This is a genomic window from Paenibacillus lycopersici, assembly GCF_010119935.1.
In the GTDB taxonomy this organism is placed as follows: Bacteria; Bacillota; Bacilli; order Paenibacillales; family Paenibacillaceae; genus Paenibacillus_Z; species Paenibacillus_Z lycopersici.
The window spans coordinates 6,157,672-6,215,342 of sequence record NZ_CP048209.1 but is presented as its reverse complement, the minus strand read 5'-3'; the positions used below and the strand labels follow the sequence as shown (position 1 = coordinate 6,215,342).

The following is a 57,671-nucleotide window of genomic DNA, read 5'->3' as shown; positions in this document are numbered from 1 at the left end:
GCCGGTCACCGGTAATGTCATCGGCAGACTCTCGCTGACCGCTGGCGAAGGGGATGCCTCTCTGGTCGGCCCGCAGGTTCTCCTGGGTCCGACGACAAGCGGTCTGACGCAGCTCTTCGGGCCTAACAACATCCGCACCAATTTTTTCGCGTCGCAGATCAACAACGAATCCGGCCTCCTCGACACGACGGGCACCTTCGGCACACGCAACCAGATCAACGGCAATCCCGGCACCAATATCGTCGGCGGCAGACAGGGATGGGATATCACCAACATCAATGTTACCTCCGGTCTGGTCAACAATCAGACCCAGGCGATCGTGCAGTTCCGCACGACGGCCGACGCCTATTTCGCGCTGGGGCTCGGCTTCTCCATCGATATCAACGCGCCCTTCCTGAGCGTGGTGAAAAGCGTGGATCGGCAAGAGGCCGAAATCGGAGAAGCGCTGACCTACGCGACCCTTATCACGAATACGGGGACGGCGGCCGCGGACCTGAGCTTCTTCGCCGATCCGATCCCGCTCGGCACCGAGCTGATTCCGAACAGCGTCTTCATCAACGGGGCGCAGGTGCCGGGAGCGGATCCGGCTGCGGGCGTTCAGCTCGGATCGCTGGCTCCGAACGGCTCGATCGGCGTCTCGTTTCAAGTTCGCATCGTCGAGCTTACGGCAGACGGCGTCATCCGCAACCAGGCCCGCGTCGACTTCATCTACCAGATCGTAGCAGGCGGTCCGTTCAACTCCGGCAGCGATCCATCCAACGTCGTGACGACGAATTTGCTGATACCCGCGCTGAGTCTGTCCAAGACCGTATCGCCGAGCCGGGCTTTGCCGGGACAGACGGTGAGCTACGTCATTACCGTCACCAATACGGGCGGTACCGATCTTACCAACATCGTCGTCAACGATCCGCTCATCGGCCTGAACGAGACGTTGTCGTCCCTCGCCCGGGGGGCTTCAACCGTCCTGACAACCGACTACATCATCCCTTCCGGCCTGCTGGCCGGCACGACCGTGACCAATACGACGACGGCAGCCTCCGATCAGGCGCCGTCGGTTCAAGCCCAGGCCGTCGTCACGGTGCTTGCCCGGTACGAGATCGCCATCGAGAAGCTGCCGGATCGCTTCTCGGTCCTTCCGGGGGAGACGGTCACCTATACGCTGACGGCCGTCAACCAATCCAATGCTTCGATCACGCAAGTCATTATTCTGGACTCGCTGACGGGCTTCTTCACGATCATTCCGTTCATGGCGCCCGGTGAAACCCGGATCTTCACGGTATCGCTGACCGTTCCTCCGGACGCTGTGCCGGGCAGCGTTATCACCAATACGGTGACGATGGTTCCCATCGAGAGGGGACCGGTCAGCGATCAGGTCTCGGTGGTCGTCACCTCGCTGACCGATCTGTTCATTCTCAAGCGGCCCGACAAGCCGCTGGCGACGCCGGGAGAGACGGTCGTCTATACCGTTACCGTGACCAACGCGAGCGCTGCGGACGTGACTAACCTCGTCATCTCGGATCCGACGCTTGGCGTGCTCGAGCGTTACAGCACGCTCGCTCCCGGCGCTTCCGTCACGCTTCGGCCGACCTTCACCATTCCCGGCAACGCCAAGCGCGGGCAGGTATTCCGCAACGTCGCGACCGCGAGCGCCGACGGCATCGAGCCGGTCAGCGCGAATGCGGACGTCGTGGTTTCGTCCCGGCCGTCGCTTGGCTTGACGAAGGCCGTCTTCCCGACGCAAGCATCGGTCGGCAGCTCGGTCACCTACCAGTTCAATGTCGCGAATACGGGCAATGTGCCGCTCTCGGACGTGACGCTGGACGATCCGCTGATCGGCCTGTCGCAAAGTTTGGGCGACCTTCTCCCGGGAGAGAGCCGACAGGTCGTGTTTCCGATCCTCGTGCCGAGCGGGACGGCCAACCCGTTTATCAACGACGCCGCTGCGGCCGGCAGGTTCGAGACGGACACGGTCACGGCTCACGCTCAAGCGAAGCTTGAACTGCTGGAGGCCAATTTCGCGTTGATCAAGACGGTCGAACCCGGCGAAGCCCTTCCGGGCCAGACGGTGGCCTACGCGCTCACCCTTACGAATACAGGTCCGATGCCGCTGACGGATGTCGCGATTAACGATCCTTTGCTGCGCTATTCGACGACCGTCGACGTCATCGAACCGAATCAATCGTTCCGCGTCACGATTCCCTATACCGTGCCGCCGACGGCTGCCGCCGGCACGCTCATCCAGAACGTGGTTTCCGCGGCGCCGGCGGGGGAAGCGCCGCAGCAAGCCTCCGCCATCGTCGCCGTGCTGCCGTCGCCGGCCATGTCGCTGACCAAGGTCGTCAGCCCCGGCAGCGCGCTCCCGGGCGCGACGGTTACCTATACCATTACGGTGATGAATACCGGGAATACCGTACTGACGGATATCGGTGTCAGCGACGAGCTGCTGGGGCTGAACGATCCGTTCGACCTGCTCGAAATCAACGAGGCGAAAACGTACGTGATCCCGTTCACCGTGCCGCTCGATGCGCCGCTGGATTCGAATATCGTCAACACGAGCACGGCCGTATCCGACACGACGGAGCCGGTCGTCGCGACGGCCAACTTGCGCATCGCTGCCGTTCCGCTGGCGTTGACCCTCGCCAAGTCGGTCGATCGTCCCCTCGCCCTGCCCGGAGAGACGGTCTTGTTCACCGTGACCGTCGCCAATCCGGAAGCGCAGGCGATCAGCGGCATCCAATTGCGGGACCCGCTGCTTGGCGTGAATCAGGCGCTCGGGACCCTCGCGCCGGGAGCAAGCCTTGCGCTGCCTTTCACCTATGACGTACCGGCCGGGACGGCGGCCGGCACGACCGTCGTCAACACGGCCTTCGTCGCGTCGGATCAGACGAACGAGATCCAGGCCTCGGCCTCCTTCGCAGTCGGGGGCTTGCCGTCCGGCGCGAGGCTGGAGAAGTCGTTCGTACCGGATGTCGCCAGTCCGGGCCAGACGGTGACCGCCATCCTGACGATTTTCAATACAGGGAACACGGACTTGACGAATGTCGTCCTGTCCGACCCGCTGCTCGGTCTGTCGCAGCAGATTCTTATCCTGGCGGCGGGCGCGTCGCAAACGTTCGCGGTGCCGTTCCCGGTGCCGGAGCAGGCGGCCGGGACGCGGATCCGCAATACGGCCGTGCTGCGCACGGATCAGACCGGGGAAACGACGGCCGAAGCGGAGCTTCAGGTCGAGCCGTCCATCCGGGTCGTCCTCCGCAAGTCCGCAAGCCAATCGTCGGCGCTCCCGGGAGAGACGGTCTTGTACACCGTTACCTTGACGAATCTCTCGAATGCGGCGATCACGGGTGTCACCGTCGAGGATTCGCTTCTGGGCCTCATCCAGACGGCGGATACCTTGCCTCCCGGTTTCGCGGCAACCGTAACGCTGGCCTTTACGGTTCCGGACGGGTATGAGGCGGGTACCGTCCTGACCAACGAAGCGATCGTGCGCGCGAACGAGATCGGCGACGAGCGGGCGTTTTCTTCGATCACGATCGGAGACGCGCCGGTGCTGCGGCTGCGGAAGCTGGCCTTTACCCGCGCGGCGTTTCCCGGTCAACGGATCTTCTTCTTGATCGGCGGCGTCAACGGCGGAAACGTGCCGCTGACGGACATCGGGTTCGATGACCCGCTGCTGCGGCTGAAAGGGGAGAGCGCCCTTCTCGGCGAGGGCGGCGCCCAATTCGTGCTGCTGCCGTACGTCGTGCCGCCGGGTGCTCCGATCGGCAGCGCGATCGTCAATACGATCGTGGCCGGCTCCGACCAGATCGGCGAGCAGACCGCCAGCGTCCGCATCCAGATCGCCGAGCCGCCCGTCGCGATCGAGAAAGCCGTGGCGCGCGCGCTGCTTAAGACGGGAGAGACGACGGAAATAACGCTGGTCGTTAACAATCGGCGCAGCATCGCCGCCGTGGACACGGTCGTGGCAGACGCGCTGGCGAGAGAATTGACGTTCGTGAGCGGAAGTGTCCGCGTCGACGACGTGCCGCTGCCCGGAGCGGATCCGAACGTCGGCATCCCGCTGGGCGACATCTTGCCGGGCCGATCGCGCGTCATTCGCTTCCGCGTGGAGGCGAACTTCGCTCCGGCCGGAGGTAAGGTCGCCAATCAGGCGCATGCCGGATTCCGGCTCCAGGAAGGCGGTACCTTGTACGGGGTCGACTCCAATCGCGTCGAGATTCAGATCGAGGAAGAAGAAGAATAGGCTCAGGCAGGAGCCGGCCGAAAGGCGGCGCGGAGGGACGAATCCTCTGCGCCGCCTCAGCATGCAGAGAAACCCATGTTTGATGACGCGGAATAGCTCGTAAAACCTGAACGGCTGACCTCGGGCAGTTCTGACGGCCGCATCCCCGTTCCCCAGCATAAGACGGCTCCGGCTGTTTGGATCACATCGCTTCAGGAGAGATAGGCCGCATCACTGTCTGCGATAAGCAGCGATAAGCATTGAATCCGGACAGGAGATCCGCTATTTACCTGTTTTCATGGCTTTTTAACTGCTCGCGGACATAGGATCCTTTATTTCGTCAAAAAGGCACACTTTCGATGCTCTCCGGAGGCAATAACGAATCCTGTGTCCGTTCGCAACCCAAACAACCCGATTTCCACCAAATAACGGATTCTGTGTCCGTTGCCCATGAAGACGATCCAGCCGGCATGGGCAACGTCGAAGAACCGAGTACGTTCTCGGCAGCCTTTACTATGTCCAACTATTTTAATGCGGCACCGCGTTAATATAGTATAATATAGCTAACATTTATGAACGGATGGTGTCGCGATGCTACGCTCGAATAGAGAGAAACAACAAGATTATGAACTGGTTTCCATTGAAGAATCGGTGCCTAAGCGTCGATGACCGCCGCCGTGCAGAACATGAAGAAACTTGCCCGCCACCTGGAAAGGAGGGCTTCGGAGGGATAACTCGCCCTCCGCAGCCCTATAATTGAACCGGGAACGAAAAAGAAAACCCCGACGTTTTGAAAACGCGGGTTTCTCTACAATCTGGGCGCCGCATGCAGCGGCGCTTTTTCTCGTCTTCCCGAGGCGGCGCAGAGGGACGAATCTTCTGCGCCGCCTTTTCGTGCGCGCCGCTCGGCGGGCCGCCATGTTGGCTCAACGCCGAACAGGAGCCTCCCGCGCAAGGCGGAAGACTCCTGGATGCTGGAAGCGATGCGGTTATTCTTCTTCTTCGGGGAATACCGTGACGACGGCGCTCGCCTCTCTCTCGGGGCCATTGTCGGAGGTCAGGACGACGACGCTGACGAGCTGCTCGTCGAAGTCGACTTGCGGCAGCTTGAAAGGGATGCGAACCCGCTGATTCGTGCCGATCGGAATGGCGGGAGCGTGTACGCGCAGCTGAAGCAAGGGAGCGACGAGCAGGGCGTTGAGCAGGTCCACGTTGCCGGTATTCCGCACGCCGATCTCGAATTGGACGATGTCGCCGGATTGGCCGATCGTGGGCGCGACGGCATGCGTGAGCACGACGTTCGGCAATTCGGCGGCGGTAACCGTGGCGGTCTGCGACTGCAGCGGCGTCTGGTCCGAGAAGGCGAACGCGGGATTGGAGAAGACGGTGCCGCCGACGGTATCGGCCGGCAGCGTGAACGGACGGACGAAGCTGCGCTGCTCGCCGACGGCCAAAGCGGGTATGCGCGCGCTGAAATCCGTCAGCGGCTCGACGACGAGCACGTTCGTCAGGGCGAGCTCGGCTTGGTTCTGGACGGTGACGGTAAAAAAGACCGTTTCTCCCGGATTGGCAACGGGCTTGTCGACCATATTGGTAAATTGAAGCAGCGTGCGCGGAAGGGCGACCGCAACCCGGAACTCGCTCTGGACGGCTGGAGCCTCGGCGGCGCGCACGGTCGCCCGGTTGGAGATGACGGTCGCGGTCGTCGCATCCGGGGGCACGCGGAAGGGAAACAGCAAACGGGCCGCCGCTCCGGGGGCGAGCACGGGAATCGTCTGCACCGAGCCGATCAGCGCGTCCGAGACGACCAGGTCCGTGGCCGGATTCGCCCCGGTGTTCGTAATTTCCACGGTGAAGACGATCTCCTCGCCGGGCTCCGCCACGTTGCGGTCGGCCAGCTTGCGGACCGCGATGGTCGTGGGCGCGCCGGGCACGGATCGCACGACGACGTCGGCGGTCGTCACCTGAGGCGCGGACTGCGCGGAGAAGGCGACGAAGGCATTGCGAACCACGCTCCCGTTCGCGGCTCCGATCGGCGTCGCGAGCGTCGCCGTTCTCTCCAGCGTCTCGCCGATTTGCAAGATCGGCACCAGCTCGTCGATGCCGAGCAGCGGATCCCGGAGGACGACGTTCGTCTGCAGCGCCGGCAGCAGATTGGCCGCGGTGAGCGTGTAGCTGACCACGGTACCCGGCGGAGCGACCGGCAGGCTCGCATGCTTGGTTAGCGCGAGCCCGGCGCCGAGGATCGAGACGGACGACTGTACCGTCTGGGGCCCGGTCTCCGCGGTCATGACGGTAAGCTCGTTGACGATCTCGCTCCCGAGCGGGGCGTTGAGCGGGATCGTGAACGGGAGCAGGCGCCGAGCGAGCTGGCCGACGGGAATATCGGGGAGAGCGAGGCTGACCCCGAGCAAGGGGTCGGACAGCCGGACGTTCGTCAAGGGAACATTGCCGAAGTTGGAGATCGATACGGTATATTGGATCTGCTGGCCGGGAGAGGCGCTGGCCGGGCTGGGAACCTTGCGCAGACCGACACGCGGCGCGGCAGCTACCGTCAAGGCGTATTCGGCGGAAATCGCCTCGGTCTGATCGGAGCTCGCCGTCGCCGTATTGACATAGATGCCGGGAGGCGATTCCAGGGGCACGATCTGAGAGACGGCGAATTCGCGCGAATCGCCGACCTTCAGGGACGGGATCGTCTGCTGCAGGCCGAGCATGTCATCGTTCACGACGACGTTGGTCAGGGCGACGCGCCCCGTATTCCGGACCGCGATCGCGAATTGGACCGTATCCCCCGGCACGGCATTCCGGCGATCGGCCGATTTGAGCAGCGTCAGCCGAGGGATATCGGTTACTTGGACGGTGGCCGCCGCCCGCTGAGGAACCAAGCCGTCGGCGACCAGCGTCGCGCTGTTCGCCAGGGTCGTTCCGATCGCAGCATCCGCCGGAATGGCGAACGGCACCTCGACGATCGATGTCGCGCCCGGCGCGATGACGTTCAGTGACTCGCTCAGCCCGAGAAGCGGATCGCTCAGGACGGCATTTTGGAGCGGCACGTCTCCGGTGTTGCGGACGGTGAGCGTGAAAACGACCTCGCCTCCGGGCGGAGCCTGGTCCGGCGAGACGGTCTTGGTGAAGTCGACTGAAGGCGCAGGCACCACCTGGATGAACGCTTCGCCGATCCGGGGGGCGGGCAGCTGGTCGGCGGTGACGACCGTCCGGTTCGTCAGCCGGCCGAAGGGCGCATCGGCGGGGACCGTGAAGGTGCCGCTCGTGCCCCCGGTCTGCCCGGCCGTCAGCGTGCCGATGTTCACGTTGATGCCGAGTCCCGCGTCGACGATGGTGACGTTGGTCAGGGTCGGGTCGGTGGAAGCGCCGACGACGCCCGTGTTGCGCACCGTAATGGAATACGTGACGGTGGAGCCCCTCGTCACTTGGGTCTGGCTCGGCGTCTTGGTGACGAACACGTCGGAGACGGCGGCGAACTTCACGAGGAACAGCCGCTGGTTGCCGAGCGGCGCCGTATCGTAGGCGCCGGGCGTCACCGGGAAGTCGGCGGAGTTGGTCGTCCCCGCGATGTAGGCGATCGCGCTGGGCGAGCCGGGGATGAACTCCGCGGCAAAGGCGGTCTGCTCCGCGCTGCCTCCGAGATACGACGCGTACACCAGCTCGCCGGCCGCCGCCAGGATGCCCACGACGGCCGAGGTGACGCCGGTCAGCGCAGGCTGGAGCGCATCGACGGTGACCGGGAAATTCGGGGATTCCGTATCGCCGACGAAAAGGACGAATCCCGGCCGAATCGTAAGGTCGAGGAGATGGGTGTCTCCGCCGGCGCCGCCGATGTAGGTGGAATAATTCAAGCTGCTGCCGGAGGAGGCCAATACCGAAACGAACCCGCAAGTCTCGCTCAGCAAGGCAGGCTGCAGGGCGCCGGGCGTCGTCGGAAAATCGGCCGACGTGGTGGAGCCGCACACGACGACTTGGCCGAGGCTGCCGATCGCGATATCCGCGCTGTCTTCCGTACCGGAACCGCCCAGATACGTGCTGAAGACGAGGGACGTTGCCGAAGCGTTCATCGCGTAGACGAACGTGCTCGTGCCGGGCGGCGCCGTTACCTGCAGCGCGCCGGGCGTAGTGGGAAAGTCGGTGGAGTCGGTCGTGCCGCAGACATAGACCAAGCCGGAGCCGTCCAGCGTTATGCCGGTTCCCCTGCTGCTGGCAGTGCCGCCGACGAAAGTGGAATAGAGCAGCCCCGTGCCCGAAGCGTTCAGCTTCGTGAGAATGGAGCATTCGGTTCCCGTGAAGGCGGTCTGGAAGGCGCCTGGTGTCGTCGGGTACGAGCTCGACCCGGTGGATCCGACGACGATGGGATTGTCCGCGTCGTCCAGGGCGATGTCGAACAATCTTGTCTGCTCCCCCGTGCCCCCGAGATAAGTAGAGAAGAGAAGCGCCGTCCCCGTACTGTTCAATTTCGTGACGAAGGCAGCCGTTCCGCCGGGAAAGACAGGCATGAACGAACTCGGCGTAGTGGGGAAATTCGTCGAGGTCGTGCTTCCGCAGACGTAGATATTGTTCAGGGCGTCCAGCTCGAGACCGCGGGCTATTTCGAAGCCGCTGCCGCCTAGATAGGTGGAGAAGACGATGCCCGAGCCGTCGGGCGTGAACTTGGTCACCGTCACGTCGATGCCTTGCTGCAGCGTTGTCTGGAACGCGCCGGCCGTCACGGGAAAAGAGGAAGCATTCGTGTTGCCCACGAGAATAGCGTGGTCGTCGCCCGTGACCTCCAAGGTATTGGCCGCCATGATGGTGGAATCCGCGCCCGACCCGCCGAGATAGGTGCTGAAGACGATGACCGGATCGATGACGAGAGGGAGCGCCGGGTCATAAGAAGAGGTGTCGAAGCCGATCAGCCAGCCGTGATCCGCCTCCGCCTTCTTCAGCGTGAACCGGCAGCCGACGGGCTGTTCGCCCGAGGCGGTCCTTTGATAGGCGTAGGGCCGGCTGTCCTTCAGCAAGCCGTAGTCCGTATGGACGAGCAGGTTGCCCTCCTCGTCAAGCCACGCCTGATCCGCCCCGCGCAGCTTCATTGCGATCCCGCTCGGACTATGGCCGGGACGCACGACCCAATCAAGCTTTAAGCTTCCTTCCTCGCCGCGCACGTGCGCGTCGATTCCCGGCCATAATTCCCGATAGACAGCTTCCCGGTAGATGGGCACGTGCGTGAGATGGCCGCGAGGATCGCTTCCGCGCAGATAGTGGTAGGAGCCCATCTCTTGTTGGCTGCCGATAAGCGCGGCATGGGGCGAAGCATGCACGAACTCCAAGTCCAGCGTCACGCCATGCGCCGTTCGGCTATCTTGTACCGTCAGGTAGGTCAGCAGCATGCGATCAGGCAGCAACGCGAACCTGCAGCCGTCGCCGTCAGCGACGAAACGGAACGCCGGCGGATAAGCGAACTGGCCTTGATTCGCTGCGAAGAAGAGCGGCAAGCGGCTGCGAAGCTCCCTCTTTTGGTCCGCAGAGCCCCATCTATTCATTTCATCGCCTCCAAGTCGAAAATGCCATTATTGAAGGTCTATGCGGCGTGTCGTTCGGACATTCATGGTTCATCGGCGAAAACCGCAGCACGAGCTGCGCTTCGCGATCATTCAATAACCCGTGCCTGGATCGAGCCCGCAAAGGGCGTTCCCGCTAAAGAAATCGCGATCGAGACGAGGACAACGATCTTGGCGCCGAATGGAGGGAACCCTGGATTTCACTGCGGCGCCTCGTTGCGGTACTCCCGCGGGGAGACGCCGTTCTTCCGCTTGAACAGCTCGTTGAAATACGGGATGTCCTGATAGCCGACGGCCGAAGCGATGTCGCTGATTTTGCGGTCCGTCGCGCGCAGCAGGCGGCAGGCCTCGCGGATACGGACGTTCTGGTGATAGGCCTTGAACGACATGCCCGTCCGCTTCATGAACAGGCGATTGAACTGGCGCTCTCCGACGCCGGCCGCGGCAGCCATTTCCCGGGCGGGCAGCTCCTGGTCGAAGCGGCCGTGAATCGTCGCGATGACCGTCTCGAGTCCGGTCGGGACGGCGGCGTCCGCGCTCGCGGCAGCGTTTCTCCCGTCCAGCCGGAACAAGTACACCAGCAGTCCGAGCACATTTTGGTAGAGCGCGGTTTCCCGGCCGGGCCGATCGGCGAGATATTCGTCGTGCAGCCGCTGGAACATACGATGGAATTCGCCGTACGTATCGCGGTACCGGCGGTAGCCGGGCGACGCCAGGAACGGCAGCATCTCGCTTCCGCCGGGAACGGCCTGCAGAAGCTGCAGTACGGCATCGGGGGCGATGACGCAATTATAGACGATCAGCGGATGCCGCGACGAAGGCCGGAAAACATGCGATACGCCTACGGGCAGCAAGAAAATATCGCCATGCGTGACCGGGAACGCTTCTTCGCCGAGATGGTGCGTCCCGGATCCTTCGCTGACGTAGCTGATTTCAATAAAATCATGACGGTGCTCCGTCAAGAGATAGTCTTCGACCGCGCGGTTGACGAAGATCGGCAGCGCGGGATCGAAGAAGTCTTTGCCGGCTAGCAGGAAGACGGGCCGTTGAATGGTCATTGCATGGAATACCTCCTGGCTGGAATGTCCGTTTAACCCTAACTGAAAGTCCCGTTCACCCAAACATTAAACCATGGTTCCATCTTATACTGAGTGCAAGAAACGAACAACAATCAATAGGGAACGGAGCGTGGGAATAATGGGTTTTCATGCGGAATCGCTTACATGCGAGTATCGTACGGATGTGCTGGGCCTTGACTTCAAGGCGCCGCGTTTCGGTTGGAAGCTGCGGTCGGATCGCAGAGGTACGCTTCAAACGTCTTATCGGCTGCAGGTTGCGGGAGCGGACGGCGACTATTCGGCGCCGTTATGGGATTCCGGCCGCGTAGCGTCGGATGCGTCCATTCAGGTTGCATACGCCGGGCCCGAGCTGAGATCGCGCACGCGCTACCATGCACGGGTGAAGGCATGGGACAGCTTCGGCCGCGAGTCGGCGTGGAGCGAATCCGTCTGGTGGGAGACGGCGTTCTTCACGCCGGACGAATGGCGGGCGAAATGGATTACGCCGGCCGCATCGGCCATCGATCCGCAGGCGACGCCGGCGTTCATGCTGGCCAAGCGTTTCGAGGTTAAGCCCGATATCGTCTCCGCGCGCGTCTATGCGACGGCTGCCGGCGTATACGAGCTGTACGTGAACGGCGAGAAGGTCGGCGACGAGCTGCTCGCGCCCGGCTGGACGAGTTACCGCAAACGGCAGCAGTATCAAACGTACGACGTGACGAACCTGCTGACAGCGGGCGGTCCGAACGGAATCGGCGCCATGCTCGCCAACGGCTGGTTCAAAGGCCGGCTGGGCTGGGAGACGACCTTCAATCTGTACGGCGATCGCCGGGCACTGCTGCTTCAGCTGCATATCGCCTATGCCGACGGCACGGAAGAAATCGTATGCAGCGACGAGTCGTGGAAAGCGGCCGAAGGCGCGATCCGCCTGTCGGAATTGTATGACGGCGAGACCTGCGACGCGAATCTGGAACAGCCCGGCTGGAGCACGCCGGCGTTCGACGATTCGGCGTGGAGCACTGCGGAGAGCATCGCACTTCCGGTGACCCATCTGACCGCCCAGGAGCATCATCCGATCCGCGTCATCGAGACGATCAAGCCGCGGGAGCTGATCCGCACGCCGAACGGCGAAGTCGTGCTCGACATGGGGCAGAACATGGTCGGCCGCATCCGGATGACGCTGGACGTTCCCGCAGGAACGACGGTTACGCTGAAGCACGCGGAAGTACTCGATAAGGACGGCAACTTCTATGTCGGCAACCTGCGTTCCGCCAAGCAGGCGATCGTGTACACCGCGGCGGGCGTGCCCGGCGAGACGTATGCGCCGACATTCACGTTCATGGGCTTCCGCTATCTGAGCGTCGCCGGCCTGCCGGAAGAGCAAGCGGAGGGGCTGATGGACGCCATTGTAGGCGAAGTCATCCATACCGACATGGCGCCGACGGGAGAGTTCGACTGCTCGAGCGACATGGTCAATCAGCTGCAGCGCAATATTCAGTGGGGCCAGCGGGGGAATTTCGTCGACGTGCCGACGGACTGCCCGCAGCGCGACGAGCGGCTCGGCTGGACGGGCGACGCGCAGGTGTTCGTCCGGACGGCCGCGTTCAACTACGACGTGGCGGCGTTCTTCACGAAATGGCTTCGCGATCTGAAGGCCGATCAGAATCCGAACGGCGGCGTGCCGTTCGTCATTCCGAATGCGCTGTTCGAGACGGACCCGCCGACGCCGCAGGAGAAAATTCCGTCTTCATCCGCGTGGGGCGACGCCGCCGTTATCGTGCCGTGGACGATGTATCTCTGCTACGGCGACGTCCGGCTGCTGTCGGAGCAGTACGAGAGCATGTGCGCCTGGGTATCGTTCATTCGGAACGAGGGCGAGAACGAATATTTGTGGAACACCGGCTTCCATTTCGGCGACTGGCTGGGCCTCGACGCCAAGGAGAACAGTTACGTCGGCGCGACGCCCCGCGATCTGATCGCAACGGCTTTCTTCGCGTACTCGACCCGGCTCGTCCGCGAGACGGCGGTCGTGCTCGGCAAGGCGGCGGACGTGCGCAAATACAGCGAGCTGCACGACCGGATCAAGGCGGAGTTCAGCCGCGAATTCGTAACGCCGAGCGGTCGTCTGGCCGCGCCGACGCAGACCGCGCATGTGCTTGCGCTCATGTTCGATCTCGTCGAGGGCGACGTGAAGAAGCGGATCGCGCGCGAGCTGAACGAGCTCGTGGTACAGAACGATTACCACCTGACGACCGGCTTCGTCGGCACGCCGTACCTGTGCTTCGCTTTGTCGGATAACGGTTATCACGCGACGGCCGTGAAGCTGCTCATGCAGGAAACGTACCCGTCCTGGCTCTATTCCGTGTCCAAAGGCGCGACGACGATCTGGGAGCATTGGGACGGCATCAAGCCGGACGGCTCGTTCTGGAGCGATGCCATGAACTCGTACAACCACTATGCGTACGGCGCGATCGGCGAGTGGATGTACCGTTACGTAGCCGGCCTCGACATGGACGAGACCGAAGCGGCGTACAAGAAAATCCGTATTCGTCCGCGCTTCGCGGACGGCTCGTTGACGCATGCGCGCGCGGCGCTGGAGTCGCCGTACGGGCGGATCGAATCGGGCTGGTCGCAAGAGGCGGATGAAATAACCGTGCGCTTCACGGTGCCGGCGAACGCGACGGCGGAGCTCGTGCTGGACGACGTCGCGCTGGCGGAGCTGAAGGAAGACGGACTCGCGGCCGATCTTGCGGACGGCGTAACGGCGGCCGAAGAAGCGGACGGCAGCGTAAGACTGACGCTCGGTTCGGGAAGCTATGCCTTCCGCTATCCGGCGAAGCAGGAGGCTGAACAGGAGCCGGTTACGGCGTAAACGGCACGAAACCCGGGATCGACCGGGACGAATGGCATACGAGGAAGAACAAGCCCCGAAGCGGCCGTTGATAACGGCTGCCTCGGGGCTTGTTCAGTAGGCGGCGAAGCAAGAAAGACGTTAATCGTCAAGAGCGTTAAATATGAAGCGCCTGAAGGAGCTTGAAGAGCGCTGCCGCGGCTTCGGCGCGGGTAACGGCGCCGGACGGGCGGAACGCGTTGTCCGGCGAGCCGGACAGAACGCCTGCCGCCAGCGTCTCGGCTGCGGCCTCCCTGGCCCAGACCGGAATGCCGGCCGCATCGCGGTAAGGCAGCGCCGCCGAGGCTGGCGGATTCACGCCGTTCGCGCGCAGGATGCGGGCGATGACGACGGCCAGCTCGGCCCGGGTCATGACCGCGCCGGGCTTGAAGCGGCCGTTGTCGCCCTGCATGAAGCCCGCCTGGGCAAGCGCTTCGGCTGCGGATGTGCTCCACGCCGGGATGTCGGCCGCATCGGCGAACGGAGTGCCGCTGCCGGCAGCTTGCAGCCCGAGCGCCGCCGCGGCGATCTTGGCGAATTGCGCCCGCGTCAGCTCGGCATCGGGATGGAACAGGCCGTCCTCGTATCCGTTCACGGCTTCCATGCCCGCGAGCCGGCTGACATCGTCGGCGGCCCAATGGCCGGCAAGGTCCGGGAAGACGGCGGCGCTGCTGTCGAGTACGGCAAAGGTCGCGAAGCGGAACGCTTGCGCCGTCACGCTGCCATCCGCATTCACCTTGCCGCCGATGTAGATCCACCGGGCCAATGGCTCATTGTAGTAATACACGGCAGGCCGGTGTCCTTTCGTCACGGCCGTCGCGTCGTATTGAAGCGTCAGCGTAATCGGCGCGTTCAGCGGTTCCGCCGAGCCGGCGAGCCTGAACCGCGGGCTGAGCGTCTTCCGTGGCGACAGCGGCGCATCCGTATCCGCCAGCATGCTCACCTCGACGGTACCGTCGGCGGCTGCCGCTCCGAACGGGACGTGAACGCGAAGCCATGGATCCAGCTGGAATTCCGATGTCTGCCGCGCATATACGTTGAAGCTGCCGTGCGCCGGATCGTCTGGCTGCCCGTCGTCGCCCGATGCAGCAGGCTGCGTCGGTCCCGAAGGATCGGTCGGCCTCGAGGGATCGGTCGGCCCGGAAGGATCGGTCGGTCCCGAAGGGTCAGACGGCCCGGAAGGATCGGTCGGTCCCGAAGGGTCAGTCGGTCCCGAAGGATCGGTCGGTCCCGAAGGGTCAGTCGGTCCCGAAGGGTCAGTCGGCCCTGAAGGATCGGTCGGTCCCGAAGGATCGGTCGGTCCGGAAGGATCGGTCGGCCCGGAAGGGTCAGTCGGCCCGGAAGGGTCGGTCGGTCCGGAAGGATCGGTCGGTCCGGAAGGATCGGTCGGCCCGGAAGGATCGGTCGGTCCGGAAGGATCGGTCGGCCCGGAAGGGTCAGTCGGCCCGGAAGGGTCGGTCGGCCCGGAAGGGTCGGTCGGCCCGGAAGGATCGGTCGGCCCGGAAGGGTCGGTCGGCCCGGAAGGGTCGGTCGGCCCGGAAGGATCAATCGGTCCGGAAGGATCGGTCGGCGGTTCCTCGATTGTGATCGTGCACGTTTGCGGCGCGGATGTATCGGCGCCGCCGTTCGCGGTACCGCCGTCATCCTGCAGCGTGACGGTAATGACCGCCGCACCGACCGCATCCGGCGCGGTCTCGTAGGTCAATGTGCCATCGGCCGCGATAGACGGCTGCGCTGCGAACCATTCCGGATGATCCGTGACGGCGCTGAAAGCAAGCTGCTGCGAGGCTTCGTCCGGCGCGCCTGCATCGATGCCGGTTGCCCAGCCGATTACGCTTTGAGCGCCTGCGTTCTTCGCGACCGTAAGATCGGCGCCTGTCACGAACGCCGGCGCATCGTTTACGACCAACACGGTGACCGGATAGACGCGCGCGGCGTGTTTGACTTCCGCCGGCAAGCCGTTGCCCGTGTCGGTGACGGTCAGCGTTACCGCGTCCGTGCCGTTATAATCGGCATCCGGCGTATAGGCCGCCTGCGAGAAGGCGGCGTTCAAATCGTCGGCGGAGCCGGCGTAGACGGCCCGTGAGGAATCGTCGTCCCCGTCTACGAGCGTCAGACCGGCATGATCCGCCAGCCTCAGCCGTCCGTGCTCCGCCCTCAGTTCGCCCGTCAGCACCGTATCCCCCGCGTCGTAATCGGCTGCAGGCTCTACGGGAATGAGCGCTGTTCCGTCCTCATTCAGGGCGGTTGCCGCCGGTGCCGCGAGTTCCGGCGCATTAGGACCGATCGTTCGGCTCGTCCCGCCGGACAGCACGCCGTTATGGCCGCCCAAGGAAAGGTCCGGCACCTGCGTTCCCGGAATATTTTCCATATCCAGATAAAGCTGCAGGCTGATGTCGCTTACGTCCGGCTTGCGATTCCAACCGGCCGCAAGCTCTTCGTCGGTCATGTACCGGTTCCAGATGCGCACTTCGTCGATATCGACGTTTCCGAATCGCTGCTCGCTGCTGTATATCGGATCATCCCGGCCGATATACAACGTGGACGCCGCAGTGGAACGGAAGGTGCTGGCCGGATAGTCGGCTTCCTTCACCTTCTTGCCGTCCAGATACAACGTGTAATAGGAGTAGCCGGAACCATCATCCAGGAAGGATACCGCATAATGATGCCAGGCCGTAATATCTTCGGGCGCAAAAGCGTTGACGACGGTTAGCCGGATGCGGGAATCGTTACGGCCGTCGATGACGTAGAAGTTGAGCGTGTTCGAGCCTTTGTTCGGATGGATCAAGAAGCCGTTCTTGCCTCTCGACGAGAGCAGAACGCCGTTCTCGTTCCAGGTCGGCGTTGCCGATCGCGCCCATACCTCGGCCGTGAATTCCTCGCCGAGCCGCAAGCCGGGTACGGAGACGCTCCCGTCCGTGCCGTTCGTGCGCAGGGCGTGGTTGCCCGTAATGATCGGCGCGTGATTCCGTCTGGCCACGGTCAGACGGAACGTCTGTGTCGCGGCATCGATGCCGCCGTAATCCGTCCCGCCATCGTCGCGAAGCGTGACCGTCACGGCGGTTGTTCCTATCGCATCGGCCTGCGGCTCGAAGGTCAGCGTGCCGTCCGCGGCGACGGCCGGCTGCTGCCGGAACAAATCGGGGCGGTCGGAGGATACCTCGAATACGAAGGCCTGATTTTCCAACGGCCCGACATCGATGGCGCTCGCGAAGCCCGCAACGGACTGCGGCCCGTCCGTATCGCCGACCGTAATATCCGCTCCGATGGCGAAGGAAGGCGCATCGTTCACGCCGTGAATGATTATGGGCAGCGTATACCTCCCTGTGGCGGGGAGCGCATCCGCACCGCTTCCGGCATCCGTCACCGTCACCGCCAGCTCGTCGCTGCCGGAGACGTTCGGATCGTTCCGATAGGACAGCGAGCTTAAAGCCGCAAGAAGATCCGTTCTAGTACCGGAAAGCTGCATGGATCGGCTGTCGTTTGCGCCGCCCGCCGGCGTGACCCCTGAGAGCGTGTCCGCATGCAGCATGCCCAGATTAACCGACAGACCGACCGTATACGGATCCGTTGCGGCGTCGCTGTCCTCCCAGGTGATGGCCGGGAGCGGCAATGGGCGCTCATCCTCGTACACGTCGATCGGCAGCGAATACGGCCGCCCGTTCAGCGCGTAGCCGCCCGAGCCGGTTATTTCCGCATTCGTATCGAAGTTCAGGTTCATGACAAGCCCGTCTTCGCTGCTGGCTATGCGCCGCGTTTGGTTCCTGCCGATGTCGCCGCCCGATAGATCCCCGTTCCACACGCGGACATTGTCGATATCGGCGTTCAGATACGTATTCCGGCTGGGGTCCTTGCCGAGCAGCACCGTCGTATTGATCGGCAGGGTATATCGGATGTTGAGGGGGGAGGGCAAACTTTGGACAAGCTTGCCGTCAAGATAGAGCATACAGGCCCGGTTGTTGAAATTGAAGGTGACCGCATAATGATGCCATTGCGTAATATCGTCCACGTGAAAACCGTCCGCCAGTTTGACGGCCCTGACTCCGTCATTGAACAGATAGACGTCGACGTCCGTCGCGTCTTTCACGGCCGACAGGACGATGCCGCTGTTCGAGCGGGCATCGAGCAGCGAGCTGTTCTCGTTCCACGTTGCCGTCCCCGAGCGGGCCCATAGCTCGACGGTGAAATTTTTCGCGAACGGCACGGCACTCTTGGTCGCATAGGCGTCCGTTCCGTTCAGATGCAAGTAAGCGTCGTCCGCGATGCCTACGATCGGCGGTTCGTTGCCGGCCGCTGCCGCGCGGGGCATGAGCGGAATCGGCGTTGCCAGGATGATTGCGATCAGCGCCGCCGAGACGAGCGTTTTCCATTTTGACAGAGTATGCATGCATGAACCTCCTCGATTCCTTCTATGAGGCTTTCATTCTAGCAAAAGGACCGCTGCAAAACGATTAACCAAAGTTAACTCGATTTGTTGTTTTTTCGCGAATAAAAAGAGAAAATGGAGAAAAATCGTCCTTGTTCCCACTGAATCTACGGAGGAATCATGAGCACATTAATAGACCGCACGCTGTTGAAAACGAAGATGACGCCTCCCGCTGCGAGGGAAACGCTGGTGCGCCGGGAGCGGCTGTTCCGATTGCTGGAGACGGGGCAGTCCGGACGGCTGACAGCCGTTTGCGCGCCGGCAGGCTATGGCAAGACGACGCTGCTCGGCGAATGGACGCGGAGCGCTTCCCGGCTGACGGCCTGGCTGTCGCTCGACGAGCACGACAACGACCTCGCCAAATTCTGGCGCTATGCCGTCCATGCGCTGGCCATGGCGCTGCCTGAAGCTTCGCTGCCGCGGAGCATCCCGCTCGCGAAGGCGCTGCCGAACCTATCGACGGCGACGCTGCTCGACTCGCTGATCAACGAGCTGTTCGCGTGCAGCGAACCGGTCGTGCTCGTGCTGGACGACTATCACGCCATCGTCAACGACGAGATTCATCGCAGCCTGTCGTACCTGCTCGAATACTTGCCGCCTCATGCGCATCTGTTGATCGCAAGCCGGACGGAGCTTCCTTTCCCGACGGGCAAATGGGTCGCCCGCCGGGAATGCGTCAATCTGTCGGTACCCGAGCTGCGGTTCACGATGGAGGAATTGGAGGCGTATCGTTCGGGCATGGCGGATATGCCGTTGTCCCCGCGTCAGCTGGACAAGCTGCTGGAACGGACGGAAGGCTGGGTGACGGGGCTGCAGCTGGCGTTCATTTCGCTGCGTTCGCAAGCGAACCGGGAGCGGTTCATCGAGGAGTTCCAGGGGCATAACCGGAACGTGGCGGATTTTCTGTTCGAGGAGGCGTTCGGGCATTTGCCCGCCGATGTCCGGGCGTTCCTGCTGCGCACGTCGGTCGCGGATCGGATGAACGCGGCGGTGGCGAATGCGGTCGCCGAGCGAGAAGACGGAAGGCGGATGCTGGAGCGGCTGAACGAGCTGCAGCTTTTCCTTCTTCCGCTGGACGAGCAGGACGAGTGGTTCCGCTACCATCAGTTGTTCGCGACCTTTCTGCGCGGCATGCTGAAGAAGGACGATCCGGAAGGATGGCTGCGGGCAAACCTGCTGGCGAGCGAAAGCTACGCCGGCCTCGGGCTGCTCGGCGAAGCCATCGACCATGCCATCGCCGCAGGGGCATTCGCGCTGGCGCGGACGCTGCTGGAGAAGCATATTACGACCGCGTTCCGGCAGGGGGAATTGTCGACGCTGCTGCGCTGGTTCGGCAGCCTGCCGGAGAACGACGCGTGGCCGGAGGATATGAGGCTGCTGTACGCGCTCATTCTGGCGATTACCGGCCAGGCGGATCTGGCGGAGACGCAGCTTGCGGCCGTGAAACGCGGGCTTGCCCGGATCGAAGGGGAAGCCGAGCGCCTGGCGGTGCGGAGCGGCATGCTGTTCGTGGAATCGAACGCGATTTTCTTCAGCGGGCGGTTCGAGCGGTGGCATACGTTCGCGGAAGGCGCGTCGGGCCATATGATGCCGGGCAGCCGGATTTTCTACGACGTGAACTATAATTTGACCGAGCCGCTCGTCCGCCGGACGGCGCTCGGGTTGAAGGGCATGCTTAATTCCCATACGGAGGCGGTGGGGCTTGGCTTCCTGCAGGTGCTGGAAACGCATGGCTGGCAGGATTCGTTCATCGGCCTCTACGTCCGGCAATCGCTTGCCGAGGGCTACTATGAATGGAACCGGCCGGCGGACAGCCGCCGGTTCGCGCGCGGCCTGGAGCAGGCGGCGGGGCGGATCGGCCTTCCGGGCCTCTGCGTGCCGCTGGCGGTTCTGTGCTCGCGTCTGCTGCTGGCGGACCGTCTGCCGCAGCAGGCGATCGAGACGATCGACCGGGCGATGGAAGCGGCGGAGAAGTACGAGGACGCGCATTGGTTGTCCTATCTGCGCGCCGCCAAAGCGCGCATCTACCTCGCGGAGGAGCGCGTCGCCGAGGCGAAGAAGGAACTGGCCGCGCTGGGGCTGTCGGACAAGGACAAGCCTGCGTTCAACCGCGAGTTCGAGTATTTGACGCTCGTGCGGCTGCTGCTCCGGCAGCGGAAATCCACGCCGGCCGTTCGTTTGCTGGAATGGCTGAAGCCGCAGGCCGAGCGCGAGGCACTGCTCTCCAGCCTGGCGGAAATCTCGCTGCTGCAAGCCGTGGCCGAGCACGGACGCGGCCAGCGTGCCGCCGCCATGCGCTCCCTGCGCGAGGCGCTCGCGATCGGGGAAGCGAATGCGTATGCGCGCTGCTTCCTCGACGAGGGAGCGGCAGCCGCCGAATTGCTGCAGGCGTATGCGGCAGCCGGCGAGACTGCGCACGCCGAATACGCGGCGCGGCTGCTGGCGGCATTGCCGGCGGCTTCGCCCGCGGCCGCGGGCCGGGCGAAGCCGCCCGAGCTCGTCGAGCCGCTGCTGGAGAGCGAGCTGGCGCTGATGGATTTCATCCGCCGCGGCGCGACGAATCAGGAAATCGCGAGTGAGCTGGCTTTATCCATCGGGACGGTGAAGGTGTACCTGTCCCGCGTCTACGGCAAGCTGGGCGTCAATTCACGCACGCAGGCGCTGAATAAGGCGGCGCGGCTGGGGCTGTTGGACGACCGCGGATAGCGGTCGCCGAAAGTTGCCGACGGGCGGGAATATCGGCCGGGATGCGCTCGGAAGGCGCCAAAGGCGCCAAAAGCTGCCGCTGGGCAGGAATTCCAGCCGGGACGCGATCTGGGGGCGCCAAAAGCTGCTTACAGGAAGGAATTCCGGCCAGGATGCGCCCTGGAGGCGGCAAAAGCTGCCAATGGGCAGGAATTCCGGTCAGGATGCGCTTTGGAGACGCCAAAAGCTGCCTACGGGCAGAAGTTTTGGCGGGAAGCGCTCCGGAGGTGCCACAAGCTGCCTACGGGCAGGAATTTCGGCCGGGAAGCAATGAATTCCTGCCTTTGGGAAGGAATTCTCCGCTTTGCTCCACGTGAGGCTGCGAATTTCTGCCTCTGGGAAGGATTTCACGGCTTTTCACGACCGTCTGCGGCGGGCAAAGCTGTTCGAATGACAACTTTATCGACACTTTTGCAGATCTTCGGCGGGTAAAGCTGTCCGAATGACAACTTTATCGACACTTTTGCAGATCTTCGGTGGGTAAAGTTGTCCGAATGACAACTTTACCGGCATTTTTGCAGGTCTTCGGCGGATAAAGTTGTCCGAATGACAACTTTACCGGCATTTTTGCAGGTCTTCGGCGGGCAAAGTTGTCCGAATGACAACTTTATCGACACTTTTGCAGATCTTCGGCGGGTAAAGTGGTAGCGTCAAGAAGTTTGTGTAAGCTAGTAGGAATATCCATCGGGACGATGGATATGTCACCGTTGTTGGTGCGTTTCGGTGGGGGAAATTCCCCCACCGAAACGCACCAACAACAAATTGAATTTTCTGAACTTGTTCGGTAGTCAAGGACGTAGCTCAAGCGATTAATGGATTTGGGGGATTATTCCGCGCCCGTATTTGGTGGGTAACGCTTGTTAAATAACTCAGTCAATTTCTTTTTCACAACCGGGTCTCCGAAGCCGCGAATCACCCGGGTTTCAAAGCGCTCATTGTAGTCGGTTAGCTCCAGATAGATAATTTTCTCGGCTGCATCCATATTCGTTAAGCTGTTCATGGGCTTTAGGCGTTTGCGAATTTCTTTGTTCATCCGCTCGATGGGATTGGATGTGTAAATGGCCTCTTTAATCAAGGACGGGTACTTGTAGAACGTTAGTAGCGTCGTCAATTGCTCTTCCCAAGCCTTTATTTCCTTTGGGTATAACTTGTCCCACTTCGCTTTCAGCGTATCGAACTCGGCGAGCGCGAGCTCGTGATCGGGCGCGTTGTAGACGGTCTTTAACGCGTCCAGGAAGTCCGCTCTATGCTGCACGCGGATTTTTGGGAAAGTTGCCCGTACCTTATGTACGACGCAATGCTGCACGTCGGCCTTGGGATAGGTCTCACGAAATGCCGTGTCTAGCCCGGGCAACCCATCAAACACACCCAGCAGGACTTCTTGAACTCCACGGCTATACAGGTCTTTGAGTACGTCACGCCAGCCGTTGGCGCTTTCCTGGCCGCCAACGTAGAAACCCAGAATCTGACGATGCCCTTCTTCGTCGATTCCCATCGCGAAATAAACGACCTCGCCACTGACCGTACGGCGCTTTAGCTTGACGTAAAGGCCATCCAGGTAGATCACGCTGTAACGCTTCTGCAGGGGACGTTGCTGCCAGTTCTGAATGTCCTCAAGCACGGTGGCGGTAATGTTGCTCACGGTCGTAGGCGAGTAGTGACTTCCGAACATCCCCTCGATGAATCGTGCGACATCGCGGGTTCCCATCCCGCTCTTGTACATTTGAATCACCGCTTCTTCGAGCCACCCGTCTCGGCGCTGGTAGGGCTCGAACATTTGCGTCTGGAACTCGCCATTGCGGTCGCGAGGAACGGATAAATCCTCGATATTGCCGTACTTGGTGTGCAGGCTGCGCCGGTAGTAGCCATTGCGGCTATTCGGGTGTCCTTCCGGCGCATCTTCCATGAACTGTTTAATTTCTGCACGCATGATGGACTCGAGATTGTCTTTAACGAACTGAGTGACAGCATTTTCAAATAGATTAGATAGTGCCATTTCGGGTATAGTATTCATTGAGTAGGGTTCCTTTCTTGGTGACTTCGCAATCCCGAGAATACCCTACTTTTCTTATGTCTGGATAGACTCCAAACTTTGGTACACAAACAAATTTACGTCATCGGTAAAGTTGTCCGAATGACAACTTTACCGGCATTTTTGCAGGTCTTCGGCGGATAAAGTTGTCCGAATGACAACTTTATCGACACTTTGCCGGTCTGCGGCGAGTTAAGTTGCCCGAATGGCAACTTTTCGACTTTTTTGCTATTCTGCAGCAGGTGTGTAAGGTTCTTTGCAAGTCTACTGCTCTGGAGGCGCCAAAAGCTGCCGACGGGCGGGAATATTGGCCGGGATGCGTTCTGGAGGAGCCGAAAGCTGCCGACGGGCGGGAATATTGGCCGGGAAGCGCTCTGGAGGCGCCAAAAGCTGCCAATGGGCAGGAATATTGGCCGGGAAGCGCTCTGGAGGCGCCAAAAGCTGCTTACGGGCGGGAATATTGGCCGGGAGGAAAAGCTGCTCGAACAGCAACTTTACCGGCATTATTGCCGGTCCGTGGCGGGAAAAGTTGCTCGAACAGCAGCTTTACCGGCATTTTTACCGGCCAGGGGCGGGAAAAGTTGCCAGAACAGCAACTTTACCGACATTTTAGTCGGTCTGACGCGAATAAAGTTGTTCGTATAGCAACTATTCGACTTTTCGTCATTCTGAGGCAAGTGTGTAAGGTTCTTTGCAAGGCTACTGGCCGGGATGCGCTCTGGAGGCACCAAAAGCTGCCTACGGGCAGGAATTCCGGCTGGAATGCGTTCTCGAAGCGCCAAAAGCTGCCAATGGGCAGGAATATTGGCCGGGATGCGCTCTGGAGGCGTCAAAAGCTGCCGACGGGCAGGAATTTTGGCCGGAATTAATGCGCTCCTGGGTCACCGAAAGCTGCCTTTCCGGCATAAATATCGGCCGACATGCGCACCGCACTGCAGCCAGCCGGCCCTGCCTGCCAGCAGTCGCCGCAGCCGGCCCCGCGCCTAACGGCAGTACCTTGCAGCTGCCCCCGCCTACCGGGTAGCCGGCAGTCCACAGTCGGCCACTATCTGCCGACGCCCTGCAGCCACCCACGCCTACCGGCCAGCAGTCGCCGCAGGCGGCCCCTGCCTATCGGCCAGTCGGCACCCCGCAGCCGCCCTTTGCCAGCCAGCAGCACCTCACAGCCCTCTCCCCGCCGGCCAGCCGCCCCTCTCAGCCGCCCCCGCCTGCCGGCCAGCAGGCTTCTCCCGCTCTGCAGCCGGTGCCCTGCAGCCTACCGGCAGCGCCTCTCAGCCGCCCCCGCCTGCCGGCCAGCAGGCTTCTCCCGCTCTGCAGCCGGTGCCCTGCAGCCTACCGGCAGCGCCTCGCAGCCGCCCCCGCCTGCCGGCCAGCAGGCTTCTCCCGCTCTGCAGCCGGTGCCCCCCCGCCTACCGGCAGCGCCTCACAGCCGGCCGACACCGCCTCACAGCCGGCGCTTGCCTGCCGGCTGCGCCCCACGCACACGGGCCAAACAAACAAAAGGGGCCAGCGCCCAAGCGCCGGCCCCTTCAATTCTACACGCCGCGATTCTACACGCCGCGAACCAGCCCGCCGTCGACCATCAGGCTTTGCCCGGTCACATAGCTGTTCGCGGGCGATGCGAGAAACGCGACGTACCGGGCGAATTCGGCCGGTTCGCCGTAGCGGCCGACGCCGATTTCGCGTTCGGCTTGCGCACGTTGCTCCTCGTACGGGATGCCGGCGGACGCGGCGCGCGACTCGTCGAGCGTGCGGACGCGGTCCGTCGCGAAGCGGCCGGGCGCGGCCGAGTTGATCAGGATGCCGCGCGGCGCGTACTCGTCGGACAGCGTCTTGATCAGGCCTTGCACGCCGAGGCGCAGCGTATTGCTGAGCACAAGGCCCGGAATCGGCTGCTTGATCGACGTGGAAGAGACGTAGACGATCCGTCCGCCTTCCGCCGGAAAATGCGGCAGCGTCTGCCGGATCAGCCGCACGACGCTCATCAGGTTCTGCTGGAAGGCGTACTCCCACTGCTCGTCCGTAATGTCGGCGAACGGTCCTGCCGGCGGGCCGCCCGCGTTGCAGACGAGGCCGTCGATTCGGCCATGCCGTTCCGCGGCCGCGGCGATCAAGGCTTCAATGTCGGCCGCCGATGACATGTCGGCCTGCGCGGCAAGCACGTCCCCGCCGGTCGCCGAACGGATCTCGTCCGCCGCCGCTTCGATCGATGCCGCGTTTCTGCTGCAGATGACCACGTTCGCGCCTTCCCGCGACAGGCGCAGCGCGGACGCCTTGCCCAGTCCTTTGCTGGCCGCCGTGACAATGACGGTCCTGCCCTTCAATTCCAAATCCATCGATTTTCCTCCTTGGCGCTGCGGTAATGTCATGCGCGCTTCCGATCGCGCGCTTGCCTGTCCGGCGGACAGGCGGCTATTACAAGCATGCCTGATTTGCAAGGCAATGTCGAGCCGTCCGCGAGCAGGGCGATCATCCTCTCCGATAAACTTTGCGCGCTCTGTGCTACTATTATATAGAGACACGAACTGAAGAAGCGGGGGATACAGGTTGGAAGTAGGTATTGATGCAGGAGGGACGCTCGTGAAAATCGCCTATCGAACGAATGGCAATCTTCATTATCGGTCGTTTCCTTCGAAGGATATCGCCGAGGTAGCGGCATGGCTGGAAGCCAGTTTCCCGGAGGCGGCGTTTTGCGCGACCGGCGGGAAGGCGGAAGCGCTGCAAGCGCAATGCAATAAGCCGATCCAGCGGATGCTTGAATTCGATGCGACCTGTTCCGGAGCCGGGATTCTGATGGCGCGGCAGGGCATCGACGCGGGTCCGTCGTTGATTCTGACCAACATCGGAACCGGGACGTCCGTTCATCATATCGCGAATGAGCAATATCGGAGGGTCGGCGGAATCGGAGTGGGCGGAGGAACGTTAATGGGGCTGGCCCGGCTGATGACCGGCATGATTGCTTACGACGAAATCATTCGCGAATCCCTTCAAGGGAACCGGGACAGCATCGATTTGAAGGTCAGCGACATCTACGAAGGCACGACGCCTCCGATTCCCGGCGATCTGACGGCGAGCAATTTTGCCAAAGCGGCCCATGCCGATGCAGACCGAAGCGCGGCGGATATACTGGCGGCAATCATCGGACTTGTCGGGGAGACGGTCACGACGATCAGCGTTCAAGCGGCGGCGCAGGGCGGGACATCGTCGATTGTCTATATCGGCTCGACGCTGATCAAGAACGACGCGTTGATCCGAACGATCGTGAACTACACGAAATTGCGCGGCGCCGTTCCGTTCGTTCTCGACCGCGGGGAATATTGCGGAGCGATCGGCGCTCTCTCTGCGATAGAGACAGCGAATGGAAGCCGGGCATGAAAGGCGCTGGAGCCGATTTCCGCCCGGCGTTTCCATTGCAGAGCGGCAGGGATAGCGGCGCAGACGCCGAATTTCGTACAGAGGACGCCGCTGGCCGCGGCAGCGCAAGACGCATCATCACCGGCAAAGGGGAGCCGGCGGCCCGGTACTGCTATCGACCAATGTGGGAGGTTCATATGATTGCACAGGGAATAGACCGATACTTAACGCCATATAAGCTGGGCCGGCCGGTGCTGGCAGGCTCGGGACAGCCGGGCGCATACGACGAGCTGGCAGTGGACGTCCCGTTCGTGTTCCGGCACGGGGATCGTTTCTTCATGCTGCATGTCGGCTTCAACGGCATCGGTTATCAGACGGCGCTGGCGGTCAGCGACAATTTGCTCGACTGGTCGCCTTACGGCGTCATTCTGAAGCGCGGCGAGGGCAGCGGGTGGGACAGCCGCAACACGGCGGGCTGCTGGCTGCTGCGCGAGAACGAGCTCGAAGGGCCGGCGAAGCTGAAGAAGTGGAACGGCCGCTACTGGCTCGTCTACCATACGTACCCGGAGGACGGCTACGAAGCCGGACCGGGACGGATCGGGCTCGCTTGGTCGGAGGACGAGAGCTTGCTCGAGTGGCATCGCCTGCCGGAGCCGATCCTCACGCCGGAGGAGGGCGCCGAATGGGAACGCGGCGGCTTGTATAAGGAGAGCCTGATCGAGCACGAAGGGAAGTTCTATTTATTTTATAATGCGAAGAATCGGCCGGATGAGCACGATTACTGGATCGAGCAGACCGGTTACGCCGTGTCGGACAACATGACGGATTGGGTGCGCGCCGAAGCGAATCCGATTCTCCGGGTGTCGGAGGACCGCTGGGATTCGCGGTTCGTGAGCGACCCGTACGTCGTGAAGGACGGGGACCGCTGGATCATGTATTTCTTCGGCTTCGACGGCAGCCATGCGCAGGAAGGCATCGCGTTCTCCGATAACCTGAAGGATTGGAGGAAGGTCGAAGAGCCGATCATCCGCTCCGGCGAAGAAGGCGAGCTTGACGCCATCCATGCCCATAAGCCGTCCGTCATCATGCACGACGGCGTGCTGTACCACTATTATTGCGCATGCAGGCCGCACCGCGATGGCGACCCGACATGCAATTTCGGTAACGAATTCCGCTGCATAACCGTGGCGACATCGAAGCCGCTGGCAGCGGATAACCAATCCAAGACGAAATGAGGCTTTCGCATGAATGAAATACGCGTGCTGCGCCGGGAAGAGCTGCCGGACGGCTACGAGCTGTCGGAATTTGCCTTTCAATACGAGGTCTCCGCGGCAGAGCGGGAAGAACGGGCCGCCAAGGCGGATCCGAATCAAACCTGGGGTTATTTCGCGGAGGGTCGGCTGGCCGCCAAGCTCGAGCTCCTTCCTTTCCATGTCTGGGTGAACGGACGCCGTATCGGGATGGGCGGGATCGCCGGCGTCGCGACTTGGCCGGAACACCGCCGCGGCGGCATGGTGGGCCAGCTGCTCGTTCAATCGTTGAAGACGATGCGGGACAACGGGCAGACGCTGTCGTTCCTGGCGCCGTTCAAATTCGCGTTCTACCGCAAGTACGGCTGGGAAACGTACGTCGATCATCTTCACTATGAAATCCCCGTCGAGCAGCTGCCCAAGTTCGAAGCGGTCCCCGGCAGCCGCATCGTGCGCAAGGCCAAGGACGCGAAGCTGCTGAATCCGCTCTACGAAGCCTATGCGCGGCAGTATAACGGCATGCTGGAACGGGATGAAGCGCGATGGCGCGATACGCATTTCGGCAAGAAAGGGATGATTGCCGTCTACGAGAACCCGCAGGGCGAAGCGCGCGGGTACGTGTTCTATCTGGTGCGGAACCGGACGGCGACGATTCACGAGATGGTGTTCCTGGACGAGGAAGCGCGGCGCGGCCTGTGGAATTTCATCGGCAATCACGATTCGATGATCGCGAAGGCGGAGCTGAAAGCGCCCGTGGACGACCAGCTGCCGTTCCTGACGGCCGATCCGCGGTTCAAGCAGGAGCGGACGCCGTACTTCATGGCGCGCATCGTGGATGCGGAGGCATTCCTGACGCAGATCCCGTACGCGGCCCGTCCGGATGCCGAACCGCTCTACCTGCGCATTGCCGATGAGCAGGCGGAGTGGAATCAGGGCATGTTCCGCGTGACGTTCGCGGACGGCGGGACGAGCGCGGAAGCGGCGAAGCTGCCGGAGGGCGAAATGCCTGCGGAGAGCGAGCTGCTGAGCTGCACGATTCAAACGCTGGCCGCGCTTCTCCTCGGCTATCAACGGCCCGCCTTTCTCGCCCGTATCGGGCGTCTCCGGGGCGCGGCGGACCTGGTCGACCGCCTGGAGGCGGCGATTCCGCGGCGGACGACGTTCTTAACGGATTTCTTCTAGGGATTGCGCGATCAGGCGACAATATGCAGGCGCAACCTTTATCGACAAAGTAACAAAGGAGTTGCCCGTAACGGCCGTGTTCGCGGCCGCTGCGGACAGCTCCTTTTTTTGCATGCGGATGCGGTTATAATGCTCGTTCCTCCCTCATCGCGGTCTTCACGAAAATCCCGCGAAATCCCGTGAAATCCCGTGAAATCTCGCGAAAACCCGATCTACACGAGCGTCACCGCGATGCCTCTGCCCTGCAAGTAGCCGATATCCTCCGCCGGCGCGTCCCGATCGGTAATGATATGGTCGATCTTGTCGACCGGGCAGACGAAGGCGGTGTTGATCAGCCCGAATTTGCTGCGGTCCGTCACGAGATACACCTTGTTGGCGTTCTCGATCATATTCTCCTTGATGCGGGCCGACGCGAGATAGACGTCGGTAATGCCTTGCTTGATATCGAAGGCCGAGGTGCCGATGAAGCAAATGTTTGCGCGGAACATGGAGATCATTTTCTCCGCAACCGGACCGACGATGCTGTCGGGATTCGCTTCGCCCAGCGCGCCGCCGCATATGATGACGGATAAATTCTGCTTGTCCTTGATCGGATTGAGCCGGTACGCGATTTCGAGGCTGTTCGTAATGATGGTGATATTGGATTTCTCCGCCAGGCAGTCGCCGAGATGCTGATTGGTCGACCCCGCGTCCATGAAGATCGTATCGCCTTCTTTCACTAGCGCGGCGGCCGCTTTCGCGATGCGGAGCTTCTCGTCTAGATACGGATCGACCTGCTTGCGGCCATCGGCTTCGCCGCTCTCCGGCTGCTGCTTGTACATCGCCCCGCCGTTAATGCGCAGCAGCTCGCCCGCCTCTTCAAGCAGAGTCAAATCGCGCCGCATCGTTGCGGGAGAGACATGCAGCTCCTGACACAGCTCCTCGATAGTGACGTAGGGCTTCCGTTTCACGATGTCGATGATGTCGAGATGTCTCTTTTTCATATAGGTACCGCCCTTTGCAGATTGTGGTTCTTCGATTTTGATCGTTTACAAACATTTTTGTATCCCTTCCCTATTAATATAGCAGTTTGATCATCGAAAGCAAGGAAAATGATCGAAAACGATAATTTTCGCAATTACGATTGGTTTCGAACATGGTTTACATCCAAAATCTAACAATTTCGATTCGGTAAGATCATATATAACGTTAAGTGATTGTTAATGATCATATTTTTGATCGAAAACGATTGACACTTGCGCGTGGAGTGACTATTCTAGTGAAGGAAGCAGCACATTCGATATCGGCTTTAATCAAGAAAGGGGAGGCTTGCGGCGTTCATTTGATCGATTTGTTTCTTGTTGCGGCGTTTCGTTGGTTTCGGTTTGCAGCTTTGCGTTAATGTCTCAGCCATTATGCATTCAATAGCCTTTGAGGGGGAAGTACGAATGAGAAGCAAGCACATGAACAAGCTGGCCATCTTCTGCATGGCAAGCGCGCTGGTCTTGTCGGCATGCTCCAAGTCCGACTCGGACAATGCGAACGACACGGGGAACCAGCCGGCAAACGGCAAAGCGGCGAATAACGCGGCGGCTTCGGGAAATGCGGCCGATGCGGCGAACGCGTCCGATTCGGCGCCGGCGGTCAATACGGGCAAATACGAGACGCCGATCGACTTCACGATCGTCGGGCAATCCGACCCGAACCTGAAGTTCGACGACGGCCAGAGCTACGACAAGAACAGCGTGTACGACGCCTATGCCGACGAGCTCGGCATCCAGATCAAGAACAAATGGATGGTCGATTCCAAGCAGTATGACGACAAGGTGAACCTGACGATCGCTTCGGGCGACCTGCCGGATCTGATGAAAGTCAACCGGACGCAGCTGCAGCAGCTCGTCGACAACGACCTGGTTTACGATTTGACGGACGTCTACGACAAGTACGCTTCGGACAATACGAAAGCGTTCATGACGGCGGACGGCGGGGCGGAGATGAACACGGCCAAGTTCGACGGCAAGCTGATGGCGATTCCGGTGACGGACAGCCCGTACAACTCGGCGCAGTTCCTGTTCATCCGCAAAGACTGGCTGACGAAGCTGAACCTGCCGGAGCCGAAGACGATGCAGGACCTGCTCGCGATTTCCGAAGCGTTCACGAAGGACGATCCGGACGGCAACGGCAAGAACGATTCGTTCGGCCTCATCGCCCAAAAAGAAATTTACAACCAAGCGTTCAGCTTCGAAGGCATTTTCAACGGCTACCACGCCTATCCGGGCGCATGGGTGAAGGACGCTTCCGGCAAGCTCGTGTACGGCAGCGTTCAGCCCGAGATGAAGACGGCGCTTCAAACGCTTCAAAATATGTACAAATCCGGCCAGATCGATCCGGAGTTCTTCACGAAGGACCATACGAAAGAAAACGAGTTGGTCGCCAACAACAAAGCCGGCATGGCGTTCGGTCAATTCTGGACGACGAGCTGGCCGCTGCCCAGCGCCGTCGTGAAGGACAATAAAGTGACGCAGGATTGGGAAGTTTATCCGCTTCCTTCGGCGGACGACCAGCCGGCCATGACGCAGATCGGCATGAACTCGGGGAACATCGTCGTCGGTACGGGCGTCGACGGTTACTACGTCGTCTCCAAGGAGAGCAAGAATCCGGAAGCCGCCATCAAGCTGCTGAATAAATTCATCGAAGTCGACAACGCGTTCCCGACGCCGGAAACGGACAAATTCCACAAAGGGAAAACGAGCGACACGTACTGGAAGCTCAATCCGATCATCGTCATGTCCCAGGATGCCCAGGCCAGAGCGGGCGGCCAGCTGCCGAAGGCGGTCGAGGCGAAGGATCCTTCGCTCGTGAAGGACAGCGTCGTCGGCTCGGCGTACTACAAGGACGTGGAAGCGTACTTGGGCGGCAACACCGGCAATTGGAGCAGCTGGATGGTCGCCAAGCCGCACGGTTCGCTCGACATCATGAATCAGTATTTGACGAGCAACCGCTTCTGGTTCGACTCGTTCACGGGAGCGCCGACGCCGACGATGGTAGCGAAGAAGTCGGTTCTCGACCAGAAGGAACAGGAGCTGTATACGAAGATCATTACGGGCAAAGCGCCGGTCGACGATTTCGATAAGTTCGTCACGGAATGGAATTCGCTCGGCGGCGACCGGATGACGCAGGAAGTCAACGACTGGTACGCCAAGCAGGCCCAATAAGCCCGCCGAGGCTGGACGGCTGCAATTGAATAGGAAGCGAGGGGGGAAATAACTCGGTTTATTTTCCCTGCCTTCCATTACTGGGGGAGTCCATGTGTTTCTCAGGAGATGGGCGCGCGAATGGTATTACCATTTCATGCTGCTGCCCGCCGTTATCATCGTGCTGATCTTTTGCTACGGACCGATGGCGGGGATGATCATCGCGTTCGAAAAGTATATCCCGGCCAGGGGCATGCTGCATTCCAAATGGGTCGGGCTGGATAATTTCAAATTCGTCATTTCGCTTCCGGACACGTACAGAGTGTTGTATAACACGATCTTTATCGCCCTTATGAAGATGGTCTGCGGCTTGATCGCGCCGATCGTCACCGCGCTGCTGCTCAACGAGATCCGCAAGATGGCGTTCAAGCGCGTCTTCCAAACGCTGATCTATCTGCCGCATTTCTTGTCCTGGATCATTCTCGGCGGCATATTGCTCGATATTTTGTCCCCTTCGTCAGGCTTGGTTAATCAGGTGCTGGGTTCGCTCGGCATCAAGCCGATCTTCTTCCTCGGCGACAACCGGTGGTTTCCGTTCGTGCTGGTATCGACCGACGTGTGGAAGGAATTCGGCTTCGGCACGATCGTCTACTTGGCGGCGCTGACCGGCATCAATCCGGCGTTGTACGAGGCGGCCGAAATCGACGGAGCGGGCCGCTGGAAGCAGACACTCAACGTGACGCTGCCCGGCATCGTGCCGATCGTCATTCTGCTGTCCACGCTCAGCCTCGGGCAGATTCTGAACGCGGGCTTCGATCAGGTGTTCAATCTGTATAACTCGCAGGTCTATCAAAGCGGAGATATTATCGATACGCTGGTTTACCGGCTCGGCCTGGAACAAGCGCAATACGGAGTGGCGACGGCCGTCGGACTGTTCAAATCCGTCGTATCCTTCGTCTTCATCTCGTGTTCGTACGGCATGGCCTACCGGTTTGCGAACTACCGAATATTTTAACCTTGGCTGAGAGAGGGTAGCGGCAATGGTATACCGATTGTCATGGAGCAGAAAAGTATTTATCGCCTTTAACTATGCCTTTCTTACGGCGCTTTCCTTGCTGTGCATCGTGCCGTTCATTCATATCCTGGCCATCTCCTTCAGCTCGTCCTCGGCGGCCGCCGCCGGATGGGTGAAGCTGTGGCCGGTCGAATTCACGCTGGCATCCTACGAGAACGTACTCAGCAAACAGGAGTTTCTCTCTTCGTTCGCCGTCTCGCTCAAACGGGTGCTGCTGGGCACGTCCGTCAATATGCTGCTGACCGTGCTGGCCGCGTATCCGCTGTCGAAGGAAATCCGCCAATTCCGCTGGCGGACGGGATACGTCTGGTTCTTCGTGCTGACGATGCTGTTCAGCGGCGGACTGATCCCGCTGTACATGACGGTGAAGATGACCGGCATGATGGATTCGATCTGGGCGCTCGTCATCCCGGGGGCAGTGCCCGTCTACAACTTGGTGCTGCTGCTCAATTTCTTCCGCAGCCTGCCGAAGGAGCTGGAGGAATCCGCCATGATCGACGGCGCCAATCCGTTCATCGTGCTGTGGAAAATCTTCCTGCCGCTTTCCGTTCCCGCGCTGGCGACGCTGACGCTGTTCAGCATGGTATCGCATTGGAACAGCTGGTTCGACGGGCTGATCTACATGAATTCGCCCTCGCATTATCCGCTGCAAAGCTTCCTGCAAACCGTCGTGATCCAGCGGGATATGCGGTACTTGACGCCGAAGGACGCGGAGCTGCTCAAGCTGGTCTCCGACCGGACGAACAGCGCGGCCCAAATCTTCGTCGCGACGCTGCCGATCCTGATCGTATATCCGTTCCTGCAAAAGTATTTCGTACACGGCATTGTGCTCGGAAGCGTCAAAGAATAACGATCATCGAATAAACAACAATCGGATGAGGTGGCATATGACAGAACTATTATTCCTGGGAACGAGCGCCGGCGTTTCGACGGCGAACCGCCATCACTGCAGCATGGCGATCAAGAAGAACGGACGTTTGTACGTGATCGACTGCGGCTGCCCGGTCAGCATGCTCCTGAAGCAAATGGGCGAAGATCCCAAGAGCATCGAGGCCGTCTTCCTGACGCACTGGCATCCCGACCACGCCGGCGGCCTGCCGATGCTGATCCAGGATCTGCAGCTGACGTATAAGCCGGATAATTTGCCGATCTACGGTCCCGCAAGCACGATTCGCAAAGTCGGCGAATTGCAGTCGATGTTCATCATTCCGCCGGACGTCTATCCGTTCCAGCTGGAAGCGCATGAATACGACGAGGAGTTCGTGTTCGAGCGGGACGGCTTGCGGATCGAATTCTTCAAGACGATGCATCTGAATAACGAGAACTGGCGCAAAATCGACGACCGTCACGGCAATGCGGTCGCTCCCGTCGCATACGGGATGGTGCTGCATATCGACGGCAAGAAGATCGTCGTGAGCGGCGACGTGCTGTCTTCCGCCGACATCGTCCGCGTGCTGCCGGATGCGGATCTGGTCATTCACGAGTTCGGCCATATCCATCCGGAGAAGCTGAACGCGTTCGTGAAGGAGCAGGGCATCGCCAACATGGTGATCACCCACATTCATCACGAGTGGGATTTGCGGACGGACGAATTGACGCAGATCGTCTCGGAGGGCCATTCCGGCGACGTGAAGGTCGCGCATGACGGCATGCGGTTAGCCATCTAACGAAGGAGGAGCGAACCATGGACAATCGGACGACCGTTACTATTCTAGGCACATCGGGCGCGATCCCGGAGGTCGGCGGCGATTCGCCTACGTTTCTGATCAATGACCGCTATCTGGTCGATACGGGCTGGTCGGTCATCTCGAACCTGCGCGGCCGGGGCATCGATCCGCTGCAGCTGGAGTATGTGTTCTTCACGCATTTTCATCACGATCACTACATGTCGCTGCCGTCGCTATTGTACTACTTCTTGATGAAGGGCAAGCCTCTTCAGGAGCTGAAGATCGTCGGCCCGGCGGAGGATCTGATGCTGATCGTGACGCGCGCGATGAGCTTCCTGCATGCGGAGCGGTACTTCGATGCCGCGAACGTGCCGACGCTTATCCCGCTCGTGCCCGGCGATAGTTACGAGAACGGGGATTTCCGCATCGGTACGTGCCCGACGATTCATCCCGTGCAGGGGCTGTGCTACCGGTTCGAGGACAAACAGACTTCCAAAGTCTTCTCCTTCACCGGCGATACCGCGTATTACCCGCCGATCGGCGAGCACGTGAAGGGCAGCGACCTGCTCATCCACGAAGCGGCGCTCGGACCGATCGCGGCGAACCCGGACGACAATGCGTACATGCACGCGGGCGCGATCGACGCGGCGCGGATCGCGGAGGCAGCCGGCGTCGGCAAGCTGCTGCTGATCCACGCGTACGCGAGCAGGACCGAAGCGTCCGTCGCGGCGGCGAAGCAAGTATTCCGCGGCGAAGTGGAGTGGCCGAGGGACGGGCAGATGTACGTGCTGTGAGACGGGCGGGCAATATGCTTACGAGAGGGGAACGGACGCATGAAGAATGATGGAGCGGATCGGGAGCTGCCCGCATGGAAGGATTCCTTCCGCCGCGAGCCGATGAGTTATTACGATATGTATGTGAAGAGCGCGCTCGTTCGGGAGAATGCGTTCCTTCGGCTTCCGCGCGAGAACAAGGAGCTGCCGTCGTACGAGGAGGCGGCGAAGCTGCTGCCCCGTCCGTATTGGGAAGGCCGCGAGCGGGAAATCGATCTGTATTGGAAAGCGTGGGAGCTGGCCTTCGGGCATCTGCGTCAAGCGAACGAGCAGAACGGATTCGTCGCGAACTATATCGATACCGCTTTCAATAACGATCTGTTCATGTACGACAGCAGCTTCATCCTGTTGTTCGGCGGCTATGGACGCCGGGCGTTCGATTTCCAGCGGACGCTCGATAATTTCTATGCCAAGCAGCATCCCGACGGCTTCATCTGCAGGCAGATCCGGCAGCGGGACGGCACCGACGTCTTCCACCGGTTCGATCCGTCGAGCACGGGTCCGAACGTGATGCCGTGGACCGAATGGGCGCATTATCAGGCGACGGCGGATAAAGACCGTCTGGCGAACGCGTTTCCCGCGCTAGCGGCGTATCATCGCTGGCTGAAGGCGTACCGGACTTGGCCGGACGGCACCTATTGGGCGAACGGCTGGTCCGGCGCGGCGGATAACCTTCCGCGCATTCCGGGCAATACGGACAAGGATAAGGACTACTTCCATCATGGGCATCTGGTCTGGTGCGACAGCTGCATGTTCCAGGTCTATGCCGCTAAGCTGCTGATCGCCATGGCGCATGAGCTCGGCAGAGAGGCGGATATCGCGGATCTGATCGAGGAACGGGATCGTCTGACGGCGCTCATCAACGAGCAGCTGTGGGACGAGGGGACGGCGTTCTACTACGACAGGCTGCCGGACGGCACGCTGACCGGGCTGAAGAATATCGGCGCTTATTGGGCATTGCTTGCCGGCATCGTGCCGGAAGAGCGGATGGAGCGGTTCGTCGCCCATCTGGACGATACGCGGGCTTTCAACCGCCCGCATCGCGTGCCTTCGCTGTCGGCGGACCATCCGGCTTACCGGCCGGACGGCGATTATTGGGTAGGCGGCGTCTGGATGCCGACGAATTATATGGTCTTGAGCGGCCTGCGCGCGACCGGCCGTCACGCATTGGCGGACGAGATCGCCCGCAATCACGCGGAGCAGGTGCTGGAGGTGTACGAAGCGACCGGCACCATCTGGGAGAACTACGCGCCGGAGCAGGCCGCGCCGGGCAAGCCGGCGAAGCCGGATTTTGTCGGCTGGGGAGGGCTTACGCCGATCGCCGTCTTGCTGGAATACCGCTTCGGGCTGCAGCCTTCGGCGCCGGAGTCGCGCCTGCTGTGGGATGTGCGGCTGCTGGAGGAGCACGGCGTCTCGGATTATCCGTACGGCGCCGGCGGGCTGCTCGATCTTCGTTGCGCCGCGCGCGCGTCCCGGTTCGATCGGCCGCAGGTGGAGGTGCGGTCGAACGTCACGCTGGAGCTGACGGTGCGCTGGGACGGGGGGCAGGAGACGCTGCTGATCGAGCCGGACGGGACGTCGGGCATTACGCTATATCGGGAAATCAATAGCAAGTATGGATCGGAGGATCGGCGATGACGGCGAACAATACGCAGGGCATACGCCCGAAGGTGCATGAGCGGCAGTGGCAGCAGGTTCAGAAGGACCGGTACTACAGCACGTACGTGCCGAACGCGCTCGTAGGGGAGAATGCGTTTCTGACAATGGAAGCGGAAGCGAACGCGCTCCCGGCGTTCGCGTCCTCGAAGCAGCTGCTGCCGGCGCCGCGCTGGGCGAAGCATGAGGCCGAGATCGATTGTTATTGGAAGGCGTGGGAGCTGGCCTTCGATCATCTTCGCCGGCCCGAGCAGGGCAGCGGGTTCGTGGCCAATTATATCGACACGGCGTTCAACGATTGCCTGTTTATGTGGGATTCCTGCTTCATCATGATGTTCGCCAAGTACGGCCATCGCGCGTTCGCGTTCCAGCGGACGCTCGATAACCTGTACGCCAAGCAGCATCCGGACGGCTTCATCTGCCGGCAGATCAACACGTCGGCCGGAGAAGACCGGTTCCATCGGTTCGACCCGGCGAGCACCGGGCCGAACGTGCTGGCCTGGTCGGAATGGGAGTATTACGGAATTACCGGAGATCGCGCGCGCCTCGATAGCGTCTTCCCCGTGCTGCTCGCCTATCACCGCTGGCTGAGAGCGTATCGCACCTGGCCCGACGGCACGTACTGGTCTTCCGGCTGGGGCTGCGGCATGGACAATCAGCCGCGGATGCCTGCCGAGCTGCCTTACCAGGCGGACGAGTTCTATCACGGCCATCTGGTCTGGGTCGATACGTGCTTGCAGCAGCTGCTGTCCGCCAAGCTGCTGCTGCTCATGGCGGAGACGGTCGGCCGAAGCGGGGAAGTCCGCGACATTGCGGAGGAGTCGGAACGGCTGGTCCGCGTCATCAACGAGAAGCTGTGGGACGACGGGACGGCGTACTATTACGACCTGCGCCCGGACGGCACGCATCTCGGCATGAAATCGATCGGCGCTTACTGGGCGCTGCTCGCCGATGCCGTGCCCGTGGAGCGGCTGGAACGGTTCATTGCGCATCTCGAGAATCCCGCCGAGTTCAACCGGCCGCACCGGATTCCGTCGCTGTCCGCCGACGATCCGAACTATCAGCCGGAAGGCGACTACTGGCGGGGCGGCGTCTGGATGCCGACGAATTACATGGTGCTGCGCGGGCTCAGCGCCTATGGCCGCGACGCGCTGGCGCACGAGATAGCCCGCACCCATGTGAGCAACGTCGCGGACGTCCTCGCGCGAACGGGCACGATTTGGGAAACGTACGCGCCCGAGACGATCGCGCAGGGCAAGCCGGCGAAGCCGAATTTCGTCGGCTGGAGCGGGCTTGCGCCGATCGCCGTGCTGTTCGAGTATGTGTTCGGCCTGCGCGCCGACGTATCCGGCGGCAAGCTGATCTGGGACGTGCGCCTGCTGGAAGCGCACGGCGTCGACCGCTACCCGTTCGGGAACGACGGTATGCTGGAGCTGTCCTGCGCCGCCCGGTCTTCGGCGGACGAGAAGCCTGCCGTTACCGTGCGCTGCAACGTGCCGGTAGAGATTATCGTGCGCTGGGAAGGCGGCGAAGAGCGGATAGCGGCCGGAGCATGAGTGCGCGGTTGGAATGCGGCGCGGAAGGCGCCTGGCTGGCAGCGCAGTGAGCGGCGTGGCAGGGTACGGCGCAGTGCGGAAGGCGCCTGGCGGGCATAGCAGCGCAGTCGCGCAGGGGCAGTCGGCTGGGCAACGCGCACCCCAGAAGCGCCAAGCGACCTGCTGATAGATCCTTAATGTTATTTGCCGTCGGTCTTTAAGTCGGTTAATCGATTGCCGCCGCCCGGACCGGACAGGAGATCCGCTATTTGCTCCGAAACCCCCTTTTATTCGGGGAGAAACGGACAGGAGATGCGTTATATGAACCAAAAGCCTGGTAGAATGCGGCATTGAAGGCTAATAACGGATCCTGTGTCCGTCGAGTCACGTAGTAGGGGGCAAACTGGACCATTAGCGGATCTGGTGTCCATCACGCATGAATGTGGACCGTGGAGTCGTTGTTTCCCTGCGGCAACTGTATATCACAACGTTAACAAGACGGTTCCGGCGCATCCTGCTGCGGGAGCCGTCTTGTGCTATACGTGGAGGCTATGGCTGGATTCGCCTCTATCCAAAGCTTCGCCCGCCGTAGTACTGTATAGAGAAACTGCCGTTCTGACGGGCGGAAAGGGGAACGACATGCACATTCTAATCGTGGACGACGAGCCGCGGCACTTGCGGGGGATGGCCGCCATGATTCAATCGATGCGTCCGCTTGCGCGGGTATCGACGGCGAAGGACGGCGAGTCCGCGCTCGCTTGTGTCCGTTCGGAGCGGCCCGATGTAGTGCTCAGCGATATCCAAATGCCCAATATGAACGGGCTTGCCTTCTTGAAGCTGGCTGCAGCTGAAGGGCTGCCTGCGAAGATCGTCATGGTGTCGGCGTACGATCTGTTCGAGTACGCGCAGACCGCGATCCGGCACGGCGCCTTCGATTATTTGCTGAAGCCGATCGATGCCGACAAAGTGGAGGTGCTGCTGGAACGGCTGGAACGGCAGCTCGAGGCGGAGCGGAAGGAGTGGGGCGAGTCGGACGAGCTTAAGCTGCGGTTCGCGCTCGCGTCTCCCGCCTACCGGGACCGGCTGCTTCATCTGTGGCTGAGCGGTGAGATGCCCGCGGAAGGGCGGGCGGAGCTGGCGGAGTGGCCGCTGCTGCGCGAGGCGACCGCGCTTGTGCTGACGGAAGCCGGCAGCTCGGCGGACGCGGCTGGGGAGCCGGACGCGACGAACGCCCCGGACGTCCCGGCCGTGCCGGAAGCCGAGCGCAGCCCGGGTGGTTCGAACGTCCCGGATGCAACGAGCGATCCGAATGCTCTGGAATCAGCGAGCGCCTCGAATATACCGAACGCCCCGGATGCACCGAGCTTCTCGGATGGACCGAACTTCTCGGATGCACCAAGCGCCTCGAATATACCGAACGCCCCGGATGCGCAATACGCGGGCAGCCCCGAGGCGCTGCTCCGGTCGCTGGTCGGCCAGCTGGAGCGTTCGGTTGTGGCGTTCGGCCCTGCCTGCACGTTCGCGCTGCAGACCGAACCCGGCCAGCGGAGTCGGCTGGTCACGGCGCTGTGCCTCCGCCAGCCGATCACGCAGGTGCTTCAGGACGAGCTTCGCGCCGCGCTCCAAGCGCTGTCCGCCTCCCTGCGTCCCGGCATTGCGCTCTCTCACGGTATCGGCATCGTCACGGCAGGCCTTGCCTCGGACCGCGCGGCAGACGCCGCGGATATTCCGCAGCTGTACCGGCAGGCCCAAGCCGCACTGGCGCATGCCTTCCATGACGAATGGCAGGGAGCCGTAAGCGGCGCGGCGCTTACGCCGGTCGCCGCGCCCGTCTTCGGCCTGGACGGAGAGCAGCTGTTCGAGGCGCTTCAGGAGCCGACGATGGCTAGTGCCGAGGGGCTGCTGCGGAGCGCGTTCCGGCAACTCGCGGCAGGCGGGCATACCGACCCGAAGCTGATGAAGGATTACGCGGCGCTGACGGTCATGAAGATCAAAAGCCGCACGAGAGACGTCGTCGATCGCCGAATCGGCAGCATTCTCGCGGATACGGCCCTCTTTGAAATTCCGGCCTGCGCCGGCAGCGGGACGCTCCTGGACTTGCTGCTGCTGCGACTGAGCGACGTGCATCTGTCGTTGACCGCCCGGAAGCAGGGCCGCAGCGAGCAAATCGTCGAACAGTGTCTCGCCTGGATTCAGGAGCATTATCGGGACGATCTGACGCTGGAGCAGGCGGCCGAGCGATTTCATTTCAACGCTTCGTATTTCAGCACGTTAATTAAAAGCTGGACGGGACGATCGTTCTCCGACCATCTGACGGAAGCGCGCATGCGCCAGGCCAAGGAGCTGCTTGCCGCCGGACAGCTCAAGATCTATGAGATCGCGGAGCGCTGCGGCTACCGGGATACGAAATATTTTACGCGCATGTTCAAGAAGCAGGTCGGGCTGTCACCGGAAGCGTACAAACGGATTCCTTCGCAGCAGGACGGAAACGAGGCCCGCCCATGACGTTCAAGGCGAGGCTGCTGCTGAGTTATTTGATTATTATCGCCCTGCCGCTTCTCGTGCTGAGCACGCTGTTCTACCGGACGAGCCTGCATGTCGTGACGGAGCAGGCGCAGAAGAACGTCTATGCCGTCGTGAAGAAGAACAACGACGTGATCGATACGAAGCTCGGGGTCGCCGACCAGAATAGCAGGGCATTGTTCGTGGACAAGGACCTGTTCCGGATTTTCAACGACCTCGACCCTTCCGCGGACGAGCAGCTCGTCGCCGCCGACCGCAAAATCTCGGCCATCCTGAGCAAATATTTCTCCCAGAACGAGGATGTGTACGCAGTCCAGCTGTGGACGTCGTACTTCAACTTCGGCTTGACGAGATCGCTGCCCCAGGGAGACCCTGCGAAGTCGCAGATCTATAAGGAGGCCGAGGAAGCGGCGGGCAAAATGGTCTGGTACCCGACGTACGATTTCACCCGCATGTTCGATCAAGCCTGGCTCAAGGACGGCGATATCGAATTCCGCTACTTGTTCTCCGCCACAAGGCTGTTGAATTTCTCTCATCTGGAGGACAGCACGCTGGTGAAGCTGAAGCCGGGCGTCGAACGGCCGGTGCTGACGATCAGCTACAAGTCGACGGTGCTTGATGCCCTCTTCGAGAAGAGCATACCCGCGGGATCGACGTACATGGTCTTGGATCCGAACGATGTCGTCGTTGCGTCGAGCGACAAGTCCCAGGTCACCGGAACGTACAAGCAGGATTGGATCGACGCGTTCCGTGCGCAAGGAAGCGGGACGACGCGGCTGAAGCTGAACGGGGCCAATCAGATCGTCGTCTTCGACCGCTCGGAGGTGACGGGCTGGCTGTCGATCGTCGTCACGCCGCAATCCGCGCTCGTCGGCAGCCTCGTGCCGGTCATCCGCACCTCGACGATCGTGAGCGCGCTGGCGCTCGGGGGCGTCGCGCTGCTGTTCGCGTATTTCATACTCGGCCGGGTCACGGTGCCGATCAAGAAGCTGATGAGCGCGATGCGTTCCGTGGGCGAAGGGGATTTCCAGACCCGGGTGGAGGTGACCCGCAACGACGAATTCGGCCTGCTCTCGCAGCGGTTCAACCGCATGAACGACCGCATCGCGATGCTGGTCAAAGAGAATTACGAGATCAAGCTGAAGGAGAAGGAAGCGGAGATCCATGCGCTGAACATGCAGATGAATCCCCATTTTCTGTACAACACACTCAATATCATGAACTGGACGGCCATCGAGAACAACCAGCGGGAGCTGAGCAAGATGCTCGTCTGCCTGTCCAACATGCTGCACTATACATCCCGCAAGGATTGGGGTGCCGTCCATTTGTCGGAGGAGCTGGAATGGATGCGGAATTATTTCTATATCATGTCGGCCCGGTTCGAAGGCAAATTCAGCGTGATCTACGAAATCGAGCCCGCCCTCTACGAGGAGAAGCTGCCACGGCTCTTGTTCCAGCCGTTCGTAGAGAATGCCATCCTGCACGGCTTCAGCGCCATGGAGACGGGCGGACGCATTGCGATCCGCGGCTGGACGGAAGGCCAAGACCGGTTCTTCGAAATCCGGGACAACGGAAGAGGGATCAGCAAGGAAGGCATCGATGCCATTCTGTACAAGGAATCGGCCTCCGTCGGCATCAAGAACACGATTTCGCGCATTCGGATGGCTTACGGGGAGGCGTACGGCATCCGCATCCGATCCGCCCCGGGCGAAGGCACGAGCGTTATCGTCCATCTGCCGCACAATGCCCAATAAAAGTCCACCATTCTAGAAATGCTCGGGTTTTGTAAGCGCTGTCGATCTCGTACAATAAAACCATCATAGACTGCAGCTATGAGCCAATGAGGATGAACGCAGAGAGGGGCTCAAGAACAATGATCAGGAAACAATGGAAGCTGCCCGCCTTGCTTCTAGTCTTGCTGCTGACGGCCGTAACCGCGCTGTCGGGCTGCTCCAAGTCGGACGGCGGCAATAACGGTGGAACGAACGCATCCGCAGCCAATTCCGGCGCGAACGATGCCGAGGACGGTACGGCGAACGCCGGCAGCGGGGAGCCGATCACGCTCCGCCTTACCGGCTGGGGCGCGCCGGACGAAGTCGCGGCGGCGAAGGTCGCGGTCGCCAAGTTCGAGAAGGCGCACCCGAACATCAAGGTCGATTATCAAGCGATCACGGCGGATTACGATACGAAGCTGACGACGATGGTCGCGGGCAACGACGAGCCCGACGTGGCGATGATGGAATCGGCGACGATCGCCTTTCCGCTCGCGGAGCAGGGGAAATTCCTGAACCTGCAGGATTTCCTGGATAAGGACAGCGAGATCACGCTGGATGCGCTGGTGCCGAACATCACCTATTCCTCCGAGCCGGGCAACGTGATCGGGATCGCGCCAGGACCGGAAACCTTCGGCCTGTTCTACAACGAAGACGTCTTCAAGGAAGCCGGCATCGAACCGCCTCCGGCCGATGCGTCCAAGGCATGGACGTGGGAGCAATTCGTGGACGTGGCGAAGAAGCTGACGGTCGACAGCAAGGGACGCAGCGCGGACGACCCCGCGTTCGATCCGAAGAACATCAAGCAGTTCGGCATCAACCTGCCGACCTGGTGGGGCGCGTACAGCAACTTCATCTATTCCAACGGCGGGGATTTCCTCTCGCCCGACGGCAAGACGCTCGGTCTGAATCAACCGGAAGCGGTCGAAGCGATCCAGAAGCTGGCCGATCTGATCAACGTGTACCATGTCGCGCCGTCACCGCTGCAAGCGAAGAACATTCCGGGCACGAACGTGGCGCTTCAGACGAAGAAGGTTGCCATGGCTATCGACGGCCAATGGGCGACCACCGCGCTCGCGCAATCCAAATTCAACTTCAATGTCGGCGTGCTTCCGATTATGAAAGAACCGGTCACGACCGTCGTCTGCGGCATGTTCTCGATCTTCAAGTCCACGAAGCATCCGCAGGAATCGTGGGAGCTGCTGAAGGCGCTGCTCGACCCGGAAGCGTCGCTCGACCTGTTGACCGCAGGCACCTGGATGCCTTCGCATAAGGATTGGTACACGGACGCGGGCAAGCTGTCCAAGTGGACGGAGAATTTGCCTTCCAGACCGTCCGGATACAAAGGGGCGATCATCGACGTGCTGCTGAACCACAGCCACGCGACGCCGACGGCCTACGTCAAGAACTTCAACAAGATCATGGATGTCGTCAATCCCGCATTGGACAAAGTCTGGCTCGGCAAGCAATCGGCCAAGGACGCGCTGGACGCGGTCGCCGCGAAAGCGCAGGAGCAGGTCCAGGGACGCCGCGACATTAACAATTAACGCCTTCCGCAGCCGCGGATGACAGACAGGCATGGGGACAGCGGTTCTTGCCCAAGAACGCTGTCCTCTTGCATAGACAGGAGGTAGTCGGCATGGCAGTACCGGCTCTGGGAAGACCCGCCGCGCCGGAAGCGAAGGCGGCGCGGGGGCGCATGAGCGCAAGGGAGCGGAAAGCATTGTTTTACGGCCTGCTGTTCACGGCGCCGGCCATACTCGGATTTCTGATTTTCACGCTGGGACCGATGGTTGCCAGCTTCTACTTAAGCTTGACGGACTATAACGTTTTCAAGGCGCACACGACTTTTATCGGATTCGACAATTACGCGAAGCTGTTCTCGGGCGAGGACGATTTGTTCTACCAATCGCTCGGCACGACGTTCTATTTCGTCGTGCTGCGCGTCCCGGCGGTTATCGTCATCTCGTTCATCCTGGCGCTTCTGCTGAATATGAACGTCAAGGGCCGCTCCGTGTTCCGGACGATCATTTACTTGCCGAGCATCGTGCCGGCCGTGGCCTCCTCCATGATTTGGCTATGGCTGCTGAACCCAGACCTCGGCCTCGTCAATACGGCGCTCGAGAAGCTGCATCTTCCGACGAGCAGCTGGCTGTTCGGGGAGGCGAGCGTCATTCCGTCCATCGTGCTCACCACCTTATGGGGCATCGGCGGCACCGTTATCATTTTCTTGGCCGGGCTGTCCGGCATTCCGAAGCAGTATTACGAGGCCATCGACGTCGACGGCGGCGGCTGGTTCCACAAGCTGCGTCACATTACCGTTCCGATGGTGACGCCGACGATCTTCTTCAATACGATCATGACGATCATCGGCTCCTTCCAGGTGTTCAGCGAGGCGTACATCCTGACGCAGGGCGGGCCGAACAACAAAAGCTTGTTCTTCGTGTTTTACCTGTGGCGGACCGCGTTCCGGGACACCGAGATGGGCTACGCGTCCGCGCTGGCATGGGTGCTCTTCGTCATTATCCTGATCTTCACGGTCATCGTATTCAAAACCTCGAAATCCTGGGTGCACTACGAGGGGGACAGAACATGAGAGAATCCAGGATGAAGCTTGCCGCGGGGTATGTCGCCCTGCTGATCGTCTCCGCGATGTTCATCGTGCCGTTCGTCTGGCTGCTTCGCAGCTCCGTCATGGATCTGTCTCAAATCTTCATCATGCCGCCGGAGTGGTGGCCGCGGCCGTTCCACTTCGACAATTTCAAGAACGCCATGACGGTCGTGCCGTTCGGCGCCTTCTTCAAGAACACGCTCATCATCGTCGCGGGCGTCCTGCTCGGAACGGTGGTGTCCAGCACGGTCGCCGCGTTCGGTTTCTCGCGCATCCGTTGGAAGGGCCGGGATATGGTCTTCGCGGTGCTGATGTCGGCGATGATGCTGCCCGGAGCGGTGACGTTAATCCCAAGCTTCCTCGGCTGGAAGACGCTCGGGTTCTACGATACGTTCTATCCGCTGATCGTACCGGCGTATTTCGGCGGCGGCATCTTCAATATCTTCCTGCTGCGCCAGTTTTACTTGACGATTCCGCAGGATTTCGACGAGGCGGCTTTCGTGGACGGCGCGAGTTATTTTCAAATTTATTGGCGCATTCTGCTGCCGCTCAGCCGCTCCGCGGTCATCGTCGTGGCGCTGTTCACGTTTCTCGGCTCGTGGAACGACTTCATGGGACCGCTCATTTACTTGAAGAGCGACAGCAAGTTCACGCTTGCGCTTGGCTTGCAGATGTTCCAGGGCAGCTACACCGCGCAGTGGGACCTGCTGATGGCGGCATCGGCGGTCGTCGTGCTGCCGTGCGTCGCGGTCTTCTTGATCGGACAGCGCTACTTCCTGGAAGGAATTACGCTGACGGGGTTGAAAGGATAAGGAAGGACGAGCACAGAAATCGAGGAGGCTGGCAAGCATGTCGAAGATAGACCATTCCGTTAAAGGCTGGCAGGGCGTTCCGTTCTCCAGCGTGAATATTCAAGGCGCGTTCTGGCGTCGGCGGCTGGAAGTGCTGAAGAGCGTGACGATCGGCGTTTGCCTGGATCAATGCGAGTCGACGCACCGGATTGCGAATTTCGCGGTGGCCGGCGGCTTGACCGAAGGCAAATTCGAGGGCATCTACTACAACGATTCCGACGTGTACAAAGTGCTGGAGGGGGCGGCGTATGCGCTGATGACCGAGCCCGATCCGTCGCTCGAAGCGGAGATCGACCGGATTGTCGAATTGATCGAAGCCGCCCAGGAGAGCGACGGCTACCTGTGCGCCTACTTCACGCTCGAAGCGCCGGACCGCAAATGGACGGACATGGAGAAGCATGAAATGTACAACGGCGGCCATCTGATCGAGGCGGCGGTCGCCTACTATCAAGCGACGGGCAAGCGGCGGCTGCTGGATGTCGCCTGCAGGCTCGCCGACCATTACGACGCCGTGTTCGGCCCGGGCAAACGGCATTGGGCCGAGGGCCACGAGGAGATCGAGCTTGCGCTCGTGAAGCTGTACCGCATCACGGGCGAAGAACGGTACTGGAAGCTGGGGCTTTGGCTGCTGGAGGAACGCGGCCACGGCCACGGCGTCGGCATGATTTGGGATAAGCCCGAATGGGGACCGGCTTATTGCCAGGACGATGTCCCGGTGCGGGATATCCGGGAAGTGAAAGGGCACGCGGTTCGGGCGATGTACCTGTACACCGCCATGGCGGACGTGGTGCTGGCTTCGGGCGACACGGCCTACGTCGAGGCGCTGGACCGGGTGTGGGCGCATACGACCGAGCGCAACATGTACCTGACGGGCGGCATCGGGCCATCGCTGCATAACGAAGGGTTCACGAGCGATTACGACCTGCCCAATGAATCGGCGTATTGCGAGACCTGCGCCGCGATTGCGATGGCGTTCTGGAATCACCGGATGAACCTGCTGCACGGCGACGGGAAATATGCGGATATCGTGGAGCGGGAAATGTTCAACGGCGCGCTTGCGGGCATTTCGCTCTCCGGCGACAAATTCTTCTACGTCAACCCGCTGGCTTCCAAGGGCGAACACCACCGGGTGGAATGGTTCCACACCTCGTGCTGCCCGACGAACCTCGTCCGGTTCCTGCCGGCGATCGGCCAGTATGCGTACGCCGTCACGGAGAACGGGATTGCCGTCAATCAATACATGGACGGCGAGACGACGATTGCGGCGGCGGACGGGCGGAAGGTGCGGCTCATTCAGTCCACGGCGTACCCGTGGGAGGGGCGGATCGCGCTCGCCGTACTGCCGGAACAGGCGGGCGAGTTCGAGATCCGGCTCCGCGTGCCGGGCTGGTGCCGGGGCTACCGCGTATCGCTGCAGGAAGAAGGACGGCTGGGGGATAACGAGGCGAGATTGGAGAAGGGCTATATCGTCCTGAACCGGAAGTGGTCGCCAGGCGATACCGTGCTGCTTGACCTCGATATGCCCGTCGAAACGGTCCGTTCCCGTCCGGAGGCGGAAGCGAACCGCGGCAGAATCGCGATCCAGCGCGGGCCTGTCGTCTACTGCGTCGAGCAGACCGGCAATGAAGGGCTGGATTACGACGCGTTCGCGTTGTCCCCGCATGCGCCGTTCGCCGTCGAACACCGCGAGGAGCTGCTCGGCGGCGTAACCGTGCTGCGCGGTCACACGGCCGAAGGCATGCCGCTCGTATTGACGCCGTACTATGCATGGGATAACCGGGAAGCGGGATTCATGCAGGTGTGGGTGCGCGAGGCGGAGGATCGGCAGTTGTACCGTTTCTAGCCGTCTGCGGATGCTGCGAGCCGCATCGCTGCAATGAACAAGGAGCCGTCCGTCATCGGCCGCGCAAGTGCGGCTGATCGCGGGCGGCTCCTTGTTGGCATGCTGCGGAAAGGCGTCACGCTGACGTTCTTATGTAGCTAGATTGTCGCTTTGCTATGGCTGTCCTGCCTTAAAAAGTGCGTTTAGCTGCTAAACAAATTGACTATGAATATTGTCATCGGCGCTAATGCGCCTTGTATATTCGCAGCTACGATCACCACCATTAACAAGGACAAGGCAACCGTCGCATGTCCGAGCGTAAAGTAAGCTTTTTCCTTCAGTCCCCATGTTGAATCGTTCGAATTCGCCCTTCTTACTAATGCGCGCCACAGATAGAGGCTAAGCCCCGCGGACAGGATCAACAATAGCCCGCTGCCGATCGCTTTCGTAGTATGAAACTCGATCCGGCTATCAATCCTTTCTTGAAGAATCGGCGGGAGCGCTGAATGGCCCGATTGCACCCAATCGTTAACCGCATTTTTCAGTTCGTCCTTGTACGTTGCCCCATCGGTTAATTCCAATGAATCGACAACGAAGGAGAACCCGTGCAGCGGATGCAAGGTCGTTGTCAGATTGACGATCGCAATGAGCATGATGATTAAAGCGACGCTGCTGCTCAGTAGTCCGAACGAAAAATAGGTTTTACTGGCAAAGCTCCATCTGGCGTGACCGATCTTGGGCGATCGTCCGAATGCAGTCCAGAACAATAGGCTAAGCCAAGCGAATAGCAGGAAGAAGCCTCCGCCGACAATGACGAGTACGGCATGAAACTTCGTATAATCGTGAATGATTTCATTCACGGCGGCGTTGGATTTCGAACCGGATTCGATGATTCCATGTAACGTTCGCTGCAGCTCGTCTTTCAATTTAAGTTCCTCCGGAATTTGATATGTACGATGTATGGGCCAATTATAGGCTTCATTCGGCTTCGCCAAAACGGACCTTGGACGGGGGCTCACCCTGGAACGAAGGCGGGGAAGCGGCATGCGTGCGCGTGAACGCCCTCCGTCCGAAGCGTCCGAAACGGTCTGCCTGCAAGCCGGGAAAAAGAAGATACGCCTATCGCCGTCCGCGTGGTATGCTGAAATCGGCCCTGCTCTCGGGAGACGCTTGTCCCGGGGGATGAGCTTGAGCATGGAGCGGCGGGTCGCGTTGCGGAACAATCCATCACATTAAGGAAGAGGCGCTTGCCGCCTGATTGACTATGGAGGATCATACAAGCATGCATACACCGATTTTTTACGGGGCTGTCCACCTGCTCTTCTTTCAAGACGAACGCGTATTGCTGCTCAAGCGGCAGAATACCGGCTTCGAGGACGGCAAATGGAGCGTCGTGGCGGGCAGAATCGACGGCGGCGAAGAAGTGAAGACCGCCGCGATCCGGGAAGCGAAGGAAGAGGCGGGCGTCGATATTTTGCCGGAGGACTTGGATATCGTGGGCGTTATCCATCGGAAGAACGTCAGCTCGGAGTGGATCGATTTTTATTTGAAGGTCCGCGCATGGCAGGGCGAAATCACGAATATCGAGCCGCATAAATGCGAGGAGCTGGCTTGGTATCACCTGCGCGAATTGCCGGATAATATGATCGGTTACATAAGGCAGGCGATCGAGAAGGACCATAGCCGAATGTGGTTCGAAAGCGTAGGCTGGTAGCCAAGCGGGGCAATTGCGCAAAGCCGCGGCTCACGCGGATAAGCATAGGCGATTAAGCATAGTTTGAACAGCGATGACCAACATGGACTGCCGGCAGAAACGACCGGCAGTTTTGTCGTTGTGCGGTGCCGGCGGCGCGTGGCGCCGGGGCTGCGGTCAAATGGCGGTGATCGTGCGAATATGAAGAAGGAGGCGATCCGATGCAGGTGTTTCAGGTTTTACGGGAAGCCGCGCAGCGGCGTTTGGCAGGCGATGCCCAAGGGGCTTTGGCGCTGCTTCATCCGCTTGAGCAAACCGACGGCGATCACCCTTTCGTCCCGTTCGAGATCGGGTTGACGCTGGATGCAATGGATCTTGAAGCGCAGGCGATCCCATATTACGAGCGGGCCATAGCGCTTGGATTGCCTCATGAGCAGCGCTGTACGGCATTACTGGGTCTTGGCTCCAGTTTGCGGAACGCCGGCCTGGCCGAAGAAGCCGTGACCGTGCTTCGGGATGCGGCGGAACAATTCCCGAATCATATGGGGCTGCGCTGCTTCTATGCGCTTGCGCAATTCGATGCGGGCGAATCCGCGGCTTCGGTCCGCACGTTGATGGGCGCGGTGCTGGACCTCTCCCCGGAAAGCGTGCAGCCGTTCGCTCATGGCCTTCGTTCGTACGCGGATCGCCTGGAATAGTTTATAATATGCAAAATAATAATCCGAAGGAGCTTGGGAATGGATATCGTTATTCGTCAATTTCGCGCTTCCGATATCGCGGCGATCGTCTCGCTGTTCTACGAAACCGTGCATGCCGTCAACAAACGGGACTATGCGCGGGAGCAGCTGGAAGACTGGGCTCCGCCGGGCGAAGAGGCGGAACGGGCGGCGAGCTGGCTGGCATCGTTAGCCCGCAATCGGAGCTGCGTCGCCGAAATCGGCGGGCAGCTCGTCGGTTTTCGCAATTGTGTGCGATTAGATAATTTCGTTATGCGAAAATTATTGTAGGAGGGGCAGAGCATGGACGTTTCCAATCGCAGTTCCGTTGTCCAGACCGTCAAGACGGTATTGGCCGCAAGCCTTTCGTGCGCGGAAGAGGACTTGCTTCGCGAGCGCGTATCGATTCATCCGGCGCAGAGCAGGGAAGGTCGGCTGCGCTTCCCGATTCGCAACCCTTCGCTGACCATCGCGACGATGGGCAGCGGGGCGGTCGTCGCCTGCAGCCGCGATCGCTTCGCCTGGGCGGAGGAGCAGCTGGGATCGCTGTCGCGCGGCCAGCTCTTTTCGGCGCAGACGGCAGCGAAGCTGCAGGCGCTTGTGGAACCGGACGCCCAATTCATGGCAGGACCCGATCAGAAATACGTCTGCTCGGCGGAAGAGCTGGCGGCATACCGCATTCCGGAAGGCGTGCGCGTCGCCATGTACGAAGACGGCGAGATCGCGAGCCTGTATCGACATGCCGCGTTCACGCATGCGCTGGGCTTCCGGGCGGACAGCCCCCGCCCCGACCGGCTGGCGGCGGCCGCCGAATGGAATGGGAAGATCGTTGGCATCGCCGGCGCATCCGAGGATTGCGAGCATATGTGGCAGATCGGCGTCGATGTGCTGCCGGAATGCCAGGGCCGCGGCATCGGCCAGGCCATCGTCGGCACGTTGACGAAAGCCATCCTGGCAAAGGGGATCGTTCCCTATTACTCCACCGAGGTAAGCAATCTTCGGTCGCGGCAGCTGGCCGTGCGTCTGGGCTTCTGGCCGGCCTGGGTCGAAATGTACGCGCGATAGACGCGATAGACGGGCTGATAAATTTCCTCCCGATTGGAAAACGTATCCGTAGAATCGGGGGGGATGATCGCGATGCGAAGCAAGAGACGTCAATTAATCAACGTAGGCATATGGGCAGCCGTGTGTATGCTCGCCGCCGCAATGTTGCTGGCCGGGTATGCGGCTTCGGCGAGCGGAGCCCAGCCGACAGCACTGCAGGCCAAGTCGCAGCCTTGGTCGGACAAGTCCCGGCCGGACAAGCCTCCGGAAGGCGGACCGCTGGTGGAAAAGCCGCTGGAGGGTAAACCGCTGGTGGAAAAGCGGCAGCCTGACTCGCGGCTTCGGTTCGAGATACCATCTCGCCCGCAGCTGCTGCGGCAGCTCCAACCGCCGCCGCAGCAGGATTCCAGAGAGCTGCAGCTGCAAGACATGTTGCTGCTGCTATTGCTGCCGCATATGGAGCATGAGCTGGCGAAGGGCTATGCCGATGTACTGAAGTCGCCGCCGATGCTGTACCCTTATTACGTCGACGTCGTGAACACGGAGCGGTTGAACGGCTTCCGCGGTTTCAGTCTCCGCATCGTGCTGGACGCCGTCCCTACGGTGGGGCCGCATATCGCGGTCGGGGAAGACAAGTTCACGTTCGACATTTCGCCGATCGCGGACGTGAAGCTCGTTCGCTACGAACACGTGAAAGGGCCGGATCCAAGCAGCTTTCCGCCCAATTATAAGGATCTGCTGAAGTAGGACGTGCGCAGAGAGTGAGATCGGAGCGGGGGCGTAGCGCAAGTGAGGGCGAGGTGCAAGCGAAGCAGGCGTAGGCGGATGGCGCGAGCCGCACTAGCCCCCACGCGCCTCGAACTGCTTCCGGTACGCCGACGGACTCATCCCGGCGGTTTGGGCGAACCGGCGGGCGAAATACGCCGGGTCCTCGAAGCCGACGGCCGCCGCGATCTCGGCCACGGGCTTGTCCGTCGTCAGCAGCAGCAGCTTCGCCTGCTCCAGGCGGTATTCGTTCACATATTCGTTCGGCGTGCGGCCATAGACGGCGCGCATGCATCGCGTGATATAGATCGGATGGTAATTCAGCTCGGTCCGCAGCAGCTCATTCGTTATTGGGACGCGGTAATTCGTTTTCAAGTAAGAGGCCGTACGCTCCGCAAGCTTGACCGCCGCGGAATCCGTGCGGATTTGCTGCGCTTCCCCGCATAAGCGGAACAACAGCTGGTGAAACACGGTCTGCTGCTTCCAGCTGCCCGCCAGATCGGCTTGATCGCTAAGCGCGAGCAGCCCTTCGATCTCGCCGTACACGTCCTGCGGCTGCGGCAGCGTCCCGAAGCGCGGCAGCCGCAAATCGTACTGCCTGCCATAATCGCCCGGGCTGGCGTGCTCCGCGCTCCAGCGGGCCGTGAGCTCCGCCGCGGGCCGCTCGCCCGGCTCCGACCAGGGCGCATGCGCCTGGAAGTGGATCCAATAGAAATGCGTCTCCTCCTCGCACGGCTTCGCCGGATAATGATGCAGATCCGGCCGCAGAATGAGCGCCTGGCCGGCTCCCACCCGCACGTCCTCGCCGGATTCCCCCATGAACAGCGCCCCGCGCGATACGACGATCAGATCGAATACGCCGATATGCTGCCGTTCCACATGCCGTTCGCCGGGCATGAACACGTCCTCGCCGGCGGTCAAATAGTGCGGCAGCGGCGGGATTCGAACGATCAGATCTTGAAGCGGCACGGCAGTCCTTCCTCTCGTATGCGGATAGTTTCAAAAACACAAGCCATTGCGATCAGCTTCTCGCTTCATACTCATGATAGGCGTTTCTTCCTACTCATGCAAAGAATAGCCATATGAAGTCAATCTCGATGCTGTCCTCGCTTCTGGCGCCGGGATCGATTTCGGCATTCCTTCCGTTTCGGATTACGTTTCGAATGTCCAACCATTCGTTTACTTCCATCCTTGTCCGGGCGATGCCGGGGCGATATAGTGAAGTCAAGAAACGGAGGTCATCGACGATCAGCGAGCAACTATGGAACTTATTCGGCGGCAATTACCGGCATAACTGCCTATCCTGGCATCATTCCGCCCGGAATCCGGTCATTCCGGCCAGCGGAGATACATGGCGGAGCGTCTGGGTGGCGAACCCCGACGTACTGACGTTTAACGGCAAGCAGCTGCTCTATTACCGCGGCAACGGGATCATGCCCGGCACGGACGGCCAGCGTCACGACCGGCTCGGCGTGGCGGAGATCGTCGGATTGACGCGGGATACGATCTCGCTGCGCGACCTGAACGGCGGCGAACCGATCGTGGACGTCGGCGGACCGGACGAGTTTGACGGGAAGGACGTGCTGGACCCTTCTGCCGTCGAATTCGGCGGCCGGGTATTCGTCTACTATTCCGCGGTCGGCGCGGGCCCGGATTGCGTCGGCCTCGCCGTCAGCGACGACGGCGTGAATTTCGCGAAGGTTGGCAACATCATGGAGGGCCGGGCGCCGGCCGCCATCGTGAAGGACGGCTTCGTCTACATGATCTACCAGCTCCTGCAAAACAACGGGTACCGGCTCTATCTGGCCCGTTCGCGGGACGGCATTCATTTCGAGCAGGTATCGGAGCAGTCGATATTCGAAGGGACGCCGGGCAATTGGGACGCGCTGTCCATCGTAACGGCGCGGCTGACGAAGGACGGCGACAGCTTCTACATGATGTACGGCGGCAGCTCGTACCTGGCGGACGAGCCGGACTTCTTCGGCTTGGCGCGCTCGACGGATCTGCTCCATTGGGAGCCGCATCCGGGCAACCCGATCTTCGGCTGCGGGGCGATGGGGGAAGAGGACGGGGGCGCGATCTGGTTCCCGGCGCTGCTCGAGACCGAGAGCGAATTCGTTATTCTGTACGAGGGCAGCCGAGGCAAGTATAGCTGGGATATTTCGTCGCAAATTTGCATGTCGTCGATTCCGAAGCAATCGGCCGGCATGTGAAGTATCGCGAGCCTACCGCGGGAGTGATCTTGCATTCTGACGATGACTTTTGGGATGGGATAGCCCCGATACGTCCGTCGAAGCACGGAAACGGACAGGAGATCCGCTATTCCCTTCCTAATCGCGTATTTTCGTGTACTGACGGAACCTCTGTCCGCTTTCCCCTGAGATTACGATCCTTTCAACGCATACGGGACATACGGCGCCAAACGTTCCAGAGCAGCCCGAAGGGGCTGTCCCGCAAGCGATCGCATGCCATGGGAACATCCGATTTTTTACGCGAAAGGGCCAGAAAGGACCTCAACCTCCACTGCGAAGTGGAGGTTGAGGTCCTTTTCTCGAAGAAATCCGATTGAAAGCGGGACTCAAAAAACAGAATCCGGCTTTTGGGACAGCCCCCTCTGTGCCATCCGCGACTTCGCAAATACGCGTATTCGCGCAAACGCGCAGTGCAGGCAAACGCACGGTGCAGGCAAACGCGCGGTGCAGGCAAACGCGCAGTGCAGGCAAACGCACGGTGCAGGCATCAATGCTCGCGGTATTCATGCCGCAGCATGGACATGATGGCCAGCGACTCGTACCGCTCGCCGATGCGCACGCAGTCGCGCAGCGTTCCTTCATGGACGAAGCCGAGCGACGCGTACAGGCGCCGGGCGCGGTCGTTGAAGGTTCAGCCGAACGAGCCCGGACAGCGGGAGAGTGTTCTCCGGAGCGGGTGCGCCATGTCGTTCGCCCGCGCCATCGAAGCCGGCCTCCTCTTTGTTCACATGCATGCCTTTCACCTCGCTAATCGTTCTCGCTAATCGTTAATGATACGAAGCTGCGGCCTTCATCACCCTACACCCGAGCCGCGGCGTCCGTCCGCAGCCGGTCCCGGAATTGCTTCGGCGAGCAGCCATTCAGGCGGTTGAAGAGCTGGTAGAAGTGGCCGAGGTTGGACATGCCGACGGCGGCGGCCGCTTCCGCGATGCTGATATCGCTCGTCAGGAGCAGCTGCTCCGCTCGTTTGATGCGCTTGTAGACGACGAATTCGATGAAGGTCATGCCGAACGCCTTCTTGAACGTCTTCATGAAGTGCGTGGCGCTCATATTCAGCAAGCCGCTTACCGTCTCGGCGGACAGCTTCTCGCTCATATGCTCCTCGATATGGTTGATCGCCGGGCGGAGCCGCTCGTACAGGAGATGATCATGGTAATGGAGCATTTTGCGGCTGTCGTGGCGAAGGAGCAGGAGCAGCATCATTTTGATGCGGGATGACACCGCGAGCTCGTAGCCGATCTGCCGGGCGTTCATTTCTTTATAGATATCGCGGATGAGCGCGGCGATTCCCGACCTCGCCTCGCGGTTCTCGCTGAACATGTAGTTAAGCGCGCTGAGCGGGCGGATCGTCTCGGCAAAATGCATCATATTGTTCATCGTGCTCTGATCCCAGTAGGTGCGCAAATTCAGCTGCAGCACAAGGTAGCTCAGCGGGCTGTCCTCGCGCTGCAGCGTCAGATGGGGCTCGGCCGAGCCGAACAGCGCGACGTCGCCCTTGCGGAGCGTCAGCTGTTCATCGCCGTAGTAGGCGACCAGCTCGCCGCGGAGAATGAACAGAAATTCGATCTCGTCATGGTAATTCCAGGACGCGAAAGCCGGCTTGGGCTCGTCCGGCCTGCGGGCCTGCGGCAGTTTCCGGTCCTCGTCGATCCGCCAGATTTTGATGGCAAGAAACGGGTTTTGATAGGCGACATGCTCATGATGGAGGTTGACGGGCATAGCGGTACTCCTTGTGCGTAAGGCAGAGTGTGATTTCGTAAAGCTATTGTAGCACGAATCTGCGATTGTTCGGACAGGATGACAGGATACCGTAAAAAAATCGCCAAATCTGCAATCGATCCCGAACGCCGCTTTCCTTATAATGAAAGCAAATATGTATGCCCTTACAGGAGGAACGATTTTTTATGACGCAGAAGATTAATGTAACGATCTGGAACGAATACCGCCACGAGAAAACGAATAAGGCGGTAAGCGACGTTTATCCGCAAGGCATGCATGCCGCCATCGCCGAAGGCTTGAACGTGCAGGGCGAAATCCGGTTCGCGACGCTGGACGATCCGGAACACGGCCTGAGCGAAGACGTGCTGAACAATACCGACGTGCTGATCTGGTGGGGTCATATGGCGCATCACGAAGTGGACGATGCGATCGTCGAGCGCGTCCACAACCGCGTGCTGCACGGCATGGGATTGATCGTTCTGCACTCGGGTCATTTCTCGAAAATCTTCCGCAAGCTGATGGGCACGTCCTGCGACCTCAAATGGCGCGAAGCGGACGAGAAGGAGCGCATCTGGATCGTCAACCCGGCGCATCCGATCGCGGCCGGCCTTGGCGAATACATCGAGCTGCCTGCCGAAGAGATGTACGGCGAGCACTTCGACATCCCGCAGCCGGACGATCTCGTCATGGTGAGCTGGTTCGAAGGCGGCGAAGTGTTCCGCAGCGGCTGCTGCTACAACCGCGGCGCGGGCAAAGTGTTCTACTTCCGTCCGGGCCACGAGACGTACCCGACATACTTCAATCCGGAAGTCCGCAAAGTCATCGATAACGCCGTGAAATGGGCGGCGCCGGTCGAGCGCGAATATCCGAAGTACGGCCACGCGAAGACGCCGCTTGAGCCGATCAAGGACAAGCACTAATTCCCGGCTAACGAACCGGCGAGATGATGTCGATAAAGCCAAGAGAGCTCCAGGCAGCGATGCTTGCGGCTCGCTTGGCTTTTTGGCGTTCTGCGTTATTGGCGTTGCATTCGTTGTTTGGCTATGAAAATTTTGCTATGAAATCGGGTAAACTAGTAAAATCGCAATCTAGCGGAAGACTGCCGGCTAGCGCGAAGATAAGCTTCGAGGTAAGGAAGTGAACGAGGAAATGCCGAATATCAACGTACCGGTCCCGGCCCGGACGGGAGGGCGAAGAACCGCCCGCAGACCGTGGCTGCTCGCGATGATGCTGGCTTCGATCGCAGGGCTGAT

General features: G+C 60.8%; 37 protein-coding genes (2 of these 37 only partly in view). 28 read left to right on the top strand and 9 right to left on the bottom strand.

Annotated features, from left to right (window positions below; genetic code table 11):
• A protein-coding gene (locus GXP70_RS27130; protein WP_162359693.1) for a DUF7507 domain-containing protein crosses the window boundary here: on the top strand, positions 1 to 4,240 show its 3' portion. 650 nt of this gene lie to the left of the window's left edge; 4,240 of the gene's 4,890 nt are visible here — the last part of the coding sequence; the start codon falls outside the window, past its left edge; the stop codon is at positions 4,238 to 4,240.
• Between the two features lie 968 nt (positions 4,241 to 5,208).
• Here the strand turns inward: GXP70_RS27130 and GXP70_RS27125 are convergent.
• Together GXP70_RS27125 and GXP70_RS27120 are read right to left on the bottom strand one after the other, a co-directional pair.
• Positions 5,209 to 9,756, bottom strand: a complete 4,548-nt coding sequence (locus GXP70_RS27125; protein WP_162359692.1) for a DUF7948 domain-containing protein — start codon at positions 9,754 to 9,756, stop codon at positions 5,209 to 5,211.
• 218 nt (positions 9,757 to 9,974) lie between these two features.
• On the bottom strand, positions 9,975 to 10,832 hold the full coding sequence (locus GXP70_RS27120; protein WP_162359691.1) for an AraC family transcriptional regulator: 858 nt from the start codon (positions 10,830 to 10,832) through the stop codon (positions 9,975 to 9,977).
• A gap of 139 nt (positions 10,833 to 10,971) precedes the next feature.
• On the opposite strand from GXP70_RS27120, the gene GXP70_RS27115 reads away from it, so the two are divergent.
• Positions 10,972 to 13,704, top strand: coding sequence for an alpha-L-rhamnosidase (locus GXP70_RS27115; RefSeq protein ID WP_162359690.1), 2,733 nt, complete (start codon positions 10,972 to 10,974; stop codon positions 13,702 to 13,704).
• Between the two features lie 136 nt (positions 13,705 to 13,840).
• Here GXP70_RS27115 and GXP70_RS27110 read toward each other — a convergent pair whose 3' ends face one another.
• Complete coding sequence (locus GXP70_RS27110; protein ID WP_162359689.1) at positions 13,841 to 18,109, bottom strand: LamG-like jellyroll fold domain-containing protein; 4,269 nt, start codon at positions 18,107 to 18,109, stop codon at positions 13,841 to 13,843.
• A 159-nt stretch (positions 18,110 to 18,268) separates the two neighbouring features.
• Here GXP70_RS27110 and GXP70_RS27105 point away from each other — a divergent pair, with 159 nt between their 5' ends.
• On the top strand, positions 18,269 to 20,854 hold the full coding sequence (locus GXP70_RS27105) for a winged helix-turn-helix domain-containing protein (protein WP_162359688.1): 2,586 nt from the start codon (positions 18,269 to 18,271) through the stop codon (positions 20,852 to 20,854).
• A gap of 865 nt (positions 20,855 to 21,719) precedes the next feature.
• Here GXP70_RS27105 and GXP70_RS27100 read toward each other — a convergent pair.
• The gene (locus GXP70_RS27100) at positions 21,720 to 22,907 is read right to left on the bottom strand and encodes an IS256 family transposase (protein WP_162355740.1); all 1,188 of its coding nucleotides are present in this window, start codon (positions 22,905 to 22,907) and stop codon (positions 21,720 to 21,722) included.
• Positions 22,908 to 23,122: 215 nt separating this feature from the next.
• Here GXP70_RS27100 and GXP70_RS27095 point away from each other — a divergent pair, with 215 nt between their 5' ends.
• Entirely contained in the window at positions 23,123 to 23,794 is a 672-nt protein-coding gene (locus GXP70_RS27095) for a hypothetical protein (protein ID WP_162359687.1), read from the top strand.
• A 681-nt stretch (positions 23,795 to 24,475) separates the two neighbouring features.
• Here the strand turns inward: GXP70_RS27095 and GXP70_RS27090 are convergent.
• The gene (locus GXP70_RS27090; protein WP_162359686.1) at positions 24,476 to 25,261 is read right to left on the bottom strand and encodes an SDR family oxidoreductase; all 786 of its coding nucleotides are present in this window, start codon (positions 25,259 to 25,261) and stop codon (positions 24,476 to 24,478) included.
• Positions 25,262 to 25,472: 211 nt separating this feature from the next.
• Between GXP70_RS27090 and coaW the strand changes: the two genes are divergently transcribed.
• From coaW to GXP70_RS27075, 3 genes are all read left to right on the top strand, one after another.
• Positions 25,473 to 26,300 carry a type II pantothenate kinase gene (coaW, locus tag GXP70_RS27085; RefSeq protein ID WP_225442574.1) on the top strand — a complete coding sequence of 276 codons (828 nt, stop codon included), beginning with the start codon at positions 25,473 to 25,475 and terminating at the stop codon, positions 26,298 to 26,300.
• Between the two features lie 176 nt (positions 26,301 to 26,476).
• The gene (locus GXP70_RS27080; RefSeq protein WP_162359684.1) at positions 26,477 to 27,514 is read left to right on the top strand and encodes a hypothetical protein; all 1,038 of its coding nucleotides are present in this window, start codon (positions 26,477 to 26,479) and stop codon (positions 27,512 to 27,514) included.
• A 9-nt stretch (positions 27,515 to 27,523) separates the two neighbouring features.
• Positions 27,524 to 28,711: a GNAT family N-acetyltransferase gene (locus GXP70_RS27075; protein WP_162359683.1), complete on the top strand. Its 1,188-nt coding sequence runs from the start codon at positions 27,524 to 27,526 to the stop codon at positions 28,709 to 28,711.
• A gap of 212 nt (positions 28,712 to 28,923) precedes the next feature.
• Here the strand turns inward: GXP70_RS27075 and GXP70_RS27070 are convergent, their stop codons facing one another.
• Complete coding sequence (locus GXP70_RS27070) at positions 28,924 to 29,694, bottom strand: DeoR/GlpR family DNA-binding transcription regulator (RefSeq protein ID WP_162359682.1); 771 nt, start codon at positions 29,692 to 29,694, stop codon at positions 28,924 to 28,926.
• Positions 29,695 to 30,138: 444 nt separating this feature from the next.
• Here GXP70_RS27070 and GXP70_RS27065 point away from each other — a divergent pair, with 444 nt between their 5' ends.
• The 13 genes from GXP70_RS27065 to GXP70_RS27005 all read left to right on the top strand — a co-directional run bounded on the left by GXP70_RS27065 (position 30,139) and on the right by GXP70_RS27005 (position 48,250).
• Entirely contained in the window at positions 30,139 to 31,905 is a 1,767-nt protein-coding gene (locus tag GXP70_RS27065; RefSeq protein ID WP_162359681.1) for an extracellular solute-binding protein, read from the top strand.
• 136 nt (positions 31,906 to 32,041) lie between these two features.
• Positions 32,042 to 32,899, top strand: a complete 858-nt coding sequence (locus GXP70_RS27060; RefSeq protein WP_162360707.1) for an ABC transporter permease — start codon at positions 32,042 to 32,044, stop codon at positions 32,897 to 32,899.
• Between the two features lie 25 nt (positions 32,900 to 32,924).
• Entirely contained in the window at positions 32,925 to 33,809 is an 885-nt protein-coding gene (locus GXP70_RS27055; RefSeq protein WP_162359680.1) for a carbohydrate ABC transporter permease, read from the top strand.
• A 37-nt stretch (positions 33,810 to 33,846) separates the two neighbouring features.
• A complete protein-coding gene (locus GXP70_RS27050) occupies positions 33,847 to 34,626 on the top strand; it encodes an MBL fold metallo-hydrolase (RefSeq protein WP_162359679.1) in 780 nt (259 codons plus the stop codon).
• A 17-nt stretch (positions 34,627 to 34,643) separates the two neighbouring features.
• Positions 34,644 to 35,420 (top strand): MBL fold metallo-hydrolase, encoded by a 777-nt coding sequence (locus GXP70_RS27045; RefSeq protein ID WP_162359678.1) that lies wholly within the window; start codon positions 34,644 to 34,646, stop codon positions 35,418 to 35,420.
• Between the two features lie 39 nt (positions 35,421 to 35,459).
• Positions 35,460 to 37,097, top strand: coding sequence for an MGH1-like glycoside hydrolase domain-containing protein (locus tag GXP70_RS27040; RefSeq protein WP_162359677.1), 1,638 nt, complete (start codon positions 35,460 to 35,462; stop codon positions 37,095 to 37,097).
• Positions 37,094 to 38,671 (top strand): MGH1-like glycoside hydrolase domain-containing protein, encoded by a 1,578-nt coding sequence (locus GXP70_RS27035; protein ID WP_162359676.1) that lies wholly within the window; start codon positions 37,094 to 37,096, stop codon positions 38,669 to 38,671. The genes GXP70_RS27040 and GXP70_RS27035 overlap by 4 nt, the downstream gene beginning before the upstream one ends.
• Before the next feature lie 618 nt (positions 38,672 to 39,289).
• Entirely contained in the window at positions 39,290 to 41,155 is a 1,866-nt protein-coding gene (locus tag GXP70_RS27030) for a response regulator (protein WP_162359675.1), read from the top strand.
• On the top strand, positions 41,152 to 42,927 hold the full coding sequence (locus GXP70_RS27025; RefSeq protein WP_162359674.1) for a sensor histidine kinase: 1,776 nt from the start codon (positions 41,152 to 41,154) through the stop codon (positions 42,925 to 42,927). Before GXP70_RS27030 ends, GXP70_RS27025 begins: the two co-directional genes overlap by 4 nt.
• Positions 42,928 to 43,046: 119 nt before the next feature.
• Positions 43,047 to 44,492, top strand: coding sequence for an ABC transporter substrate-binding protein (locus GXP70_RS27020; protein WP_162359673.1), 1,446 nt, complete (start codon positions 43,047 to 43,049; stop codon positions 44,490 to 44,492).
• A gap of 152 nt (positions 44,493 to 44,644) precedes the next feature.
• A complete protein-coding gene (locus tag GXP70_RS27015) occupies positions 44,645 to 45,541 on the top strand; it encodes a carbohydrate ABC transporter permease (RefSeq protein WP_162360706.1) in 897 nt (298 codons plus the stop codon).
• Positions 45,538 to 46,368, top strand: a complete 831-nt coding sequence (locus tag GXP70_RS27010) for a carbohydrate ABC transporter permease (RefSeq protein ID WP_162359672.1) — start codon at positions 45,538 to 45,540, stop codon at positions 46,366 to 46,368. The genes GXP70_RS27015 and GXP70_RS27010 overlap by 4 nt, the downstream gene beginning before the upstream one ends.
• 37 nt (positions 46,369 to 46,405) lie before the next feature.
• Positions 46,406 to 48,250: a glycoside hydrolase family 127 protein gene (locus GXP70_RS27005; RefSeq protein ID WP_162359671.1), complete on the top strand. Its 1,845-nt coding sequence runs from the start codon at positions 46,406 to 46,408 to the stop codon at positions 48,248 to 48,250.
• A gap of 182 nt (positions 48,251 to 48,432) precedes the next feature.
• On the opposite strand, the gene GXP70_RS27000 is transcribed toward GXP70_RS27005, so the two are convergent.
• Positions 48,433 to 49,155 (bottom strand): hypothetical protein, encoded by a 723-nt coding sequence (locus GXP70_RS27000; RefSeq protein ID WP_162359670.1) that lies wholly within the window; start codon positions 49,153 to 49,155, stop codon positions 48,433 to 48,435.
• A 356-nt stretch (positions 49,156 to 49,511) separates the two neighbouring features.
• Between GXP70_RS27000 and GXP70_RS26995 the strand changes: the two genes are divergently transcribed.
• From GXP70_RS26995 to GXP70_RS29965, 5 genes are all read left to right on the top strand, one after another.
• Positions 49,512 to 49,943, top strand: coding sequence for an NUDIX hydrolase (locus tag GXP70_RS26995; RefSeq protein ID WP_162359669.1), 432 nt, complete (start codon positions 49,512 to 49,514; stop codon positions 49,941 to 49,943).
• Positions 49,944 to 50,143: 200 nt separating this feature from the next.
• Entirely contained in the window at positions 50,144 to 50,620 is a 477-nt protein-coding gene (locus tag GXP70_RS26990) for a tetratricopeptide repeat protein (RefSeq protein ID WP_162359668.1), read from the top strand.
• Between the two features lie 39 nt (positions 50,621 to 50,659).
• Positions 50,660 to 50,929 carry a GNAT family protein gene (locus GXP70_RS26985; RefSeq protein WP_162359667.1) on the top strand — a complete coding sequence of 90 codons (270 nt, stop codon included), beginning with the start codon at positions 50,660 to 50,662 and terminating at the stop codon, positions 50,927 to 50,929.
• 12 nt (positions 50,930 to 50,941) lie between these two features.
• A complete protein-coding gene (locus tag GXP70_RS26980) occupies positions 50,942 to 51,703 on the top strand; it encodes a GNAT family N-acetyltransferase (protein WP_162359666.1) in 762 nt (253 codons plus the stop codon).
• A 72-nt stretch (positions 51,704 to 51,775) separates the two neighbouring features.
• Positions 51,776 to 52,429, top strand: coding sequence for a DUF3888 domain-containing protein (locus GXP70_RS29965; RefSeq protein ID WP_225442573.1), 654 nt, complete (start codon positions 51,776 to 51,778; stop codon positions 52,427 to 52,429).
• 93 nt (positions 52,430 to 52,522) lie between these two features.
• Here the strand turns inward: GXP70_RS29965 and GXP70_RS26970 are convergent, their stop codons facing one another.
• Positions 52,523 to 53,416 (bottom strand): helix-turn-helix transcriptional regulator, encoded by an 894-nt coding sequence (locus GXP70_RS26970; RefSeq protein ID WP_162359665.1) that lies wholly within the window; start codon positions 53,414 to 53,416, stop codon positions 52,523 to 52,525.
• Positions 53,417 to 53,610: 194 nt separating this feature from the next.
• Here GXP70_RS26970 and GXP70_RS26965 point away from each other — a divergent pair, with 194 nt between their 5' ends.
• Positions 53,611 to 54,660 carry a glycoside hydrolase family protein gene (locus GXP70_RS26965; protein ID WP_162359664.1) on the top strand — a complete coding sequence of 350 codons (1,050 nt, stop codon included), beginning with the start codon at positions 53,611 to 53,613 and terminating at the stop codon, positions 54,658 to 54,660.
• A gap of 837 nt (positions 54,661 to 55,497) precedes the next feature.
• Here GXP70_RS26965 and GXP70_RS26960 read toward each other — a convergent pair.
• Positions 55,498 to 56,418, bottom strand: a complete 921-nt coding sequence (locus GXP70_RS26960; RefSeq protein ID WP_162359663.1) for an AraC family transcriptional regulator — start codon at positions 56,416 to 56,418, stop codon at positions 55,498 to 55,500.
• Between the two features lie 185 nt (positions 56,419 to 56,603).
• On the opposite strand from GXP70_RS26960, the gene GXP70_RS26955 reads away from it, so the two are divergent.
• Entirely contained in the window at positions 56,604 to 57,338 is a 735-nt protein-coding gene (locus GXP70_RS26955) for a ThuA domain-containing protein (protein WP_162359662.1), read from the top strand.
• 229 nt (positions 57,339 to 57,567) lie between these two features.
• Positions 57,568 to 57,671, top strand: the start of a protein-coding gene (locus GXP70_RS30200; protein ID WP_318652393.1) for a M15 family metallopeptidase. Its footprint extends 526 nt past the window's final position; only the first 104 of its 630 coding nucleotides appear in the window; the start codon lies at positions 57,568 to 57,570; the stop codon falls past the right edge of the window.

What these genes read in the sequence shown, in the direction of transcription:
- GXP70_RS27125 (WP_162359692.1), bottom strand. Translation starts at nt 9,756, where the DNA reads ATGAATAGATGGGGCTCTGCGGACCAAAAGAGGGAGCTTCGCAGCCGC.
- GXP70_RS27120 (WP_162359691.1), bottom strand. Translation starts at nt 10,832, where the DNA reads ATGACCATTCAACGGCCCGTCTTCCTGCTAGCCGGCAAAGACTTCTTC.
- GXP70_RS27115 (WP_162359690.1), top strand. Translation starts at nt 10,972, where the DNA reads ATGGGTTTTCATGCGGAATCGCTTACATGCGAGTATCGTACGGATGTG.
- GXP70_RS27110 (WP_162359689.1), bottom strand. Translation starts at nt 18,109, where the DNA reads ATGCATACTCTGTCAAAATGGAAAACGCTCGTCTCGGCGGCGCTGATC.
- GXP70_RS27105 (WP_162359688.1), top strand. Translation starts at nt 18,269, where the DNA reads ATGAGCACATTAATAGACCGCACGCTGTTGAAAACGAAGATGACGCCT.
- GXP70_RS27100 (WP_162355740.1), bottom strand. Translation starts at nt 22,907, where the DNA reads ATGAATACTATACCCGAAATGGCACTATCTAATCTATTTGAAAATGCT.
- GXP70_RS27090 (WP_162359686.1), bottom strand. Translation starts at nt 25,261, where the DNA reads ATGGATTTGGAATTGAAGGGCAGGACCGTCATTGTCACGGCGGCCAGC.
- GXP70_RS27080 (WP_162359684.1), top strand. Translation starts at nt 26,477, where the DNA reads ATGATTGCACAGGGAATAGACCGATACTTAACGCCATATAAGCTGGGC.
- GXP70_RS27075 (WP_162359683.1), top strand. Translation starts at nt 27,524, where the DNA reads ATGAATGAAATACGCGTGCTGCGCCGGGAAGAGCTGCCGGACGGCTAC.
- GXP70_RS27070 (WP_162359682.1), bottom strand. Translation starts at nt 29,694, where the DNA reads ATGAAAAAGAGACATCTCGACATCATCGACATCGTGAAACGGAAGCCC.
- GXP70_RS27065 (WP_162359681.1), top strand. Translation starts at nt 30,139, where the DNA reads ATGAGAAGCAAGCACATGAACAAGCTGGCCATCTTCTGCATGGCAAGC.
- GXP70_RS27060 (WP_162360707.1), top strand. Translation starts at nt 32,042, where the DNA reads ATGCTGCTGCCCGCCGTTATCATCGTGCTGATCTTTTGCTACGGACCG.
- GXP70_RS27055 (WP_162359680.1), top strand. Translation starts at nt 32,925, where the DNA reads ATGGTATACCGATTGTCATGGAGCAGAAAAGTATTTATCGCCTTTAAC.
- GXP70_RS27050 (WP_162359679.1), top strand. Translation starts at nt 33,847, where the DNA reads ATGACAGAACTATTATTCCTGGGAACGAGCGCCGGCGTTTCGACGGCG.
- GXP70_RS27045 (WP_162359678.1), top strand. Translation starts at nt 34,644, where the DNA reads ATGGACAATCGGACGACCGTTACTATTCTAGGCACATCGGGCGCGATC.
- GXP70_RS27040 (WP_162359677.1), top strand. Translation starts at nt 35,460, where the DNA reads ATGAAGAATGATGGAGCGGATCGGGAGCTGCCCGCATGGAAGGATTCC.
- GXP70_RS27035 (WP_162359676.1), top strand. Translation starts at nt 37,094, where the DNA reads ATGACGGCGAACAATACGCAGGGCATACGCCCGAAGGTGCATGAGCGG.
- GXP70_RS27030 (WP_162359675.1), top strand. Translation starts at nt 39,290, where the DNA reads ATGCACATTCTAATCGTGGACGACGAGCCGCGGCACTTGCGGGGGATG.
- GXP70_RS27025 (WP_162359674.1), top strand. Translation starts at nt 41,152, where the DNA reads ATGACGTTCAAGGCGAGGCTGCTGCTGAGTTATTTGATTATTATCGCC.
- GXP70_RS27020 (WP_162359673.1), top strand. Translation starts at nt 43,047, where the DNA reads ATGATCAGGAAACAATGGAAGCTGCCCGCCTTGCTTCTAGTCTTGCTG.
- GXP70_RS27015 (WP_162360706.1), top strand. Translation starts at nt 44,645, where the DNA reads ATGAGCGCAAGGGAGCGGAAAGCATTGTTTTACGGCCTGCTGTTCACG.
- GXP70_RS27010 (WP_162359672.1), top strand. Translation starts at nt 45,538, where the DNA reads ATGAGAGAATCCAGGATGAAGCTTGCCGCGGGGTATGTCGCCCTGCTG.
- GXP70_RS27005 (WP_162359671.1), top strand. Translation starts at nt 46,406, where the DNA reads ATGTCGAAGATAGACCATTCCGTTAAAGGCTGGCAGGGCGTTCCGTTC.
- GXP70_RS26995 (WP_162359669.1), top strand. Translation starts at nt 49,512, where the DNA reads ATGCATACACCGATTTTTTACGGGGCTGTCCACCTGCTCTTCTTTCAA.
- GXP70_RS26990 (WP_162359668.1), top strand. Translation starts at nt 50,144, where the DNA reads ATGCAGGTGTTTCAGGTTTTACGGGAAGCCGCGCAGCGGCGTTTGGCA.
- GXP70_RS26985 (WP_162359667.1), top strand. Translation starts at nt 50,660, where the DNA reads ATGGATATCGTTATTCGTCAATTTCGCGCTTCCGATATCGCGGCGATC.
- GXP70_RS26980 (WP_162359666.1), top strand. Translation starts at nt 50,942, where the DNA reads ATGGACGTTTCCAATCGCAGTTCCGTTGTCCAGACCGTCAAGACGGTA.
- GXP70_RS29965 (WP_225442573.1), top strand. Translation starts at nt 51,776, where the DNA reads ATGCGAAGCAAGAGACGTCAATTAATCAACGTAGGCATATGGGCAGCC.
- GXP70_RS26965 (WP_162359664.1), top strand. Translation starts at nt 53,611, where the DNA reads ATGTCCAACCATTCGTTTACTTCCATCCTTGTCCGGGCGATGCCGGGG.
- GXP70_RS26960 (WP_162359663.1), bottom strand. Translation starts at nt 56,418, where the DNA reads ATGCCCGTCAACCTCCATCATGAGCATGTCGCCTATCAAAACCCGTTT.
- GXP70_RS26955 (WP_162359662.1), top strand. Translation starts at nt 56,604, where the DNA reads ATGACGCAGAAGATTAATGTAACGATCTGGAACGAATACCGCCACGAG.